The sequence below is a fragment of the Polaromonas sp. P4_F4 genome (assembly GCF_056401355.1).
Genome location: NZ_JBFUJO010000008.1, coordinates 114187 through 171025, shown reverse-complemented (window position 1 = coordinate 171025; position 56839 = coordinate 114187). Strand labels below are relative to the sequence as shown.

Here is a 56839-nt window from a genome sequence, read left to right as displayed (position 1 = left end):
TGACGCGGCAGCTGTGCGCGTCGCCGGCCTACCTGGCTGAACGCGGCTGGCCTGCGCAAGCGCAGGATCTGCTGTCGCACGACTGGCTGGGCGGCAAGCCCGGCGCGGCCGGTGGCGAGCTGCTGGAGCTGCAGGGCCCCGGGGGCGAACGCCAGACAGTGCGCATGGAAGGGCGGGTGCAGGCCACGCAGGTGACGGCCTTGCACGCGCTGTGTGTGGCGGGCTGGGGCATCAGCATCGTGGTCAGCGATGACGACCGGCGAGCACTCGCCGACGGCCGCCTGCTGCCGGTGCTGCCCGGCTGGAAGCTGTCTGATCTGCCGGTGTATGCCGTGACGCCGCGGCGCGGCGAGCAGCCCGCCAAGGTGCGCCATGCGCTGGACCTGCTGGCCGCCTACTTTGGCAGCGCAGACGGTGCCGGTGCGCCGCGGGCCGCCGGCGCAGTCTGATCCATCCCCCCGGTGCCGTGTTTTCAGGCGGCTTCCCGGTGCTTGCGCGATGCAGACGCGGCAGTAAGATGAGTCATCTGCCGCACGCGGGGACAGCAGCGCTGGATCGGCAGCACGGAGGCGCAGATGGAACCCAAAGCCAATGGCAAGACCGCCTTTGTATTTGCCGGCGGCGGTAGTTTCGGCGCGATTCAGGTCGGCATGCTGCATGCGCTGGTCGCCCACGGCGTGCAGGCCGATTTCGTGGTGGGCGCTTCGGTTGGCGCGATCAATTGCGCGTATTTTGCGGGCAATCCGACGCTGGTCGGCGTCAGGCAGCTGGCGCAACTCTGGTGCGAACTCAAGCGCAGCACGGTCTTCCCGATGACTTTCAGCCGCATCGCCGGCCTGTTTTCACGTTCGCCCTCGCTGGTCGATTCCAGCGGGCTGCGCGCGTTGATCGAACGCCATTTGCCCTACAGCCTGCTGGAACAGGCGGCGCTGCCACTCCATGTGGTCGCCACCGAGCAGTTGCACGGCAACTCGGTCTGCCTGTCGTCCGGCCCAAGCGTAGATGCGATCCTGGCCAGTTGTGCGATCCCTGCGATCTTTCCACCGGTGCTGGTTGGCAGTGAGTATCTGATCGACGGCGCGATTGCCAGCAACACGCCGGTCATGACGGCGGTCACGCTGGGTGCGACCCGGCTGATCGTGCTGCCCACCGGTTATGCCTGCGCATTGAGCGCGCCGCCAACCAGCGCCATCGCCAGTGCGCTGCATGCGCTGAACATGTTGATTGCGCATCAGCTGGTGCAGGACCTGGAGTTGCTGGCCGATCGTTTCGAGGTGCTGACGGTGCCGCCACTGTGCCCGCTGGCGGTATCGGCCTACGACTTTTCTCGCGCCCGTGAGTTGATTGATCGGGCTGAGCAAAATACCCGGCGCTGGCTCGAGAGTGGTGGGCTGCGCCGGCAGCGCATTCCCAGCGCGCTGCGACCGCATGTGGATTGAGAGCGGTCTGGTCTATAAAAAAAGACAGACAGAAAAAGAAAGAAGACCGACGGGAGACGGGAGGCGGCAGGCGGATCGAAGCGCCTGGGCAGGACGTACCGTGCGTCAGCGGCGCTTGACCAGCCCGCCCAGCATCACGCACGCCAGCGCCGCAACCACCAATGCAATACCGGCCCACTGCCAGGGCGTGATGCTTTCGCCCAGCACCAGCATGCCGGTGGTCAGGCCCACGATGGGCACGCCCAGGCTGAAGGGCGCCACGCGATTGGCCGGGTGGCGCTTGAGCAGGCCGGTCCACAGGCTGTAACCCACAATGGTCGCGACCCATCCCAGATAGGCCACGGCCAGCCAGCTGGAGCCGCGCGCCTCCAGCCATTGCCAGCGGGTGGCTTGCGGGTCAAACACCCACGAAAGCGCAACGAAGGGCAGCACCGCGACGGAGCTGCTCCACACGACGAAGGCCGTGGGCGAGTAATCCCCCGCGACCTGCTGCACGCGCCGCGCCACAATGTTGGACATGGCCCACATGGCCGCCGCGCAGAGCGTGAGCACAAAGCCCGGCAACGTGGTGGCGCTGTTGCCGCTGTTGGCGGCATCCGGGTTCGCATAGTTGAGCGCAAAGCAGGACAGTCCCAGCGCGGCGAGCACCATACCTGCCTGCAGCGGCCTGCCGGCGCGCTCATGCAGCAGTGCAAAGCCGAACAGCGCGGTAAAGAAAACCTGGGTCTGCAACAGCACCGAGGCCAGGGCCGCGGTCATGCCGACCTTGAGCGCGACGAACAAAATACCGAACTGGCCCACGCCCTGAAAAGCGCCATACAGCACCACCCATTTCCAGGGAATGCGCGGCGGCCGGATGAACAGCACCAGCGGCAGCACGGCAAACACATAGCGGGCAGCGCCCAGCTGCAAGGGCGTGAAGTCGCGCAGGGCGAATTTCATCATGACGAAATTGATGCCCCACAGCATGACCACCGTGCAAGCGGCTGCCAGGTCGCGGCCCGTCAGGGCATTGCTTCGCATCAGGCAACCAGCCTGCCGCGGCTACGGGCGGCAGACCGGTCAGGCCGGTCAGACACTGGGATGCATGGCACGGGCGGCATCGAGGTGGGCCTTGACGCGCTGGGCCAGTGCGATGTCGCCCGGTGTCTCGGGTCGCCAAGGCTGTACAGGGATGGTCTGTCCGTCGGGCTCCACCGCCACAAACACCACCAGGCATTCGGTGATGACGTCCATCTGGCCGGTCTTCATGTCACCGGCGCGCACCTCGACCGAGATGTTCATGCTGGTCCTGCCGGTATAGGCGAGGCGGGCCTGCACTTCCACGAGGTCGCCGATCATGATGGGGCGCTGAAAGCGGATGCTGCCGACCGACACGGTGACGCAATACCGTTTGGCCCAGCTGGTGGCGCAGGCATAACCCGCCTCGTCTATCCATTTCATGACGGTGCCGCCATGCACTTTGCCGCCAAAGTTGACGGTGCTGGGCTCGGCCAGAAAGCGCAGGGTGATGGATGACATGGCGAATTTCCTCTGATTTCCTGTGAAGGCCTGATTATCGCCAGTCCTCCGGGTCTTCCGGGTGGCGGGGTACCAGGACGGGGGCTGGCGGGTTCCCGGCAGATTTCGGCCGGAAACCGCGCGAACGGGTGCAAAAAAGGACCGAAAACCCGTGTTTACGAAGGAAAACACCTAGCGAAACGGGCTTGACTGGCGAGTTGGTGTAACGATACAGTAAATCGTTCTACTAAGACCTTCAAGAACCCCAAGAATCCCCGCCAGTGCCAGCAATTCCAGTGCATCCCACAACGCCCCGTCACAGGAGACAACCATGAAGTCACTTTCCCGCCGCCACTTTGTCCAGTCCACTGCCGCCGCTTCAGTGGCCCTTGCCGCAGGCCTGCCCAGCCTGGCGCGGGCGCAAGCGCCCATTTCGCTGCGCTTTTCGTCCTCGCTGGTCGCCGACCAGAATTCGGCCCATTACGTCTGGTACCAGCGCCTGGACGCCAACCTGAAGGCTGTGGTCGGCGACAGGATCAAGATCGACTACTTTCCCAACAACCAGCTCGGCAAGGAAAGCGATGTGGTGCAGCAGGTCAAGGTCGGCTCCATCGACATGATGGTCACCGGCTCGTCGATCTGGGCCACGGCCGCGCCGCAGTTCGGCATGCTGGACCTGGGCTACCTGTTTGACAGCTACGCCCATGCGGCCAGGGCGCTGGACGGGGGCGTGGGCGCCAAACTCAATGACATTCTGCAAAAGAGCACGGGTTGCCAGGTCATCACCTGGGCCTCGCACTTCGGGGCGCGCAGTGTGTACACCAAGCAGTCCGTCAAGTCGCTCGCCGAGGTGAAAAACATCAAGCTGCGCGTGCTGCCCACCCCGGCGTTCATTGAAACCTTCAAGATCATGGGGGCCATCCCGACGCCTATCCCGTTCGGTGAGCTCTACATGGCCGCGCAGACCGGTGTGGTGGACGGCTTTGAGCATGACGCCGCCACGGTGCTGGCCAGCAAGCTCAACGAAGTAGCCAAAAACTGCTGGCTGACCGAGCACCTCTTCAGCCCGCTGGTGGTGGTGATGGGCAAGCGCGGCATGGACAAAATCCCTGCCGAGCTGCGTCCTGCCTTCCTGAAGGCTGCAGCGGAGGCCACCGCCCAGCAACGCGCCATTGCCACTGACAAGGGCGCCCAGGCGATCGAGGCCCTGACCAAGCTGGGCATGGTCTTCAACCCGATGGCGAAAACCGAGCGCGATGCCGTGCGCAAGGAAATGGAAACCCGCTTGTGGGCCGCCTTTGCCAAGGAGCATCCGGCCACCGCGCCGCTGTTTGGCGCGATTTCCGCGGCGAGGGTGTGAACACCATGAGCGCCCAGTTGTCGCCGGCCCTGCCGCCGCTTTCCCTGCCTTCTGCCACCGGCTTCAGTGTGGCCCGCGCCCCCGGGCGCTGGCTGGCCGCCCTGATGCGCTGGACCGAGTACCTCGCCGGTGCCGTGCTGGCCCTGGACGTGCTGGTGGTGTTCGCCTCGGTGGTCTTCCGCTACTTTCTGCATGACCCCTTTGACTGGGCCGAAGAAGTCGCCCGCGCGCTGATGGTGGTGCTGGTGTTCATTGGCGCGGCCACGGTGCTGGCGCGCAGCCAGCATGTCGGCATTGACCTGTTTCGGGGCTTGTTCCCTGATGCCTGGCAGCCCGCGTTGCTGCAGTCTGGCAGCTGGATCATTGTGGGGGTGTCGTTCAGCCTGTTCCTGTCGTCGTGCGCGCTGCTGGTGGACTCCTATGGCATGACCACCTCCATCGGCTTTCCGCAGTGGATCTACATCTATCCGGTGGTGATTGGCAGCCTGTTCATGACCATGTTCGGCGCGGCCAACGCGCTGAGCGGCCCGCGCCGCACGGTCTGGCTCACGCTGGCGGTGGGCGTGGGGCTGGTGGCGGCCGTCACGCTGTGGAACACGCTGCTGCCGGCGCAGGCCGTCAAGCCCTGGGTGCTGCTGACCCTTGGCTTCACCGGCGGCTTGGTGCTGGGTGTGCCAATCGCCTTTGTGCTGGCCCTCTCGTCGCTGCTCTTCTTCATGGCCGATCCGTCGCTGCCCATGCTGGTGTACTCGCAGCAGGTCATGGCGGGCATGGACCACTTCGTGCTGCTGGCCATTCCCTTCTTTGTGCTGGCCGGTTTGCTGATGGAGTCCAACGGCATGTCGTCGCGGCTGATTGAGCTGCTGCTGCGCATGTTCGGCCGCGTGCGCGGCGGGCTGGGCCTCATCACCATCACGGCTACCGCATTCTTCTCGGGCGTCTCCGGCTCCAAGCTGGCGGACATCGCCGCAGTGGGCGGCATCATCATGCCGGCCGTGCGCAAGACCAAACAGGACCCGAACGAAACGGCCGGCCTGCTGGCCTGCACCGCCGTGATGGCCGAAACCATTCCGCCTTGCATCAACATGATCATCATGGGCTTTGTCGCCAACATCTCGATTGCCGGCCTGTTCATGGCCGGACTGGTGCCTGCGGCGGTGCTGGCGCTGTCGCTGGCGGCTGTGACGATTTATGTCGGCACCAAAATCAACCCCGATGAAGCCTTTGACACGAAAACACCCATGCTCCGCCTGCTGGGCGGCGCACTGGTGGCGCTGCTGATGGTGGCCATGATCGGCAAGGGTGTGACCTCGGGCGTGGCCACCTCCACCGAGGTGTCGGCCTTTGCCGTGATGTATGCCCTGGTGGTGGGTGCGCTGGCGTTTCGCGAGCTCACGCTGCGTTCGGTGGCACAGCTGTTCGTGCGTTCGGCCTCCATGGCGGGCGGTATTTTGTTCATCGTGGCGGCGGCCTCCAGCGTGTCGTTTGCGCTGACCATCCAGCAGATTCCGCAGTACCTGTCCGAGTTCATGATCGGCTTCGCCCACCAGTACGGCAGCACCATGTTCGTGCTGTTGTCGGTGCTCATCGTCATCATCTTCGGGGCCGTGCTCGAGGGCGCGCCGGCGCTGATCATCTTCGGGCCGCTGCTGACACCCATCGCCGCCCAGCTGGGCGTGCACCCGCTGCATTTCGGCACCGTGCTGGTCATTGCGATGGGCCTGGGGCTGTTTGCGCCGCCGATCGGCCTGGGCCTGTTTGCCACCTGCGCCATCACCGGCACCGAGGTCAAGAATGTGGCCCGGCCCATGATGAAGTATCTTGTGGTGTTGTTTGTGACGCTGATGGTGCTGGTTCTGGTGCCGGCGTTCTCCCTGTGGCTGCCCACCCGCATGGGTTTATAGGAAAGAAACCGCGTGAGCAAGATTCAGGATGTGGCCAGCCGCGCTGGCGTGTCGACCAGCACGGTGTCCAACGTGCTCAATGGCCGGAGCAACCGCATGGCCAAAGAGACGCTGGCGCGCGTGGAGGCGGCGATTGCCGAGCTCCGGTACCGGCCCAACACCACGGCGCGCCAGCTCAAGACCGGCCATACGCCCATGCTCGGCCTGCTGGTGCCGTCGATTGCCAACCCGATGTACGGCTTCATTGCCCGCGAGATCGAAACCCAGGCGCAGGAGCGCTACGGCTTTCGCATCATGATCGGCAACACCTACCGCGACAAAGACAAGGAGGCGCGCTTCTTTGACGACCTGATGGCGCATGGCGTGCGCGGCGTGATCATCATCTCCTCGCTGGTCGACGAACAGCATTTCGAATCCGCCGGCGAGCGCGGCCTGGTGGTGGTCAGTTACGACCGCCGTGCCACGCCCGGCGTCGAGTCGGGCATTGACCACGTGTCGGTTGACAACTTTGAGGCGGCCCGCATTGCCACCCAGCACCTGATTGCGCAGGGCCACACGCGCCTGGCCTTTGTGACGGCCGCCGGCCTGACCATGAGCCGGCGCGAGAAGATCAGCGGCTTCATGGCGGCCGCAAGCGCTGCGGGCCTGGCCGCCGGCGCACAGGTGATCGAGGGCACGCCGCTCAATGAATATGGCGACTCGATGATGAGCGAGCTGGGCCGCATGGAGGCGGCAAAGCTCGCTGAACGCCACGAAGCCGGGCGGCCCACCGGCGTCGTGGCGGTCAACGACATGATGGCGCTGGGCCTGATGGCCGGTTTTCGCGAGGCGGGGCTGTCCGTGCCGGCCGACGTGTCAGTCGTGGGCATGGACGATGTGTTTTTGTCGGCGCTGATGCATCCGGCCCTGACCACGGTGCGCCTGCCGGTGTCCGAGATGGCCCGCACCATTGTCGAGCGCGTGATGAGCCGGCTGGCCGACCCCAGCCTGCCGACCGGCGAGTTCATCTTCCAGCCCAGCCTGGTGGTCAGGGGTTCCGTGGCTGCCCGTGCTCCTGAACGCTGAAGCCCTTTTGAGCACTGAATTTTCAGTGAGCTTTGATTTTTGATTTTTGGCATTTTGAGTTTTGAACAATTGAACAAGGTATGGAATGACAACGGTTTTTGTAAGCCACCCCCGAACCAGCCTGGCCCACTATTTCGGCACCCGCGCCACCGCCGCGCTGCAGGCGCTGGCCGATGTGCGCTTCAATCCCGGCGATACCGATCTGTCGTCGCAGGAACTGGCGACGCTGGCGCAGGACTGCGATGTGATCATTTCCTACCGGCAGACGCAGGGCGATGAAGCGCTGTTTGCAGCGCTGCCGCAACTCAAGGCCTTTGTCCGCTGCGCCATCGACATCCGCAATATCGATGTCCCTGCCGCCAGCCGGTACGGTGTCCTGGTGACACAGGCCAGCGCCGGTTTTATTGCCTCGGTGTCCGAGTGGATCATCGGCGTGATGATTGACCTGAGCCGGCATATCAGCGCATCGGCCGCGCTCTACCATGCGGGCCGTCCGGTCGCACCCCTGATGGGGCGCGAGTTGCGCGGCGCCACCCTGGGCGTGATCGGCTATGGCCAGATCAGCCGCTACCTGTGCGATGTGGCGCTGGCCCTCGGCATGCGCGTCGTGGTGCATGACCCTTACACGCGCACCGGCCGCCAGGAACTGGTGCAAACAGGACTCGCCCCGCTGCTGGAGGAAGCCGACTATGTGGTCTGCCTGGCCGCTGCGACCGAGGCCACCGAAAACATGATGAACGCCCAGTCGTTCGCCTTGATGAAGCCCGGCGCGTTTTTCATCAACGCCTCGCGCGGCAACCTGGTCGATGAATCGGCGCTGCTGGCCGCGCTGGACGCCGGCACGATTGCCGGCTGCGCCGTCGACGTGGGCCGCGCGCCTGACCAGATGCCCTCGCCCCGGGTGGCGGCGCATCCGCGCGTGATCGCCACGCCGCACATCGGCGGCCTGACCCCGCCGGCGGTCGAACACCAGGCCCTGGAAACCGTCGCGCAGGTCGCCGACATCCTGCAGGGACGGGTACCGCAGGGCGCCGTGAACGCCCAGCAGGCGCACCGCTGGCATCTGGCGTTCGGCACGCAGCAGCCGGCTTGAGGCCGGGCGCTCGCGGCCGGCCAGACCTTTTTCGACCTCAACGGAAATTCCGGAGGACTCTTATGCAAACCACCCACAACACGACTTACGACGGCGCGTGCGACTGCCATGTGCACATTTACGAAGACAAGTACCCGCTGATCCCGAATGTGGCGGTGATTCCGCCGCACTCGCCCGTGTCGGCCTACCGCGAGGTGCAGCAGGCGTTGGGCCTTGCGCGCGCCGTCATCGTGCAGCCGACGGGTTACGGCTGGGACAACAGCTGCACCCTGGACGCGCTGGCCCAGCTCGGTGACGCCGCCCGCGGCATTGCGCTGGTCGCACCGGATGCGCCCGACGCCGACATCGAGCGCTTGCATGACGGCGGCATGCGCGGCGTGCGGTACATGATGCTGGGCGGCATGCTGCCCTGGGATTCGCTGGAGCCGATGGCGGCGCGGCTGAAGCACTTTGGCTGGATGATCAACCTGCAGCTCGATGGCCGCCATCTGCCGGACCATGAAGAAGTGCTGAAACGCCTGCCCTGCCAGCTGGTGATTGACCACAACGGCAAATTCCTGGAGCCGGTCAGCCCGGACCATGCCTCCTTCCAGTCGCTGCTGCGCATACTGGATACCGGCCGCGCATGGGTCAAGCTGTCGGCGCCCTACGAAACCTCCAAAACCGGCGCGCCCGGCTATGACGATGTCAGCCTGCTGGCGCGCACGCTGGCCGAGAAGTTTCCCGAGCGCTGCCTATGGGCCAGCAACTGGCCGCATCCGGGGCGCAACCCCGCGCCCTCAAACGTGGCGATGTACGACCTGCTGTTTTCCTGGGCCGCCAGCGATGCGGTGCGCCGGAAAATCCTGGTGGACAACCCGGCGCAGCTGTACGGCTTTCAGGCGTCCGCCGTGCGCCGTCGCCCGGACCCCGAGGCCGTCAGAGCAGGCGCTTGAGGTAGCGTCCGGTGTGGCTCTCGGGGTTGACCGCAATGGCTTCGGGCGTGCCCACGCCCACCACCGTGCCGCCGCCCGCGCCGCCTTCCGGCCCCATGTCGATCAGCCAGTCGGCGGTCTTGATGACATCGAGGTTGTGCTCGATCACCACGATCGTGTTGCCCGCGTCGCGTAGCTGGTGCAGCACCTTGAGCAGCAAATCGATATCGGCAAAGTGCAGGCCGGTGGTCGGCTCGTCGAGGATGTAAAGCGTGCGGCCGGTGTCGCGTTTGCTCAGTTCCAGCGCGAGCTTGACGCGCTGCGCCTCGCCGCCTGACAGCGTGGTCGCGGCCTGGCCGAGCTTGATGTACGAGAGGCCCACATCGAGCAGCGTGTGCAGCTTGCGCGCAATCGTGGGGACGGCCTTGAAAAATTCGGCGGCCGCCTCGACCGTCAGGTCCAGGATCTGCGCGATGTTTTTGCCCTTGTATTGCACTTCCAGCGTTTCGCGGTTGTAGCGCATGCCTTTGCAGACGTCGCAGGGCACATAGACATCCGGCAGAAAGTGCATCTCGACCTTCACCACGCCGTCGCCCTGGCAGGCTTCGCAGCGACCGCCGGCGACGTTAAAGCTGAAGCGCCCGGCGCCATAGCCGCGTTCGCGCGCCGTGTTCATTTCGGCCATCAGCTCGCGGATGGGCGTGAACAGGCCGGTGTAGGTGGCCGGATTGCTGCGCGGCGTGCGGCCAATCGGTGACTGGTCGACGTTGATGACCTTGTCGAAATGCTCGATGCCCTCAATGGCGTCGTGGGCCGCCGGCTCTTCATGCGCGCGGTACAGCGTGCGCGCCACGGCTGCGTACAGCGTGTCGTTGACCAGCGTGGACTTGCCAGAACCCGAGACGCCGGTGACGCAAGTGAGCAGGCCCACCGGAAACTCGACGCTCACGCCTTTCAGGTTGTGGCCCGTGGCGTTGATCACGCGCAGGGCCTGCATGTCGCCCAGCGTGGCCTGGTGCATGGCTTCGCGTGCGGCGCGGCGCTCTGCGGCGGGGCTTTGCGGAAAGCGCGAGACCTTTTTTTTCTCGGCGGCTTCGACGGCCTTCACGGTGGGCAGCCAGGGTGTGCGGCGCGTGGGCACGGCAATCTTCAGGATCTGGGCCAGGTATTGGCCGGTCAGCGAGTCCGGGTGGGCCTTGACCTCTTCAAACGTGCCCTGCGCCATCACGCGCCCGCCGTGGATGCCGGCGCCCGGCCCCATGTCGATCACATGGTCGGCCGCGCGGATCATGTCTTCGTCATGCTCGACCACCAGCACGCTGTTGCCGATGTCACGCAGGTGCTTGAGCGTGCCGATCAGGCGGTCGTTGTCGCGCTGGTGCAGGCCGATGCTGGGTTCGTCGAGCACATACATCACGCCGGTCAGTCCCGAGCCGATCTGCGAGGCCAGCCGGATGCGCTGCGATTCACCGCCCGACAGGGTTTCGGCGCTGCGGTCCAGGCTCAGGTAATTCAGTCCCACGTCGTTGAGGAATTTCAGGCGCAGGCCGATCTCGCGCACCACCTTGGCGGCAATTTCGGCCTTGGCGCCCTGCATCTTCAGCAGGTTGAAGTAGTCAAAACTTTCGCGCAGGGTGGTCTGGCTGATTTCGTAGATGGCTTTGCGGTTGCCGCGTGCCGAGGCATCGGCGCCCTCGTCCGGCGCGCCGACCAGGTAGACGTGGCGGGCTTCGGTGCGCAGGCGCGTACCCTCGCAGTCGGGGCAAGGCTGCACCCCGCGGTAGCGCGACAGTTCTTCGCGCACAGCGGCAGAGTCGGTCTCGCGGTAGCGGCGTTCAAAGTTGGTGATCACGCCTTCGAACGGATGCTTCTTGCTGACTTTCTTGCCTGCGGAATTGCCCGAGTCCATCACGTAGCTGAACTTGATCTCTTCTTCTCCGGAGCCGCGCAGCACCACCTGCTGAACGTTGGCGGGCAGGTCTTCAAAGGCCGTGTCAATGTCAAACTGGTAATGCCGGGCCAGGCTCTCCAGCATGGAGAAGTAATAGCCGTTGCGCCGGTCCCAGCCCTTGACGGCGCCGCTGGCCAGGCTCAGGGAGGGAAAGGCCACCACGCGGGCCGGGTCGAAAAACTCCCGGTGACCGAGGCCGTCGCAATTCGGGCAGGCCCCCACGGGCGAGTTGAAGGAGAACAGCCGCGGCTCCATCTCGCTGAGCGAGTAGCTGCAAGCCGGGCAGGAGAATTTGGCGCTGAACAGGTGTTCCTTCTCCGTGTCCATTTCGAGTGCAATCGCCTTGCCGTCGGCCAGGCGCAGCGCCGCTTCAAAGCTTTCGGCCAGCCGCTGCTGCATGTCGCTGCGCACCTTGACGCGGTCAATCACCACATCGATGTTGTGCTTCTCGGCCTTCTTGAGTTTGGGTAGGTCGTCAAATTCATAGGCCGTGCCGTCGACGCGAAAGCGCACATAGCCCTGGGCCTGCATGTCGGCAAACACCTCGACAAACTCGCCCTTGCGTTCACGCGCCACGGGCGCCAGGATCATCAGCCGGGTGTCTTCGGGCAGGGCCAGCACGGCGTCAACCATTTCGCTGACGCTTTGCGCCTGCAGCGGCAGGTCGTGCTCGGGGCAATAGGGCGTGCCGGCGCGCGCAAACAGCAGGCGCAGGTAGTCGTGGATTTCCGTCACCGTGCCCACGGTCGAGCGCGGGTTGTGCGAGGTGGCTTTCTGCTCGATGGAAATCGCCGGCGACAGGCCCTCGATCATGTCCACATCGGGCTTGTCCATGAGCTGCAAAAACTGCCGCGCGTAGGTGGACAGGCTTTCCACATAACGGCGCTGGCCCTCGGCATACAGGGTGTCAAAGGCGAGCGAGGACTTGCCCGACCCGCTCAGCCCGGTGATCACCACCAGCTGGTTGCGCGGAATATCGAGGTCGATGTTCTTGAGGTTGTGCGTGCGCGCCCCGCGAATGCTGATGCGCTGGGCGGCGAGCACGCTGGCAAGGTATTTGCTATCGTCAGGAGAATTCACAAGGGTGGGCCGCAAAACTCTCCATCATAGACCGAAGAGCCGTTTCGAGCACAATAGACGGCTTCGCACCGCGCTGCGGAGCCCGTTTCGCGGGCTTTGACCGGTTGATTAGCCCTTTTTCTCTTCCTTTCGTCCTTTTCCGTCCTTTTTTAGCCCTTTTGCCGTGTCTTCTGTCTCTTTGTCGATCCCGATGACCGCTACCGAGCGACGCGCCAGCGCATCGCTGGCCTCGATTTTCGCCCTGCGCATGCTGGGCCTCTTTCTGGTGCTGCCGGTGTTTGCCCTGGAAGCTGCCAGATATCCCGGCGGCGATGACCCTGCGCGCGTCGGGATGGCCATGGGCATTTACGGCCTGACTCAGGGCGTGCTGCAAATTCCGTTTGGCATCGCGTCCGACTGGTGGGGCCGCAAGCGGGTGATCATTGCCGGGCTGCTGCTATTTGCCCTGGGCAGCTTTGTGGCCGCCTGGGCGCCAGACCTGAACTGGCTGATTGCCGGCCGCTCGCTGCAGGGCGCAGGGGCGATTTCGGCCGCGGTCACGGCCTTGCTGGCGGATGCCACCCGTGACGAAGTGCGCACCAAGGCCATGGCGCTGGTCGGCGCCAGCATTGCCCTGATGTTTGCCCTGTCGCTGGTGATCGCGCCGTTGCTGGCAGATTACATCGGGCTGCACGGCCTGTTTGCCCTGACGGGCGCGCTGGCGCTGGGCGGCATTGCCGTCGTCCTGTGGTGGGTGCCGCCCGAGCCGGTGGACCACGTCAACCGGCCGCGCGGCAGCGTGGAGGAGGTGTTGAAAGACACCGCGCTGCTGCGGCTGGATTTCGGGGTGTTCGTCCTGCATGCGGTGCAACTGGCCATGTGGGTGGCCATTCCTGCGCTGCTGGTTGCCGCCGGACTGGACAAAAGCCAGCACTGGCAGGTCTATTTGCCGGCTGTGCTGGCTTCGTTCGGCGTGATGGGCATGACGCTCTTTCCGCTGGAAAGGCGGGGCTATCTGCGTGCGGTGTTTCTGGGGGCCGTGGGACTGATTTTTGTGGTGCAGCTGGGGCTGCTCTGGGCGGCGTCCCACACCGCGCCGGAGGCGCACAGCCTCAGCTGGCTCGCCCTGCTGCTGTTCCTGTTTTTTTGCGGCTTCAACGTGCTGGAAGCCAGCCAGCCCAGCATGGCCTCACGCGTGGCGCCAGCGCATGCGCGCGGTGCGGCGCTGGGCGTCTACAACACGCTGCAGTCTCTGGGCTTTTTTGCCGGCGGCGCGGTGGGCGGCTGGGTGACCAAGACACACGGGGCCCAGGGGCTTTTCCTGCTGTGCGGCGGCCTGATGCTGCTGTGGCTGCTGGTCGCCTGGCCGATGCAGGCGCCGGGGCGCCGTGCCGCGGCGGTTTCAGGCAGCGCTGGCCCGCTGGCGGGCCAGCCAGTTAAACTCTGACAGATAGATCAGGAGAACACGTCATGGCATCCGTCAACAAAGTCATCATCGTCGGCAATCTGGGGCGCGACCCCGAAATGCGCAGCTTTCCCAGCGGCGACCAGGTGGCCAACGTCACCATCGCCACCACCGACAAGTGGAAGGACAAGCAGTCCGGTGAAATGAAAGAGGCCACCGAATGGCACCGCGTGGTGTTCAACGGCCGTCTCGCCGAAATTGTCGGCCAGTACCTGCGCAAGGGCTCGCAGGTTTACGTCGAGGGTTCACTGCGCACGCGCAAATGGACCGACAAGGACGGCCAGGAAAAGTACACCACCGAAATCCGTGCCGACCAGATGCAAATGCTGGGCAGCCGCCAGGGCATGGGCGGCCCCGGGGGGGACGATGGCGGCGGCTATGAGGCACCACCGGCCCGCCCCGCAGCCCGGGCACCCGCTGCAGCGCCGCGGCAGGCTCCCGCGCCGACCAAGGCGGCCAGCGGCTTCGACGATATGGATGACGACATTCCGTTTTGATGCATCAGCACCGGCCTTGAGAATCCTCTAAAAGCCCGCTTTGGCGGGCTTTTTTGATACTGGGGCGCTATTGAATAAATAGCTGAACCCGGCTATTTTGCGAGCCTGACAGGCTGAGCGGGTCAGGGCCGGCCACGCAGCGGGGTAATGCGGGATGCGGGCCTGGGCATGGATGGCGCGTTTCCTTACAAGCGCGGCGCGCCGCCGGGATTGTTCGCCGATAGCATGTAGGCAATGAATTTCAAGGTCAGTCAAGGTCAGTCAGGGTCAGTCAGGGTCGGCTTGCTGCTTTGAAGCTTGGGCATCAAAAATCTTCAAAAACAAGATCAACGATGAAAAGCATCTTACTTTCGCGCATTTTTTGGGGCACGGCTTTGGTGGTGGCTGGTTTGTCGGCCATGGTGCCCGCCCGTGCGGCCCCTGACCTGGAGCCGCTGACGAATATCCTGTCGACCCCCGGCAGTGCCGGACTCGGCCTCGTCACCCGCGTCGAACGCTCGCCCTACCGGGACGGCGGCACCCGCTACGACTTGTTGCCGCTTTATCTGTACGAGGGCGAGCGGCTGTTTCTGCATGCCAACCGGGTCGGCGTGAAAATGCTCAACGGCAGTGAGCAGCGGCTGGACCTGTTTGTGGAGCAGCGCCTGGAGGGCTTCCCGGCGAATCGGCTGCCCGCCGGGCTGGCCGGCATGGCGACCCGTGACTCCGGCCTGGACGGCGGCCTGTCTTACCGCTATCGCCAGCCCTGGGGCACGCTTCAGGCCGAGTTGCTGCATGACATCGGCAACACCTCCAAGGGAAGCGAGTTTCGCCTGGGCTACACCTATGACTGGCGCTCCGGGCCCTGGATGCTGCGCCCCAGCGTGACCTTGGCGCTGCGTGATGCCAAGCTCAACAACTATTACTACGGTGTGCGAGCCAGTGAGGCCACGCCCGACCGCCCAGCCTATTCGCCGGGTGCCGGCATCAACACCTCGATGGGCTTGTATGGCTCTTACGATGTATCGGAACGCTGGCGCCTGCTGGCTGGCGTGTCCGCCACGGTGCTGAGCCGCAAGGCGAAGGACAGCCCCATTGTGCAGAAAAGCGTGCTGCCCGCTGTCTATGTAGGCGCAGCCTATGACTTCGGCGGCCACAAGCGTGAGTGGGCCGAAGACGGCTCGCCCACGTACTTCAAGCTGCTCTATGGCAAATCAACGGAAGACGGCTGCCACCTGGTCAAGATCCTCACGGCACGCTGCCTGTCAACGGCCAGCAACAACGCGACCAGCATTGCCGGCATTCAGGTCGGCAAACCCTTCATCCGCAACGTCAATGGCTGGCCGCTTGATTTTGTCGGCTATGTGGGCCTGACGCAGCACAACGAACGCGGACTGCAGGCCAATGGGGCGCAACTGGACCTCTTCATGAAAGCCGTCTACTCCGGCTTTCCGTGGAGCGACCGGGTCAAGACACGCCTGGGGTTCGGCGTGGGCCTGTCCGCGGCGCAACGGGCGCCTTATATCGAGGCCTCCAGCCAGGCCGCTGCCGGGAAAACGGCTTCGCGCCTGCTCAACTATCTGGACCCGACAATTGATGTGAGCCTGGGCGACCTGCTGGGCTCGCGCACGCTGAAAGATACCTATATCGGTTTCGGGGTGTCGCACCGCTCCGGCATTTTTGGCGCGTCACGCCTGCTGGGCAGCGTCAACGGCGGCTCCAACTACATCTACACTTATGTCGAGACGGCGCTTTGAGAGCGGCCTGGTATCTGAAGCAATAGTCAGTGGTTAGTAGTCAGTAGTGAGTAGCGAGTAGCGGTTGGGGAACGTCATTGCCGGGGCGCAAGATGCCATCCAGTTGACGGCTTCCTGCGCGGCCCGCCCCATCATTCCGCCTTTTGCCCGATCTCGAAGTTGGCCAGCTTCTCCAGTGCGCGAACCATGGCCGAATGGTCCCAGGCTTTGCCGCCGTGGGCCACGCAGGAATTGAAGAGTTCCTGGGCCGTGGCGGTGTTGGGCAGCGAGACGCCAAGCGCGCGGGCGCTGGACAGGGCCAGGTTCAAATCCTTCTGGTGCAGCTCAATGCGAAAGCCGGGGTCAAACGTGCGTTTGACCATGCGTTCGCCATGCACTTCCAGGATTTTTGACGAGGCGAAACCGCCCATCAGGGCCTGGCGCACACGCGCCGGATCGGCACCGGCGCGGGCGGCAAACAGCAGCGCTTCGGCCACGGCCTCGATGTTGAGCGCGACGATGATCTGGTTGGCGACCTTGGCGGTCTGGCCATCGCCGTTGCCGCCCACCAAGGTGATGTTTTTGCCCATGAGGTCAAACAGCGGCTTGATGCGCCCGAACACCGCCTCGTCGCCGCCCACCATGATGGAGAGTGTGGCATTCTTGGCGCCGACTTCGCCGCCCGAGACCGGCGCATCGAGGTAATCGCAGCCCAGCGCGTTGATCTTTTGCGCAAAGGTTTTGGTCGCAATCGGCGAGATGGAACTCATGTCCACCACGGTTTTGCGTGCGGCGCCCGATGAGGGGGTGGGCATGGCGAGCCCGCTGGCCACGCCTGTCTCGCCGAACAGCACGGCTTCCACATCGGGCGTGTCGGGCACCATGATGATGATGACGTCGGCGCGCTCGGCCACGCCGCGGGCGTTCAGGCACTGGGTGGCGTTGCTGTTGGCAATGCTGGCGGGCAGTTTGGCCTGCGAGAACACAAACAGCTGGTGGCCTGCGCTGATCAGGTGGCCCGCCATGGGCGCGCCCATGATGCCGAGGCCGATAAAACCGATTTTCAGGGGTTGGGAAGTCATCAAAAAGTCCTTGTCGAAAACTTGTCAAAAAAATGGAGGTCAGGCGGCCAGGCGTTCGCGCCAGCCGAGGCCCGCTTCCGTGGTGCCCGCAGGCTTGTATTCGCAGCCAATCCAGCCGTCGTAGCCGATGCGGTCCAGGTGGGCGAACAGAAAGGCGTAATTGATCTCGCCCGTGCCCGGCTCGTTGCGGCCCGGGTTGTCGGCCAGCTGGATGTGGCCAATGCGCGGCAAATGCTTTTGCATGGTCGCTGCCAGTTCGCCCTCCATGCGCTGTGCGTGGTAGATGTCGTATTGCACGAAGGCGTTGTCGGCCCGCACTTCGTCCAGTATTTCGAGCGCCTGCGCCGTGCGGTTCAGGTAAAAGCCCGGGATGTCAAAGGTATTGATCGGCTCTATCAGCAGCTTGAGACCCGCCTTCTTCAGCGCGCCCGCCGCATGGCGCAGGTTGTCCACAAAGGTTTTCCGCAGCAGCGCGTTGTCGACACCCGCGGGCGCCTTGCCCGCCAGGCAGTTGAGCTGGCGCACGCCCAGGGCCTGGGCATAGGTGATGGCCTGTGCCACGCCGGCGCGAAACTCCTCGACGCGATCCGGATGGCAGGCGATGCCGCGCTCGCCGGCCTCCCAGTTGCCGGCCGGCAGGTTGTGCAGCACCAGCTTCAGGCCGTGGCGGTCCAGCCTGGACTTGATGTCTTCGATGCTGAAGGCATAGGGGAAAAGAAACTCCACGGCCTTGAAGCCGGCTTTCGCAGCAGGCTCAAAGCGGTCGAGGAACGCATGCTCGGTGAAGAGCATGCTGAGGTTGGCAGAAAATCTTGGCATGTCTTGTCTATGGGTGGGTATGGGTCGTTGAAAACTGCGTTGCCGCGGCATTACTCCAGCAGGCCGGCCAGCTCCAGGCCCTCGCGGCCCTTGGGATGGCGGCAGTCAATGTCTTCAAACTCGTTGACCTTGTCGATTTCGGTGCCCATCGCAATGTTGGTGACTTTTTCCAGGATCACTTCCACCACCACCGGCACCCGGTATTTGCGCGCCATGGCCTGGGCCTCGACCATCGCCGATTCAATTTTCTCGGGGTCCGTGACGCGCAGGGATTTGCAGCCCAGGCCTTGCACGACGGCCTGGTGATCGACGCCGTAGCTGCGCAAATCGCCTTCGCCTGCCGGCACGTTCTGGTTTTCAAAGGCCAGCTGCACGCAGTAGTCCATGTCGAAGCCGCGCTGGCTCTGGCGAATCAGGCCCAGGTAGCTGTTGTTCACCAGCACCTGTACATAAGGCAGGTTGAACTGCGCACCGACGGCCAGCTCTTCCATCAGGAACTGGAAGTCGTAGTCGCCTGACAGGCCCACTACCGTGCGCGTCGGGTCAGCCGCCACCACGCCCAGCGCGGCCGGAATCGTCCAGCCCAGCGGGCCGGCCTGGCCGCAGTTGATCCACTGGCGCGGCCCGTAGACGTTGAGGAATTGCGCGCCGGCAATTTGCGACAGGCCGATGGTCGTCACATAAATCGTGTCGCGCGGAAACACCTTGTTCATCTCCTCGTACACCCGCATCGGCTTGATCGGTGTCTCGGTGAAGTGCGACTTGCGGTGCATCAGTTTCTTGCGCTCGGCGCAGCGTGCGGCCCAGTCGCTATAGTCCCGCAGCCGCTTGGCGGCCTTGCGCTCGCGGGCCACCTCCACCAGCAGCGTCAACGCGGCCTTGGCATCGCTGACGATGCCGAAGTCGGGGTTGAACACGCGGCCGATCTGCGTCGGCTCGATGTCGACGTGGACAAAGGTGCGGCCCTTGCAATACACCTCGGGCGAGCCGGTGTGGCGGTTGGCCCAGCGGTTGCCGATGCCGAACACGAAGTCACTGGCCAGCATGGTGGCGTTGCCGTAGCGGTGGCTGGTCTGCAGGCCGCACATGCCCGCCATCAGCGGATGGTCGTCGGGAATGCTGCCCCAGCCCATCAGCGTGGGAATCACCGGCACGCCGGTCAGCTCGGCGAACTCGACCAGCAGGTCGGTCGCATCGGCATTGATGATGCCGCCACCGGCGACGATCAGCGGCTTGGAGGCGGCGGCCAGCATGTCCAGCGCCTTTTCGATCTGCTTGCGGCTGGCGGCCGGCTTGTAGACCGGCAGCGGCTCATAGGTATCGATGTCGAATTCGATTTCGCCCATCTGCACGTCGAACGGCAGGTCAATCAGCACCGGGCCGGGCCGGCCCGAACGCATCAGGTGAAAGGCCTGCTGGAAGGCGCGCGGCACCTGGGCCGGCTCGCGCACCGTCACGCTCCACTTGGTCACCGGCTTGGAAATCGATTCGATGTCCACGGCCTGAAAGTCTTCCTTGTAGAGCCGCGCCCGCGGCGCCTGGCCGGTGATGCACAAGATCGGAATGCTGTCGGCAATGGCCGAGTAGAGCCCGGTGATCATGTCGGTGCCGGCCGGACCGCTGGTGCCTATGCACACGCCAATGTTGCCGGCCTTGGCGCGGGTGTAGCCCTCGGCCATGTGGGAGGCGCCTTCCACGTGACGCGCCAGGATGTGGGTAATCGACTGGCGCTCGCGCAGCGCGGCGTACAGCGGGTTGATGGCCGCGCCCGGCACGCCAAAGGCCTGGGTCACGCCTTCTTTTTCCATCACGAGCACGGCGGCCATTGCAGCCTTCATTTTTGCCATTGAGAGTCTCCTTGGGGTGGCTTTGAACTGGCTTGATGGTCGCCCGCCTGCCGCTTGCGCGGAAGCCCCAAGGCATGCATTACGGTTATTCCAGAATGGAATAAAGTCTCCCGAGCAGGGCCTGGTCGTGGTCTACTTCAGGCCATGGACCGGATTCAAGCCATTCAACTTTTCATCCGCGTGGTGGACCTCGGCTCTTTCAGCAAGGCCGCGGCCGACGTGGGCATCGGGCAGCCGTCGGCCACCAAGCTCGTGGCCCAGCTGGAAAAACAGCTGGGTTCCCGCCTGTTGCACCGCTCGACGCACGGCGTGACGCCCACCGAAATTGGCGCGCTGTACTATGAAAAATGCAAGCTGATCGCGCACCACATCGAGGAGGCCGAGACGGTGGCCGCCCTGCTGCAGTCGCAGGTGCAGGGCGGCTTGCGCATCAGCACGTCGGTCGCCTTCGGCCGGCGCGTGCTGGTGCCGCTGGTGATGCGCTTCATGAAGCTGCATCCCCAGCTGCAGATCGAGCTCAATTTCGAGGACCGCTATGTCGACCTGGTCGAGCAGGGCATCGACGTCGCCATCCGCATGGGGCCGCTGGCCGATTCAACGCTGGGCGCCCGTTATCTGGGGGGCAATCCGTGGGTGCTGGTCGCGTCGCCCGAGTACCTTGAAAAGCGTGGCGAGCCTTCGGTTCCGGCGGACCTGGCGGCCCACGAGGCCCTGATCTACAGCACCGTGCAGGGCGATGCCCGCTGGCACTTCACGGGCACCGACGGGCTGACGCTGCCGGTGCCGGTCAAGGGCCCGCTGCGCTCCAACAACCTGTCGGCGCTGCTGGCGGCGGCGCGGGGCGGCATGGGCGTGGCAGCCCTGCCCCGGTATGTGGCGCACAAATCCATCCGCAGCGGCGTGTTGATGCCGCTGCTGACGGACTGGACGCTGCCCCAGCAGGAGATCCATGCGGTCTATCCCTCACCGCAGCTGGTGCCCACCAAGGTCAGCGGCTTCGTGGCCTGGCTGCAGGGGCAATTCGGGGAAGCCTGGTGGGCTGACGAGCAGTAAACCGCGATATAGCCATAGCGGGGCGCTGAGCGGTTAATCGGGCCAGGCGCGTTATTTGATCAAGAGTTCCGGCGTTGACCGGCCCGGCGCGGTGTTCTGCACGTTGCTGGTCGTGATCACGCCGCCGCCCAGGCAGACATCGCCCTGGTAGAGCACGGCCGACTGCCCCGGCGTCACGGCCCATTGGGGCTCGGTGAATGCCAGTTCGCAATGCGCCGTCGTTGCGCCGCGCAGCTCGCAGGTGGCGTCCACCTGCCGATAACGGGTCTTGGCGGCCATGAGGCCCGGTGCCGGCGCGGTGCCTGCCACCCAGCTGCAGTCCTGGGCGCTCAGGGTCGTGGACTGCAGCCATGGATGATCGTGGCCCTGCACCACCCACAAGGTGTTGCTCTCCAGGTCCTTGCGGGCGACAAACCAGGGCTCATGTTCACCGACGCCGCGCTGCCCGCGCGCCTGGGCGGCCTTGAGTTCTGCGCCTCTGGCCTTCACACCGCCTATGCCCAGGCCCTGGCGCTGGCCCAGGGTGTAAAAAGACAGGCCCACATGCTCGCCCAGCACGCGGCCCCTGTCATTTTTGATAGCGCCGGGCGCCTTGGCGATGTAGCGGTTCAGGAATTCGCGGAAGGGTCGTTCGCCGATGAAGCAGATGCCGGTCGAATCTTTTTTCTTCGCGTTCGGCAGACCGATCTCGTCGGCAATGCGCCGCACTTCCGTCTTGTGCAACTCGCCCACGGGAAACAGCGTTTTGGAAAGCTGTGCCTGGTTCAAACGGTGCAAAAAGTAGCTCTGATCCTTGGCCGGATCCAGGCCTTTGAGCAGTTCGTGCAGTCCGGTGCTTTCATTTCTGCGAACCCTGGCGTAGTGACCCGTGGCGATCTTCTCGGCGCCCAGGCGCATCGCGTGGTCCAGGAAGGCCTTGAACTTGATCTCGGCGTTGCACAGGATGTCGGGGTTGGGCGTGCGGCCGGCCTGGTACTCGCGCAGGAACTCGGCGAACACCCGGTCCTTGTAGTCGGCGGCGAAATTGACATGCTCGATCTCGATGCCGATCACATCGGCCACGGCCGCGGCGTCCACGAAGTCGATGTTGGAGGAGCAGTACTCGCTGTCGTCGTCATCTTCCCAGTTTTTCATGAAGATGCCGATGACCTCATGGCCCTGCTTTTTGAGCAGGTAAGCCGTCACCGCGGAGTCCACGCCGCCGCTCAAACCCACCACCACCCGTTGTTTCGTTGTAGATACTTCGCCCATGGGCGTGATTATCCCCGGGGTCCGAAGGCCGGGCTGGTGTGCGGTTTTTGGGGGTGGGCTGTTCAGCCCCGTTCAGGATTTGAGGCTGGCCAGCACCCGGTCCACCATGACCCCCGCCTGGCCCAGGTTGTTCATCGGGTCGCAGAACGAAGCCAGTTGCTCGCGCGTCACATGCTTGTTGATTTCCGGATGCTCGGCCAGCAGGTCGATCAGCGGACGCTTTTCCTTCAGCGCCGCGCGGCAGATGTCATAGACCAGGTCATGGGCATATTCGCGGCCGATGTAGGGGCCCAGTCCCATCATGACGGCCTCGGACATGACCAGCCCGTGCGTGAGGTCGATGTTGTGCCGCATCTGGGCCGCATCCACTTCCAGGCCCGCGAGGATGAACTTCGCCTGCTTCAGCGCGCCGGACATCAGGCAGAAAATTTCCGGCATCGCGACCCATTCGATTTCCCACGGGCCGGTCGAGCGCTCGTGGTCGGCCACCATGGCATCCATCAGGGAGGCGGCCAGCTGGCGCACGACCGAGATGTTGGCGTGGATGTAGAGGCAGGAGATCGGGTTGCGCTTTTGCGGCATGGTGGACGATGAGCCGCGCCCCGGCGCAAAGGGCTCGTAGACCTCGGCCACTTCCGTCTGCATCATCAGCTTGACGTCCATCGCGATCTTGCCGAGCGAGCCGCCGACCAGCCCGAGGAAGGTGCCGACTTCGGCGAAGTTGTCGCGCACCGTGTGCCATGAAATCAGTGGCTGGCCCAGGCCCAGCTCCTTCATCAGCCCGGCCTGGGTTTCCATCGCGCCTTTTTCCAGCGAGGACAGGGTTCCCGACGCACCGCCAAACTCACCGACCAACACGCGGGGCTTGAGCTGCTGCAGGCGTTCGCGATGGCGTTCAATGCCCGCCAGGATGCTGGCCATTTTGTAGCCAAAGGTGATGGGCGTCGCCTGCTGCAGGTTGCTGCGGCCGATGACGGGCGTGTTGCGGTGCGTGCGGGCCAGGTTGGCGAGGGCCGCCGAGATGTCTTTCAGGTCTTCCTCGACCAGTGCCAGGCCCTCGCGGATTTGCAGCACGGCGGCCGTGTCGGTGATGTCCTGCGTCGTGGCACCCCAGTGGCAGTATTCGCCCAGCTTGTCCCTGCAATTGGCATTGATCTGGTTGACCACCGCGATGATGGGGTAGCCGATCTGCTCGGTCTTGGCTTTCAGCTGGGCCCAGTCAATCTGGCTGAGTTCGCAGTGCTTCACGATCTCTTCAGCGGCCTCGCGCGGGATGATGCCGAGCTCGCCCTGCACCTTGGCGAGCGCACGTTCGATGTCGAGGTACTTGGCGGTGCGGTTTTCGTCAGACCAGACCTGGCGCATTTTGGCGTCGCTGAACATGTCGCCGAAAATTCTGGAATCAATGATGCTTGCGGGCATGGGGTTCTCCGTTTGGATTGATGCTTTTTGGGGGCCTGGACTTAATTCGTTCGGGCTGCTTGTGCAACGATGCGCTCAGCTTTCAGGACGATTGGGCGGTCCACCATTTTGCCGTCCACCTGTATTGCGCCGCCGCCAGACGTATTCCAGGCTTGCAGTACACGCTGCGCCCAGGCCAGTTCCTGGGCACTGGGCGCGAGGGCGGTACGCACCACAGCCACTTGCGAAGGGTGAATGCACATCTTGGCGCCGAACCCCAAAGTGCGAGCGTTCGCCATGTCGGTGGCCACGCGCGTGGCGTCGAGATCAGGCGTGACGCCGGCTACGGGCGATCCAATGCCTGCAGCGCGCGAGGCGATGGCAATTTGTGCGGCAGCGAACTGGAGTGCCAGGCTGCCTGCGGGAATATCCAGGTCCGCCATGTAATCCAGTGACCCAAAGGCCAGCCGCGTCACGCCGGGCGCTGCGGCAATCTCATGCAAGGCCACCACGCCGCGTGCGGTTTCAATCAGCGGCAGCACGGTTGCATCCTTGGGTAAACAGGCCAGCACCGCAGCGACCTGATTGGGTGTTTCGCATTTCGGCAACATCACGCAAAGCGCTCGCACCGTGCTGACCAGCGTTAGATCGTCGGCATGCCAGGGGGTGGCAGCATCATTGATGCGTATCAGCACCCGCTCGCGCGGTGCATCGCTTGCAGCCATCCATTCCCCAATCGCGGTGCGAGCCGCCGCTTTGCATTCGGGCGCTACAGCGTCTTCCAGGTCGATGATGATGCGGTCCGCGCCCGAGGCCAGCGCCTTGGCGAAGCGCTCGGGCCGGTTGCCGGGCACGAATAGGTAGGTCAGGGCTTCGTAGGCAGGCATAGTCACACGACACCTTCGGCGCGAAGCCCGGCAATGCGCTCTGCGCTGTAACCATGGTGGCCCAGGATCGCATCGGTGTGCTGGCCCAGCGCGGGCACGGCATCCATGCGTGGCGCGCCGTGTTGCCATGAGCCCGGCGGCAGCAGGGCAGGGATGGGTCCGGCGGGTGTTGCCACCTCACGCCAGCGCCCCCGCGCCTTGAGTTGCGGGTGCGCCCAGACCTCGCTCATGGTGTTGACCTGCGCGTTGGCAATGCCGGCCTGCTCCAGCCGTTGCGCCACCTGCTCGGCCGTGAGTTTTGAAAAGGCTTCGCTGATCAAGGCAGAGAGCACGGCTCGCTCTGCGCTGCGCTTGGCGTTGCCTGAGAAGCGTTCGTCGCTGGCCAGCGCGGGCTGCAACAAGACCTTTTCGCAAAACACTTTCCACTCGCGCTCGTTTTGCAGACCCAGCATCACCGTCTTGTCATCACCGGCCGGAAAGGGGCCATAGGGGTAGATGGTGGCATGGCTGGCGCCGGTGCGTGGTGGCGGGGCCGCGCCCTCAAAGGCGTAGTACAGCGGGTAGTTCATCCACTCGGTGAGAGATTCGAGCATGGACACGTCGATGCGCTGGCCCTCGCCGGTTTGCTGGCGGTGCATCAGCGCCGCCAGAATGTTGGTGTAGGCGTACATGCCTGCCGCAATGTCGGCGATCGAGGGACCGGCCTTGGCAGGGGTGTCCGGCGTTCCGGTGACAGACACAAAGCCCGCTTCGCTTTGGATCAACAGGTCGTAGGCCTTTTTGTCGCGGTAGGGCCCATCGCCGCCATAGCCCGAGATGTCGCAGACGATGATGCCGGGCTTGAGTTGGGACAGCGCTTCGTAGGACAGGCCCAGCCGTGCCGCGGCGCCGGGCGCCAGGTTTTGCACCACCACGTCAGCTTCTTCCCGGATCAGGCGCAGCAGGATTTTTTGCGCCTCGTCATGCTTCACATCGAGCGTGAGGCTTTCCTTGGAGCGGTTGGTCCAGACGAAATGCGAGGCCAGGCCGCGCACGCGCTCGTCGTAACCGCGCGCAAAGTCGCCCACGCCGGGGCGCTCAATCTTGATGACGCGTGCGCCGAGGTCGGCCAGCTGGCGCGTGGCGAATGGGGCCGCAATCGCGTGCTCCAGTGTGACGACGGTAATGCCTTTGAGTGGTTGCATAAGGAGTGTCTGACCAGTCTTGATTTAGGCGAGTGTTGCGGTGGCATCCATCGTGAGCCAGCCTTCATGGTCGCGGGCCCACAGACGCACGGTTTTGCCATCAGTTGACGGTTGGCCGTGGACAGAAAAAGGGTGGATGTCAAAGGTCGGACGTACGGCTTTGAACTCAAAGCGCAGCACCTTCGCCTGCGGCTGCTGGCGGCGCAGCAAATCCATCAGCAGCGTGGCGATCAGGGGCCCGTGCACGATCAGGCCCGGATAGCCTTCGACCTCGGTGACATACTTGCGGTCATAGTGGATGCGGTGGCCGTTGAAGGTCAGCGCCGAGTAGCGAAACAGCAGCACGTCGTCGGGCACGATGCGCCGCTCCCAGGCGGACACAAGCGGTGCGGCCTGCGGCGGCGGTGGCACGTCGTCGGGGGTCGGCGCAGCGCGGTAGACGATATTGTGGTGCTCGGTCAGCGCCACGGCCGCCGCCCCATTGCGACGGATCTCGTGACGCACGCGCACAAAAATCAGGTTGCCCGTGCGGCCCGACTTTTCCTTTACGTCGGCAATGGTGGACGTGCGGGTCAGCGTGTCGCCAACCAGCAGCGGCTCATGAAACTCAAAGTCGCTGCCCGCCCACATGCGGCGCGGCAGTGGAACGGGTGGCAGAAAGCCACCACGTTTGGCATGACCATCCGCCCCGATTTCCGACTGCGGATAGATGGGCAGAAAGTACAGCCAGTGCCACAGGCTGGGCAGCGGCGTGCCGGGCGCTGGGCGAAGTGAGCCGGACGCAGTGGGCCAGTCCAGCGTGGCGGACAGCGCTGCGTAAGGTGTGGCGGTGGCGATGTCTTCCACCGTTTCGCTGCGGCCAATCCAGTTTTGCAAGGTCATGAAAATTCCTTAAGTGACTTTCCTGAGCTGCCGTTTATTCGACTTTGATCTTGGCTGTGGCGACAACACCTTTCCAGCGCGTGACTTCTTTCTGTACCAGGGTTTTCAACTGCTCGGGTGTGCCGGTTTCGACTTCTGCGCCCTGGTCCTCGATTTTTTTCTGCACCGCCTTGTCGGCCAGCACACTGTTCATTTCGCGGTTGAGCCGGTCGATCACGGCCTTGGGCGTTTTTGCGGGTGCGAACATGGCGTACCACTGTGACATGCTAACGTTGGCTATGCCTTGTTCGGCCAGCGTGGGCACATCGGGCAATACGGCCGAGCGCTTGTCGCCGGCAATACCCAGCGCCTTGAGTTTGCCGCCCTTGACTTGCGGGTAGGCCGTGAACAGGCTGGGGAACATGAACTGCGTGTTGCCCGCAATGGTGTCCACAACCGCAGGCGCAGAGCCTTTGTAAGGAACGCTCACCACGTCCAGCCCGGCAGACAGTTTGAACAGCTCACCGGCAATGTGGGGCGCGGTGCCGTTGCCGGCCGAGGCATAACTGAAGCTGCCCGGCTTGGCCTTGATCAGTTGTACCAGTTCCTTCGCATTTTTTGCGGGCACGGCGTTGTTGACAACCAGCACGGTGGGGGAGGCCGCCACCATGCCGATGGGCTCGAAATCGGTCACCGGGTCGTACTTGAGTTTTTGCAGCGCCGGGTTGATGCCGTGGGTGGCGATATAGCCGAACATGATGGTATAGCCATCGGGCGCGGCGCGCGCCACGAACTCGCTGGCAATGGCGCCATTGGCGCCGGCCTTGTTCTCAACAATGACAGCCTTTCCAAGCCGCGTGCTGAGGCCTTGTCCGATGATGCGCGCCATCGCGTCGTTGGCGCCACCGGCAGCGGTGGGCACCACAATGGTGACGGTTTTTTCGGGCCAGGCTTGTGCCAACACCTGGCCGCAAGCCGTGGCGAGCAGCGCCATGGAAAGCCCGGTCAACCAGGGCGTGAAGGGCATTGATTGCCTGGAAGGCGTCAATGAGAGCGGCCGGGCGGCGTATGGATGCGGCATGGGAGTCTCCTGTGGGTTGGCTTCGGATCAAGAGGCTGACCCGTGCTGTGGACTTGATCATCCGGATATCCTGCTTGCATGTAAATTGCAATTTTTGCTACGATTGCTGCATGGCGCGCATTAATTTTGATTTGCAGCAATTGCAGGCTTTTGTCGCCGTGGCGGATCGAGGCAGCTTTCGCGCTGCAGCGGATCACATCAATCTGTCGGCCCCGGCGTTGAGCCGGCGCATCGACAAACTCGAGACCATCCTGGGCGCCCGCCTGTTCAACCGCACCACGCGCGAGGTTGAGCTGACGCCCCTGGGCCGTGTTTTCCTGGAGCGCGCCCGCACCGCGCTGGACGACCTGGAGTCGGCCGTGCTCGGTATTGCCGACATCGCCACCCACCGGGGTGGGCGCGTGACGGTAGCCTGCGTGCCGTCGGCTGCCTTGTATTTTTTACCGACGGTGGTGAACAGTTTTGCCCAGCACTATCCCGGCATCCGTGTGCGGGTGGTGGATGAGACGATGAACCAGGTGCTGCAAAGCGTGCTGTCGGGCGAATCTGACTTTGGCATTGGCTTCATGAACACACTGGTACCGGAGATTGCATTCGAGTCCATTCACAACGACCCGTTTGTGTTGGCGATGCCGCGCAAACACCGGCTGGCCAGGCGTAAATTTGTGAACTGGGTCGACGTGGAGACGGAGAGCCTGATTGCTGTGGCCCGCAGCAGTGGCAACCGCCAGTTGCTGGACGATTCACTGACCAAGGCCGGTTTGAACCCGAGCTTCGCGTTCGAGGTCAGCCACGTCGCGACCTTGCTCGGCATGGTGGAGGCTGGTCTGGGTTTGGCGGCTGTGCCCCGCATGGCGCTGGCTGCCACGCATCCCACCCTGGTGGGCGTGCCCCTGCGCCAGCCACAGACTGTGCGCAGGGTGGGGCTGTTGACGCGCCATGGCGTCAGCCTGCGGCCCGCGGCGGAGATGTTTCGCCAGCATCTGCGTACAGCATTGAAGACCCGTAAATCGGCCGCCGTCGATCCGGCTTGAATGCTAGGACTGTGTTACACCACCGGGTAGCGGGACGGGTCCTTCCTGCTGCTCCTCCACCTCTGCATACCCTTGCGCCAGTTCATGCAACAGCACGTCGTTGTTACAGGCACGCTCCCATTTCGCAACCACGATGCACGCGACCGCATTGCTGATGGTGCTGGTGAGCGCCCGTGCCTCCGACATGAAGCGGTCGATGCCAATAATGAGCGCGACACCCGCCACCGGCAGGTCGGGCATCACGGTGAGTGTGGCCACCAGCGCGACGAAGCCGCTGCCCGTGACGCCGGCGGCACCCTTGGAGGTCAGCAGCATCAGGCCCAGCATCCCGGCAATCTGTCCCCACGAAAGGTGGATGTCGCAGGCCTGTGCAATGAACATGGATGCCAGCGTAAGGTAGATGGCGGTGCCGTCGAGGTTGAAGGAGTAACCGGTTGGCAGCACGAGGCCGACCACGCCTTTTTTGCAACCCAGGCGCTCAAGCTTCATCAGCAGCCGCGGCAGCACCGGCTCGCTGGATGAAGTGCCGAGTACCACCAGCAGTTCCTCGCGGATGTAGCGCATCAGCTGCCACAGCTTGAATCCATGGGTGTGGGCCAGCAAACCGAGCACCACGACGACAAAAAAGATGCAGGCGACGTAGAAGGTGCCGATCAACAGCCCCAGCGAGCCGATCGACTTGATGCCATAGCGTCCGACCGTGAAGGCCATGGCACCGAATGCACCCAGTGGGGCCACGCGCATGATCAGGCCGAATGCGGCGAAAAGCATGTGCGCGAAGCTGTCAATGCCGTCGAGCACGACTCTCCCCGCGCGGCCGATGTGCGTCAGGCCGAAGCCGCACAGCACCGCGAGCAACAGCACCGGCAACACTTCGCCCTCGGCGAAGGCGCCGAAGAAGGAGGCAGGAATGATGTGCAGCACGAAGTCAACAAAGCCCATCGGTGCACCTTTGCTGAATCTGGCGGCCACGGTCGCGTCCAGCGTTTTGGCGTCGATGTGCATGCCGGCGCCGGGCTGCAGCATGAATACGGCAGCGAGTCCGGTGAGCAGCGCCAGTATGGTCAGCACGTAAAACAGGCCCATGGACTTGAGCAGGGTCTTGCCGATCTCTTTTGATTCGCCCAGCGATGTGATGCCGCTGACGATGGTGCAAAAGACGATCGGCGCGATCATCATTTTGACGAGCTTGACGAAGCCGTCGCCCAGCGGCTTGAGTGCCGCGCCCAACTCTGGCCAATAGTGGCCTACGGTGATGCCGAGCAGCAGGCCGATCAGCACCTGGATGTACAGCAATTTGAGGAGCTTGGCGGGTTTCATGGTTTGTCTCCTGGTATCTTTCAAATCATTCAAACTTCAGTGGTCAGGGCAGTGCATGCCCGGGTGGGTCTGTCGGCGGGCTACTCGGCCAGCGGTGTCTCGGCCCGAAGGCCCACCAGTTGCACCACCTGTTGCCACTTTTGCCGCTCGGCAATCAGCAGTTGCTGCAGCGCTGCCGGGGTGCTGGTCTGCACATGCGCTCCGTCGGCCCCAAAGCGGGCGATGATTTCCGGGTCCTGCAACACGGTGTTAAGGGCTTGGTTCAGGTGCGTGACGACTGCCGGCGGTGTTTTGGCAGGCGCAAACAGGGCGTACCACTGGGTCAACTCGATTTTCGTCACACCCGCCTCGGCCAGGGTCGGCACATCGGGCAGGCCGGGCAGGCGCGCCGGTCCAGCCACCGCCAGCGCCCTGAGCTTGCCGCTGCGCAAATAAGGCTGGGCGGTAAAAAGGCTGGGGAACATCAGCTGGGCGTTGCCGCGTACCGTGTCGGCAATGGCCGGGGCAGCGCCGGGATAGGCCATGCCGTGCAGCATGGCGCCGGTGTGGAGCTTGAACAGTTCGGCGGCCAGATGCGGTGCCGTGCCTTCGCCGGCCGAGGCATAGCTGAAGCGGTCGGGCTGGGCCTGAATCAGGGCGACCAACTCCGCCACGCTATGCGCCGGAAGGTTGGCATGGACGACCAGTAACGTGGGCGAATAGCCGACCAGGCCGACCGGCGAAAAGTCGGCCACGGGGTCGTAGCGCAGCGCCTGCAATGCCGGGTTGATGCCGTGGGTGGCAATGTAGCCAAACATCAGGGTATGGCCGTCGGGCTGGGCATGCGCCACATATTCGCTGGCAATGCTGCCATTGGCCCCGGCGCGGTTGTCCACCGTCACGGCCTGGCCAAGCAAGGGGCCGAGTTTGCGCGTCAGCGTGCGGGCCATGGTGTCGTTGCCGCCGCCGGCGCTGGTGGGCACGATGATGAGGATGTCTTTGCTGGGGAATGGCCTGGCCACCTCGGTGCTCGCTGTGGGCTCCGGGCTGGACCTGGGGAACACATAGTCGGGCAGGTGCAACTCGCCCTGCATGATTTTCCGGGCGGTACGCACCAGCGCGGCACGCTGTATCGTGGCGTGCTGCCCCTGGCCTTCCAGCTCGACTTCAATGTCAATTTGCCCGGCCGGGTGCAACACCGTCAGCGGGTGTTTGCCAGGCGGCCTGGTCATGCCGCTGGCGACGGTGCCGGGCAAGGCGAAGGCGGTTGCCACGCCGATAGCACCGGTGACGGCATGCGACGCATGGCAGCGCCGAGGTGTGAAGTAGCGCGAGGTGATGCTGAGCGGGCCATCGCCGGCGCTGACCAGCACCGGCTTCGGAATCACGCTGCCCGACACATCGCCCAGGCCCATGCGGGCGCCGGCAATGCAGCGCAGTGTCTCGATCCGCTCCATCAGCGCCGTATTGGCATCCAGCTGTGCAGGCCGCTCGCGCCCCGTCAGGCCCAAGTCACTGGCACGCAGGATCATCAGGGGCATGGCAGCGTCAATGCAGGTGAGTTCCAGGCCATCGATTACATCAATGCGCTGCCCGGTCGGGAACAGCTTTCCGGTGACCGCGCCCCAGGCGTCCAGAAAGTTCAATAAAATCGGGGCGGCGGTCCCGGCCACGCCATCAATGCGGGCATCGCCTTCGTAACTGACCCGTCCGCCGGGCGTGCAGACGGTGACGTCTATGCGGGCACCCGTATTGACGTTGAAAATCCGTGCCGTGGTGTGGCCGTTCTGCGCCGGGATCAAGCCCTGCTCAATGGCAAACGGGGCGACGCCGGACAACATGTTGCCGCAGTTGGGCCGGGTGTCTACCGACTGGTGACCGACGCCAACCTGGGCAAACAGGTAGTCCAGATCGCAACCGGGCTGGCTGGAGCGTGACACGATGGCGACCTTGCTGTTGAGCGTGCTGCCGCCCCCCAAACCGTCGAGCTGCAACGGGTCCGATGCGCCTATCGCGCCAATCAGGGCCTGGTCGCGGGCTTCATCGCCCTCGGGCAGCCATTCCCGCAAAAAGAAGGGGCCGCGCGAGGTCCCGGCACGCATCAGGACGCAGGGTATTTTTCGGTTCAGCATGGCGGGTCTTCGGGCCACCGGCATTTAAAAGCGGTGATTGGTTTCAACATCTGGTTTCCTTTGTATGGCTGGGCCCGATGCTCCCGCCGTTTCAGGTGAAGGGTGTCGCCAATTGCATTGCCACTACGGCGAGCACGCACAAGGGCTTTGATGACAGGCGCATTGTTCGCAAGTGGTGCTGCGTTGTAAATTGCATTTTTTGAATATATTGGTGCGTCGCGTGCACCAATCACCGCGCATGGACGGTGGTGATGGTGGTCAGCTTCATGGGCAGCCCGGTGCCCGGCGTGAAGTTTGACCCCCTACATACCGACTCTTTCGTGCAGGCTTTGTGCCGCGAGCACCCGCTGGCGACGCGCAAGACCCTGGCCTGGGCGGAGCTGGAGAGCGAGCGGCTGATTGCGGTGGCGCGCTCCAGCGGCAACCGCCAGTTGCTGGACGATGCGCTGGCCAAGGCCGGCGTCAACCCGTCCTACCGCTTTGAAGTCAGCCATATCGCCACGCTGCTGGGCATGGTGGAGGCGGGGCTGGGCCTGGCCGTGGTGCCGCGCCTGGCGCTGCCGCCCACGCATCCGGCGCTGGTCGGCGTCGCACTGCGCCGGCCGTCGGTGTCCCGGGTGTTGGGCCTGGCCACCCGCCGCGGTGCGGCCCTGCGCGCGCCGGCGAGCATGTTTCACGACTACCTGCGCGCCGCGCTCAAGGCACGGCGCTGAGCGCATCGGCTTGCTGTCCCGGCTGTTCCGACTGTCCTAGCTGTCTTGCGGGCGTATCGGACGCGCCGGGATGAGGAAAATAATCGCCCTTGAACTCCGATAAAACGAGCGTGGGTAGCTATGGATTTTCTAGCAAAACTGAAGGGTCCGTGGTGACGATGTCCAGCGGGTAACGCCTTCCGGCCAGATAGTCTTCCATGCAGGTCAGCAGCAGGGGGCTGCGGTGCAGGTGGGTGCAGGCCCTGATCTCGTCGGCGGTGAGCCATACCGTGCGCACAATGCCTTCGTCCAGTGCTTGGCCGGGCACGTGTTCGCCCAGTTCTCCGCAAAACGCAAAGCGCAGGTAGGTGATGTCCAGCGGCGTGACGCGTCCGGCCGCGGCCTGCTCAAAGCGCGAAAGGTAGATGCCGACGATGGCCGTGGGCTTGAAATGAAAGGCGGTCTCTTCCAGGGTTTCGCGGGCGCAGGCCTGCTCGGGGCTCTCCCCGGGATCCAGGTGGCCCGCAGGATTGTTCAGCCTCAGGCCGTCCCGGGTCTGCTCTTCCACGAGCAGGAATTTCCGGACGCCGCCGAAATCGCGTTCAATCACCGCAGCGACCGTGACGCTGGGTTTCCATCGTTTGTTCATGGGGCGATTATCCGTGCCCCCCGTACCCCCCGTGTTCCCGTCCCGCCGCGGTGAACCCCTGGCCGGCAAGCTGCTCCGGATCAGCTTCTGGCCGGAGGCTGGCCACCCGCCACGCCGGCAAACCCCTGGGCAAAACTCTGGCGCAGGTGTTCGACAAAGCACTGGACGGCCTTCGGCACCTGCGGCGACCAGGGCCGCAGGGCATAAATGCGTTCGCCAAAGAATCCCTGCGCCTGCCAGTCGGGCAGCACCTGCACCAGCGCCGGATGTTTTTCGCGGGCCGCGCGCCGCGCTGGGCCGCCCCGAGCAAGCGCAGCCCCCTCGGGGGGCAGCGTATTACACGAGGTGAAAAGCGTGGGGGCACATCCTTCCGGCAGGCTGAAGTCGGGCAGCAGGCCTATGCCCAGGCCGGCCAGTAGGGCGTCCCGCAGCACTTCACTGTTGTTCGCCTTGAGCGTGCCGGTAATGGTCACGCCCACCCGTTCGTCCGATTTTCGTTTGGTGTTGCGCACAAACGTCCAGCTGCCGGCATGGCTGCCGCCCAGGTACAGCAGGCAGTCGTGCGAGGTCAGCTCGGACGGGTGCGACGGCGTGCCCCGCCGCGACAGGTAGTCGGGGCTGGCGAGCAGGAACGAGCGCGTTTCGCACAGCACCCAGGCCACATGGGTTTCGGGCGGCGCATTGGTGTGCCGGATGGCCAGGTCAAAGCCTTCGTTGGCCAGGTTCACAAAGCGGTCGGTCAGCTCCAGCTCGATGTGAATGTCGGGAAAGCGTTTCAGGAAGGCGGCGACGCAGGGCGCGAGGTGCTGGCGCCCCAGCGCCACCGGTGCGGTGACCCGGATCAGTCCGCGCGGCGTACCGACGAGGTCCCGGACCGCCGTATAGCTCTCGCTGATCCGGTTGAACGCCGGCTGCATTTCATTGACCAGTTGCTGGCCCGCCTCGGTCAGGCCGACGGAGCGCGTGGTCCGGCGCACCAGCGAGACGCCGGCGGCGCGCTCCAGCTCGCTGATGCGCGTGCTGGCCGAGGCCTTGGAGACGCCCAGGCGGCGTGCCGCCTCGGTGAAGCTGCGGGTGGCCGCCAAGACCGTCAGGAGGTGAAGGTCGGCCACAAGCGGGGAGAGCTGGTCAGATGACATGGCGAGGCTCCATTGATTGACATTGTTCAGAAATATGAACAATGTAATCAGTAAACAGGGCATTATCAAATCGGGCGGAGAGTCTTAGACTTCGTTCAAGCCTCCCATCAACGCCCAGACTTGGCCGAATCAGGCCTCAAAGGATTGCACATGTCTTTATCTCCTTCAGCAAGCGCTCCGCAAGCGATCGGCCACTACCTCAACGGACGCATCACCGCGGGTGCGTCCGGCCGCAGCCAGGAAGTCTTCAACCCCGCCACGGGTGCCGTGTCGGGCCACGTGGCGCTGGCCAGCCCGGTGGACGTGGACACGGTGGTCGCCGCCGCGCAGGCTGCCTTTCCCGCCTGGGCCGACACGCCGCCGATACGCCGCGCCCGCGTCATGTTCCGGTTTCTTGAGTTGCTCAACGCGAACAAGGACAAGCTGGCCCACATGATCACCGCCGAGCACGGCAAGGTGTTCACCGATGCCCAGGGCGAAGTCTCGCGCGGTATCGACATCGTGGAATTCGCCTGCGGCATCCCGCAGCTCCTGAAAGGCGACTTCACCGACCAGGTCTCCACCGGCATCGACAACTGGACGCTGCGCCAGCCGCTGGGTGTGGTGGCCGGCATCACGCCGTTCAACTTCCCCGTGATGGTGCCCATGTGGATGTTCCCGGTGGCCATTGCCGCCGGCAACAGCTTCATCCTCAAGCCCAGCCCGATCGACCCCAGCCCCAGCCTCTTCATGGCGGAGCTGCTCAAGCAGGCGGGATTGCCTGACGGGGTGTTCAACGTGGTGCAGGGCGACAAGGAGGCGGTCGATGCGCTGCTGGTGCACCCCGATGTCAAGGCCGTGTCTTTCGTCGGCTCGACGCCGATTGCCAACTACATCTATGAAACCGGCGCCCGGCACGGCAAACGCGTGCAGGCCCTGGGCGGCGCCAAGAACCACATGGTGGTGATGCCGGATGCGGACCTGGAGCAGGCGGTGGACGCGCTGATCGGCGCGGGCTATGGCTCGGCCGGTGAGCGCTGCATGGCGATTTCCGTGGCGGTGCTGGTGGGCAACGTGGCCGACAAGCTCATTCCCATGCTGCAGGCGCGCGCCAAAACACTGGTCGTCAAGAATGGGGTGAACCTTGATGCGGAAATGGGCCCCATCGTCACGGCCGCGGCGCACCAGCGCATCACCGGCTACATCGACCAGGGTGTCAAGGAAGGCGCGAAACTGCTGGTGGACGGACGCACCTTCACCGGCGCCAGTGCGGGGCCTGGATGTGACCAGGGCTTCTGGATGGGCGGCACGCTGTTTGACCATGTGACCCCCGACATGCGCATCTACAAGGAAGAAATCTTCGGCCCGGTGCTGGGCTGCGTGCGCGTGAAGGATTTTGCCGAGGCAGTCAACCTGATCAACGCCCATGAGTTTGGCAACGGCGTGAGCTGCTTTACCCGCGACGGCCACGTGGCGCGCGAGTTCAGCCGGCGCATCCAGGTCGGCATGGTGGGCATCAACGTGCCGATTCCGGTCCCCATGGCCTGGCACGGTTTTGGCGGCTGGAAGAAAAGCCTGTTTGGCGACATGCATGCCTACGGGGAAGAGGGCGTGCGCTTTTACACCAAGCAAAAGTCCATCATGCAGCGCTGGCCCGAGAGCATTGGCAAGGGCGCAGAGTTTGTGATGCCGACCGCGAAGTAGGCGGCGCTGGCGGCCTGGCTGTGGCCTGCGGCGTTCCGCAGGCCGCATGTCCTGCTTGTCTTGCCTGTCCTGGCCGTCAAACCAGTTCTCTCCAACGCGTGGGCCGGGCTGTTGCCGGGCCTGCGCCCGCGTGGAGGTGTGCGAGATGGGCGGGGCGGAGTGGGTGGGGGTGTGGCGTGCCCGCATCAAAAAACTGTAGACTGCCCGGGCAAAAAATTCAGAAATCTCATGTAAGCTTGCCGACAGGTTTAAATTCCCTGTCAGGCTCCTGGGTGAGCTGAAGTAAATCGCGCCAAAAAAACTAATCCACTGAGGAGAGACCCATGCTGATTGGGGTACCTGCCGAAATCACGGCCGGAGAGACACGCGTTGCCATCACGCCGGAAACGGCCAAAAAGCTCAAGGCTCAGGGGCACACCGTTCGCGTCCAGTCCGGCGCCGGCGTCGCAGCCAGCGTGCCAGACGATGCCTACACGGCGGTGGGGGTCGAGATCACCGACGCCGCGGGTGCCTATGCGGCTGACATCGTGCTCAAGGTGCGCTGCCCGGTGGACGGCGAAATGGCGCATGCCAAGGCCGGCGGCGTGTTGGTCGGCATGCTCAACCCCTTTGATGCGACCGGCCTGCAGCGGCTGGCCGCCGCGGGGCTGACCTCCTTTGCCCTGGAAGCAGCGCCGCGCACCAGCCGGGCCCAAAGCATGGACGTGCTGTCTTCGCAGGCCAACATTGCCGGCTACAAGGCCGTGATGATGGCCGCTGAACAGTACCAGCGGTTTTTCCCCATGCTGATGACCGCGGCCGGCACGGTCAAGGCGGCGCGCGTGGTGATCCTGGGTGTTGGTGTCGCCGGGCTGCAGGCCATTGCCACGGCCAAGCGCCTGGGCGCCGTGATCGAGGCCAGCGACGTGCGCCCCAGCGTCAAGGAGCAGGTCGAATCCCTCGGCGCCAAATTCATCGACGTTCCCTATGAAACCGACGAGGAGCGCGAGGCCGCCGTCGGCGTGGGCGGCTATGCCAAACCCATGCCGCCCAGCTGGCTGGAGCGGCAAAAGGCCGAAGTGGCCAAACGCGTGGCCCAGGCCGATGTGGTCATCACCACCGCCCTGATTCCGGGCCGCCCCGCCCCCGTGCTGGTGACCGAAGAGATGGTGAAAGCCATGAAGCCCGGCAGCGTGATTGTTGATCTGGCGGCGCCGCAGGGCGGCAACTGCCCGCTGACCGAGCCCGGCCGGACCGTCATCAAGCACGGCGTGACGCTGATCGGCCAGACCAATGTGCCGGCACTCGTGGCGGCCGACGCCAGCGCGCTCTACGCCCGCAACCTGATCGACTTCCTCAAGCTCATCATCACGAAAGAGGGGGCTCTGAATGTCGACCTGGAAGACGACATCGTGGCGGCCTGCCTGATGACGCAGGGCGGTGAAGTCAAGCGCAAGTAGGCTCTGGCGGCAACGCCAGCAAGAAACAAAACCATTTCGGGATCAATCGGGCCAGCCGGGCCACACCAGTCTCAAGCCCGGTACCGCCACCTCACGGAGAAGACCATGGATGCAGTGTCACCCACCATCATCAACCTGATTATTTTTGTCCTGGCCATCTACGTGGGTTACCACGTGGTCTGGACCGTGACACCCGCCCTGCACACGCCGCTGATGGCCGTCACCAATGCCATTTCGGCGATCGTGATCGTCGGCGCCATGCTGGCCGCTGCACTGACCGAAACGCCGCTGGGCAAAACCATGGGCGTGCTGGCCGTGGCGCTGGCGGCCGTCAACATCTTCGGCGGCTTTCTGGTGACGCGCCGGATGCTGGAGATGTTCCGCAAGAAAGAAAAGAAAGTGGTCGCGCCCGCCGAAGGAGCCGCCAAATGAGCATGAACCTCGTCACGCTGCTGTACCTGGTGGCCTCTGTTTGCTTCATTCAGGCACTCAAGGGCCTGTCGCACCCCACCAGCTCCATCCGCGGCAACCTGTTCGGCATGGTGGGCATGGCCATTGCCATGCTGACCACGGCGGCGCTGATCGTCGAAATCTCGGGCGGCAAGGCCCTGGGCATGGCTTATGTCCTGGTGGGCCTGGTGGTCGGCGGGGGTTATGGCGCCTGGCGCGCCAAGACGGTCGAAATGACCAAGATGCCCGAGCTGGTCGCCTTCTTCCACAGCATGATCGGCCTGGCCGCGGTCTTCATCGCCGTGGCCGCCGTCGCCGAGCCCTACGCCTTTGGCATCGCGGCCAAAGGCAGCCCCATCCCCACCGGCAACCGGCTGGAGCTGTTCCTCGGCGCGGCCATTGGCGCCATCACCTTCAGCGGCTCGGTGATCGCCTTCGGCAAACTCTCGGGCACTTACAAGTTCCGCCTGTTCCAGGGCGCGCCGGTGCAGTTTGCCGGCCAGCACAAGCTCAACCTGGTGCTGGGCCTGCTGACCATCGGCCTGGGGCTGGTGTTCATGTTCACGGGCAGCTGGCCAGCCTTTTTCGCGATGCTGGCGCTGAGCTTCGTGATGGGCGTGCTCATCATCATCCCCATCGGCGGCGCCGACATGCCGGTGGTGGTGTCCATGCTCAACAGCTATTCGGGCTGGGCCGCGGCCGGCATCGGTTTTTCCCTGAACAACTCGATGCTGATCATTGCCGGCTCGCTGGTCGGCTCGTCGGGTGCGATTCTCTCGTACATCATGTGCAAGGCGATGAACCGCTCCTTCTTCAACGTGATCCTGGGTGGCTTCGGCGGCGAGGCGGGCACTGCCGTGGCCGGCGCCAAAGAGCAGCGCCCGGTCAAGTCCGGCTCGGCCGATGACGCCGCCTACATCCTGGGCAACGCCGAAACCGTGATCATCGTTCCCGGCTACGGGCTGGCGGTGGCGCGCGCGCAGCATGCGGTGAACGAGCTGGCCGAAAAACTCATTCACAAGGGCGTCAACGTGAAGTACGCCATTCACCCGGTGGCCGGCCGCATGCCGGGCCACATGAACGTGCTGCTGGCCGAGGCCGAGGTGCCCTACGACCAGGTGTTCGAGATGGAAGACATCAACGGTGAGTTTGGGCAGGCCGACGTGGCGATCATTCTGGGTGCCAACGACGTGGTGAATCCGGCCGCGCTCACCAAGGGCAGCCCGATCTACGGCATGCCTATCCTCGAGGCGTACCGGGCCAAGACCGTCATCGTCAACAAGCGCTCCATGGCTGCCGGCTACGCTGGCCTGGACAACGAGTTGTTCTACATGGACAAAACCATGATGGTGTTTGGTGACGCCAAGAAGGTGATTGAGGACATGGGTAAGGCGATTGAGTAAACAGGCCAGCAAACGGACGAGAAAAAAAACGGGCGAATAAAAAACGGATTGTGGCCACACGGGGGCCATCCATGCCGGCTCCGGACAGCGAGGGGTTCCTCCTTCGCACCTGCTGGATGAAGGGCGCCAAGGCCCCCGGATTAGAGGGCTTCCCCTTCTGATTTCTCCGGTTTCCTAGGGAAAACGCAATAGCCACGAAGAGGGCGGGCCATGAGAATTCGTGGCACAGACAACCGTGATGGAGAAGACAAGCATGAATGCAGCGACCCTTGATCGCCCGTGGCTCAAAGCCTACCCGGCGGGCGTGCCTGCGGACATTGACAGTTCGCAATACCCGTCGCTGGTGGCCTTGATGGAGGAAAGCTTTCAGAAGTATGGCAGCCGTGTGGCTTACAGCTTCATGGGCAAGGACATCACCTTTACCCAGACGAACAGTCTCTCCCTCGCCTTCGGTGCTTATTTGCAGGGACTGGGCCTTGCCAAGGGTGACCGCATCGCCATCATGATGCCCAATGTGCCGCAGTATCCGGTTGCTGTGGCCGCCATCCTGCGCGCCGGCTACGTGGTGGTCAATGTCAACCCCCTCTACACGCCGCGCGAGCTGGAGCACCAGCTCAAGGACTCCGGCGCCAAGGCCATCGTCATCATCGAGAACTTCGCCCATGTGCTCGAGCAGTGCATCGCCACCACGCCTGTCAAGCATGTGGTGCTGTGCGCCATGGGCGACCAGCTGGGCCTGGCCAAGGGTGCGCTGGTCAACTATGTGGTGCGCAATGTCAAGAAGATGGTGCCTGCCTTCAATCTGCCGGGTGCCGTGCGCTTTAACGACGCAGTGGCCCAGGGGACGCGCGGCACGCTCAAGCGCCCCGACATCAAGCCCGACGATGTGGCGGTGCTGCAGTACACCGGCGGCACCACCGGCGTTTCCAAAGGTGCGGTGCTGCTGCACCGCAACGTGATTGCCAACGTGCTGCAGTCCGAAGCCTGGAATGGCCCGGCCATGGCCAGCCTGCCCGCGGGCGAGCAGCCCACCTATGTCTGCGCGCTGCCGCTTTATCACATCTTTGCTTTCACGGTGAACATGATGCTGGGCATGCGCACCGGCGGCAAAAACATCCTGATCCCGAATCCGCGCGATCTGCCGGCCGTGCTCAAGGAGCTTTCCAAGCACAAGGTCAACAGCTTTCCCGCGGTCAACACGCTGTTCAACGGCCTGGCCAACCACCCGGACTTCAATACCGTGGACTGGTCGCACCTGAAAGTCTCGCTGGGCGGCGGCATGGCCGTGCAAAGCGCGGTGGCCAAGCTGTGGCTGGAAAAAACCGGTTGCCCCATCTGCGAAGGTTACGGCCTGTCCGAAACCTCGCCATCGGCCAGCTGCAATCCGACCAACAGCAAGGCCTTTACCGGCACCATTGGCGTGCCCATTCCCGGCACCTGGTTCAAGCTGCTCGATGACGACGGCAATGAAGTGCCGCCCGGCCAGCCCGGCGAGATCGCCATCAAGGGTCCGCAGGTCATGGCGGGTTACTGGCAGCGTCCCGACGAGACCGCCAAGGTCATGACCCCCGATGGTTATTTCAAATCCGGCGACATCGGCGTGCTCGACGAAAACGGTTTCTTCAAGATCGTTGACCGCAAGAAGGACATGATCCTGGTGAGCGGTTTCAATGTCTATCCCAACGAGATCGAGGACGTGGTGGCCAAGCTCGAGGGCGTGATGGAATGCGCCTGCGTGGGGGTGGCTGACGACAAGTCGGGTGAAGCCGTCAAGCTGGTGATCGTCAAGAAAAACCCCGAGCTGACGGAAGCCCAGGTGCGCGAATACTGCAAGGCCAACCTCACGGGCTACAAGCAGCCCAAGGTGGTTGAGTTCCGGACCGACCTGCCCAAGACGCCGGTTGGCAAAATTCTTCGCCGCGAGCTGCGCGACAAAAAGTGAGCTGCGCAAACATGGCAAACATGGTTTAGAGCCTGCAAAGGTTTTCTAGGGGGCGGCGAAAGTCGCCCCTTTTTTATGTCCGCGCCGTCTTGCCCCGGCCTTTGTGTGCAAAATCTGCCCATGCCACCCACCGCCCGTCCTGCCGCAGCACCGATTGCCATCCTCAGCGCCCTTCTTGAGGAGCAGCACGGCCTCATGGAGCTGCTGCAGCAGCCGCACAAACTGACGCATGCGGGCCGTGACTTCTGGCTGGGCGACCTGCATGGCCGGCCGGTGGTGTTGGCCCTGTCAAAAATCGGCAAGGTCGCCGCGGCCACCACCGCCACGGCGCTGATCGAGCGCTTCGGGGTCAGCCGTATCGTGTTTACCGGCGTGGCGGGTGGCCTGGGTGCTGGCGTCCAGGTGGGCGATGTCGTGGTGGCCACCGATTTTGTCCAGCACGACCTGGATGCCTCGCCGCTCTTTCCGCGTTACGAAGTGCCGCTGTACGGCAAAGCCCGTTTCGAAGGTGATCCCGCCTTGACGGCCCTGCTGTTCGATGCCGCCTGCGCGGCGCTGGCGAGTGGCCACGCCAGCCAGGCATTTCCGGGTGCCCGCGTCCACCGGGGCCTGCTGGCCAGCGGTGACCGGTTTGTCTCCGGCGCCGAGGAATCCGGCGCACTGCGCGCGGCGCTGGCCGCTGCCGGCCACGATGTGCTGGCAGTGGAAATGGAAGGTGCCGCCGTGGCACAGGTTTGCCATGACTATGGTGTGCCGTTTGCCGCAGTGCGCACGATCTCGGATCGCGCAGACGACAGCGCCCACGTCGATTTCCCGCGCTTTGTGAAAGAAGTGGCGCGCCATTACGCCCATGTGATTGTTGAGCGCTTGTTGATGTCGCTATAAATAAAATCGCTGCTTGCGGTCGTATTCAGAATTCCAGGGATGCAATTCTTCAAAGACCTCAACCTCGCGGCCGTCACCGGTTTGCTGACCGCCTTTCCCAAGGAATTGGTGGCGGCCATTGCCGGCCTGGCGGCCGCGGTCCGGGACGAGTCCCATCGTGAAGCCGCGCTTATCACATTTCTCGTGACGCTGTCGGGCGGGGTCGCCGGCGCGATGGCGCTGTTTGTACAACAATACGGGCAACAGCGCCATCCGCCCCTGCCGCGGCCGGCAGCCGATTCACTGACCACCTCCACGCCATGAACCTACTTTTTGTTGCCGATCCGCTGGCATCTTTCAAGATCTACAAAGACACCACGTTTGCCATGATGCGGGAAGCGCAGCGCCGCGGGCACCGCATCAGCGCGTGCGAGCCGCAGGACATGAGCTGGCAAACCGGTGCCAGGGTCACAGCCCAGGTGCATAACATCACGCTGACGGGCGACGCCGATGACTGGTTTGCGCAAGACGCGGCGCGGCCCGACGGGCGCGTGGCTGTGGCAGGTTTTGATGCCGTGGTGATGCGCAAGGACCCGCCGTTTGACAGCGAATATTTCTACAGCACGCACCTGCTGGAGCAGGCCGAGCGCGAGGGGGCGAACGTCTTCAACAAGCCGCGTGCCCTGCGCGACCACCCTGAAAAGCTCGCCATTCTGGAGTTCGCGCAGTTCAGCGGGCCGACGCTGGTCACGCGCAGCGCAGCCGACATCAAGCGCTTTCACGCCGAACACAAGGACATCATCCTCAAGCCGCTTGACGGCATGGGCGGCATGGGCATCTTCCGCGTGAAGGAAGACGGCCTGAACCTGGGCAGCATCACCGAGACGCTGAACAAAAACGGCGCGCAGAGCGTGATGGTGCAGAAGTTCCTGCCGGAGATTGCCAAGGGCGACAAGCGTGTGCTGGTGATTGGCGGCAAGCCGGTGCCCTTCAGTCTGGCGCGCATCCCGCAAGGCAGCGAGGTGCGCGGCAATCTGGCCGCCGGCGGCCTGGGGGTGGCACAGCCCCTGTCAACGCGCGACTTCGAAATTGCCGAGGCGTTGGGCCCGGTGCTCGCTGCGCGCGGCCTGTTGCTGGCCGGTGTGGACGTGATTGGCGACTACGTGACCGAAATCAACGTCACCAGTCCCACCTGCTTCCAGGAAATCGCCGACCAGACCGGCTTTGATGTCGCAGCGATGTTCATCGATGCCCTGGAGCAGGCGCTGAAGAACTGACAGGCAAGGCGCCGCCAGCGCTGCTCAGGCGTTCACCAGGGCCCCGTTCTCGAACACCTTGAGTTCACCGGGGGCAAAAGCCGTCCAGTTTTCGTTGGTGGTGAGCGGCGCCGTGACGACCACGGCCACCCGGTCGCTCGGGCTGGTTTGCTCGGCAAAGTTGACACTCACGTCTTCGTCGCTCAGGGTGGCATGGGTAAACGGGTGGCGGCGCTCCACGTAGTACAGGCTGGTCGATGCATGGGCCCACAGCGCCTGCCCGTTGCTCATCAAAAAATTGAAGGTGCCGTGGGGTGCAATCTGCGCCGCCAGTTCGCGCAGCGTGATGCTCAGCTCCTGCACGCTGGGGACGCCGGCGTGGGATTTGGCCAGCTCCTGCATGATCCAGCAAAAAGCCCGCTCGCTGTCGGTGGTGCCGACAGGCCGGAAACTGCCATGCAGCCGCGGCGCGAAATCTTTCAGGTCGCCATTGTGCGCAAACACCCAGTAGCGGCCCCATAACTCGCGCACAAAGGGATGGCAGTTTTCCAGCGCCACGCGGCCCTGCGTGGCCTTGCGGATGTGCGAGATGACGTTGCGGCTTTTGATCGGGTAGCGGCGAATCAGGTCGGCCACCGGCGACTCGCAGGCCGGCTGGTGGTCGACGAAATGGCGCAGGCCCTTGTCACTGTCTGCACGGCCCGAGCCTTCAAAAAAGGCAATGCCCCAGCCGTCGGTGTGTTGGTCGGTGTGCCCGCCGCGCTGCGCAAAACCACGAAAGCTGAAGGTCACGTCCGTCGGCGCGTTGCAGTTCATGCCCAGCAATTGGCACATGGTCAGTCCGCCTTCGAGGGTTCGGGCAAGGACGCAGGCACGGGCGCCGGCGTCCTCAGCTGCCAGGCCGCCACCATGGCCAGCGCGCACAGGGCGGCCAGCATCAAAAACGCCTCGTTAAAGGCCGCCAGCCGCGCGGCGCTGCCGACGGGGTTGGCCAGTGAATCGCCATGCGCGGCGAGGCGCGACTCCAACACAATGCCGCACAGGCTCACGCCGATCGCACCGCCCAGCATGCGCAGGAAATTGATGGCGCTGGCGCCTTGGGACAGCAGGTGTTCATGCAGGGGCCGCAGCGAGCCGAGGTTCAGCGAGGGCAGGATGAAGCCCAGCCCGATGCGGCCCAGCGTCGCCCAGAGCATCAGCAGCCACAGCGCCGACGCCAGGGTCACGCTCAGCATCAGCGCGAACGACGCGGCCAGCAGGGCCAGGCCGATGCTGACCAGCAGCCAGGTCGGGTGCCGGTCGGCCAGCCGGCCCACGCCGGCGATGGTGGCGGCCAGCACCAGGCCGGCGGGCAACAGGATGGTGCCCACATGCGAGGCCGACAGGTTCAGGCCCAGCTGCATGTACACCGGCAGCAGGTAGGTGGAGCCAAACAGCGCCGTGCCGTAAATAAAGGCCACGATGCTGCCCATGGCGAAGGGGCGGTAGCCGAAGAGGGCGAGGTTCATCAGCGGCGTGCCGCCCGCGGCGCCCATGCGTCGCTGCCATCCGACAAACACCAGCAGCGCCGCGGTTGCAGCGCCCAGCAGCCCCAGCGCCGCCAGGCGGTTGCCGCCGTGCAGTTCCACCATGCCGTTGAGCAGGCACAGCGTGCCCACGGCGGCCAGCAGCAGGCCGCGCCAGTCAATCATGGCACCGTTGCGGTTGGCCGCCACGCCGCCGGGGGCGGTGACCGGCACATAGCGCCAGGCCATCCACAGCGACACCAGGCACAGCGGCACCACCATGAAGAAAATCGAGCGCCAGCCAAACAGGTCGACGAGGATGCCGCCGATGCTGGGCCCCAGGGCCGGGGCCAGCACCACGCCCATGCCGAAGAGGCCGCTGGCGCGGCCCTGCTCGTGCGGGCCGAAGGCGCGCATGATGATGATGGCCGGAATCGGCTGCACGATGCCGGCGGCCAGCCCCTCGGCCACGCGTGCACCCAGCACCAGGCCAAAGCTGTTGGCCAGGCCGCCGACCATGCCGCCGGTCATCAGCAGCAGCATGGTGCCGGCGTACGTGCGGCGGTAGCCATAGCGCGCCAGCAGCCACGGCGTGGTGAGCATGGAGACCGTCATGGCCGCCATGAAGCCGGAACTGACCCATTGCGCACGCTCCTGCCCCAGCGTGAAATGCTGGCTCATGTCGGGAATCGCCACATTGACGATGGTCGACGACATGATCGAGGCCATGGTGCCTATCATCACCGACAGCAGCAACAGCCAGCGATAACGCGGGCCGTAGCGCGCCTGCATGTCGGCGAGTGAGGAGGGGGCGGCGGGGGCGGTCACAAAAAGATCCGTCGGATGTATGCCAACCGATTGTGCCAGCTGCCTGCGTCGCTGTCCGGGCTTCGGGACGGAGGAGGCCTGCGGCTCTTATGCCATGGGTACGGCCTTGGCCCAGCACCGATTCGCTGACTTCGCCCGGCCCGATGCGCCTGGCGCGGGGCGCGCTCGAACTTCGCGCGGAAGGGCTGGAACGGCTGGTATTTCCAGGCCCGGATGTGCAATCAGGGCAGGAGCTGCAGAGCTATTTCCGTATGTTCAGTCAACCTTGATGCCGTTGTCGCGGATCAACCGCCCCCAGCGCTCGCGCTCGCTCTTGACGTAGCTGGCCATCTGCGCCGGCGTACCGGGCAGGCCCTCGACACCGAGCGCCTGAAAGCGTGCCTTGACTGTGGTCGAGTTGAGGGCCTCGACAAGTGCCTTGTTGAGCCTGGCGATCATTTCGGGCGACGTGCCGGCGGGCACCGAAAGACCCTGCCATGCGTAGGCCTCGAAGCCGGTCAGCCCCTGCTCGGCGAGCGTCGGCACCTCGGGCAAGGTGGCGATGCGCTGGGCGCTCGCCACGCCTATGGCCAGCGCCAGGCCCATCGGGCCGGCGCCAACCACCACCACCGGATGGCGCGCGGGCGCGTCAACCTTCCAGCGTTTCCCACATCTGCTGGTCGCGCTCGGCAGTCCAGATGCGCGGATCGGGGTACTGGGTGGCCTCGTCGTAGCAGCGCGTGACGTCGAAGGGCATGCAGTGGTCGAAGATCACCCAGTGGCCGCATACCGCCTTGAGCTTGTCGTAGGTTTCGCGGTAGACGGTCTTCAGGTCCTTGCCGGCGCCGGCTTGCACGCTGGCGTATACATTGGCCACGTTCCCGCTGGAGCAGCTGGACCTCCAGCTTGTCCAGACACAGCGTCATCTTGCCCGTGAAGGTCATGGTGTGTCATGTCCGGCCCGCAGGCACACTCTCCACGTCGCGGAACAGGCGCGGGAAACGGCCGATTTCGCTGGCCTTGTCGGCTTCGCCGCGTTCGATCAGGTCGTAAGTGTCCTGGCTGGCCAGCACCTGTTGCGAGTGGTAGGCGCTCGCGCCGAGCACGCGCACCGCGTGGTAGTGGGTGAGCACGACGTACTTGATCGGCTTGTCCGTCACCTCGCGGATTCGCCAAACGACGTCCGCCACCATCGCTGGCGTGGCCTGCGTGTCGGCCCAGCACCGCGTCGTCGCCGATCACGATGCCGGTGTTGGGGTCTCCCTCGGCCGTATAGGCCCACGCATGTTCGGAGAGCTGTTCAAAAGTGACCGGCTTCTCCTGCGTGTCGGCGTGGCTGGCAAAGGATTTGGTACGCATAGGGTTTCCGCATTAATTTGCCATTGTCAAATCAATTTGTTAGGATGGAGCATGGACACACATGACGAGGACAAATCGCAGCGGGCCGTGCAATCGGTGGAGGTGGGCGGGCGGCTGCTGCTGGCTCTGGCGGGTCACCTGGAGCCGATGTTGCTGAAGGACCTGGCCGCTGGCGCGGCCTTGCCGCCTTCGCGCGCGCACCCATACCTGGTGAGCTTCGGCCGCCTGGGCCTGGTGCAGCAGGACAACGCCACCGGCCGCTACGCGCTGGGACCGGCAGCGCTTCAACTCGGGCTCACGGCGCTTCATCAATATGACCCGGTGCGTACCGCCGGTCCGGTCGCCGAGGCGCTCGCCGCCGAAACCGGGCAGGCGGTCGCGCTGGCGATCTGGGGCAATTTCGGGCCCACGGTGATCCGGATGATCGACGCACGCCAGCCGCTGCACGTGACGATGCGCGCCGGCACCGTGATGTCGATCTTCAACACGGCAACCGGCCGCGCGTTCGCAGGCGTGCTGCGAACCGAGCGCATCGCCGACGCCCTGGCCGGTGATGCGCTGGCTGCCAACGGCCCACCGGCGCGCGTGAACGCAGCCGGGCTTCGGGCCAAGCTGGCGCCGGCGCAAGATGAACTGGCCAGCCATGGCTGCACGCGCGCTGTCGGCCGCCCGATCCCTGGAGTGAACGCGTTCAGCGCGCCTGTGTTCGGCCATGACGGCGAACCCGCCCTGGTCATCACCGTGCTCGGTCACCAGGACCACGTGCCCGCCGCCTGGTCGTCGCCGATGGCCGCCGCCGTCAAGCGCGCGGCGGCGGCGATTTCCGTGCAACTGGGCCATCGTTCGCTCACATAGACTGCCCCGTCCGCGATCCTGGAGATCACCATGCGTACTAGCCACTGGTCAACAAACCGCGTGTTCGTCTGCGAGCGTGCCGCTGCATGGAGCAGCATCAACACACGGTACTTTGGCCGCCTGAAGGTGTCGAGCCTGGACGACGAACCGCTCGATGCATCCCTCGATGCCTACGACGTCGGCGCTCTGCGCATGTTCAGCATCACCGGGCCGGCGCATCACGTTGCGCGCGACACCACTTGCGGGGAGCTCCCGACCGACGAGTTTTACAAGCTGGTCCTGCAGGTCTGCGGACGCGGCATCGTCGAGCAACAGCACCGCCGCGTGGAGCTTTCGCCTGGTCAGTGGATCCTTTACGACCCTCGCACTCCTTACGCAATTACCAACCCCGAACGCTGCACGCTGCTGGTGACTCAGGTGCCGCGCGCGCTCCTTTCAGGCCTGAAGCTTTCCGGCCCGCTGGCCGGCCAGATGGGCCACGACAATGTGGCCGGCCTGCATGGCGTTTTCGGCACCTACCTGCGTGCGCTCAGTGAGCAATTGCCCAGCCTGCCCGACGGCGTGGGCCAGGCGATCAGCGAATCGGTAATGGGGCTGCTCGGCTCGACGCTGGCCGAGACCTACCGGCGCATCGGCGAGCCCGTTCCCCTGCCCTCTGTCCTGAAGCTGCGCGTGCGGCAGTACATCCAGGGCCACCTTTGCGAGCCAGGCCTGAGCATCCAGGGCATCGCCGATGCGTTGCGCTGTTCCAAGCGCTACCTGCACAGGGTGTTCGAAGACGACCCCATCGGCCTGGAGCGGCAGATCTGGAATGCAAGGCTCGAGCACTGCCACGCAGCACTCATGCATGAAGCGAACGAGGGCCGATCCGCGGCGCAGATCGCCTTTGCCTGGGGCTTCAAGAGCAGCGCCCACTTCTGCCGCATCTTCAAGCAGCGATACGCCATGACACCAGGCGAGTACCAGCGCCTGGCCGCCGCTTCGCGCCGCAGCGCTGTCGTCCAGTAAGCGACCCTGACGCGAGCCGCCCGCGTCAGGGCGCGATGACCCAGAAAGCACTGGCGATGCGCCAGGTGCCGTTCTCCAGTTTCATCGGCAGGGTGGCCCGGTTCGGGTTGTGCCGGATGCTGGCGCCGATGCTGATTCGCGTGCCCACCATGGTCAGGTCGAGGTTCGCCACGGACCGCAATGCGGCGCTGACGCGCTGGCGTGAGAGTTCACCCTCGATGCCGCGCAGCGCACGCACCAGCACCTGCGCAGCGACATAGCCACCCTGCGCGAAGGATGAAGGAGGCACCTTGGCGCGCTGCATCATGCCGCGCCAGTCCGTCAGCGAGAGGGAGCGGCTCGACCAGGGTTCGAACTCCGCCATGCAATAGATCGGCAGCTTGGCTGCATGCAGTTCCGCGGCCACGCGTTCGGTATAGGCTGGCGCGAGGAAGATGGTCGGCACGCCGGTTAGGACGCCGAGCCGCTGCACCGCGCGCACCCATTCAAGAACCATGGGCTCGACCCCGGTATGCACCACCGCGTCGCAACGGCTGGCGACGGCTTGCTTGACCAAGGCTTCAATGTCCGCTCCCGGGCCGAACCGAGCCACATGCGCCATGCCGACGCCGCTCTCGCGGCTCCAATCCCGCATCACGTCGTCGAAAGTCGCGCGGGCCCCCGGAATGTCGAGAATGATGGCGCAGGGCCGGGAGGCCTTCAGGGACTCGCGCGCGAACTGCAGGGCATTGCGCACCGACAGGTAGGGTCCTGTGTTGACCGGCACCACATGGCTGGCGGCGAAGCACTCCGGCTCGACGCCAGTCCCCTGGAGCGACATTACGTCCGAACGCTGGTAGTGCTCCGCGTTGCTGGCGCAGTCCACGATGCTGGCGCTGCCGACCATCGCCAGCACGCCTTGCTCATCGACCAGCCGCCGGGCCGCATTCCGGGCTTCAGCGGCGTCACCCTTGTCGTCCTCGACGATCAATTCCAGCTGTCGTCCCCGGATGCCCCCGCTGGCATTCACAGAGTCGAAGTAAGCGCGGACGGCGGCACTCGACTCAGGGAATCGCGCCGAACCAGTCAAGCTGCTCACCGAGCCTATGCGTATGGGCACGTTGCGCGCGGCCCCGCCCGCAGCCTCGCAGGGCAGAGCGATAAGCGCTGACACCGCCGCACACCCCGCCACGCGCCACGCCAGGTTTTGCCAGCGAGGCAGATTGCATCGAATCATTGGATTTCTCCTTCAGGCCAGATAGCTCGCTTGCAGAATTTCGGGCTCATCACGCAGCGTTTTCGCCGGGCCGCACCATACGGTCCGACCCCGTTGCAGGACGACGGCGCGTTGCGCGAGTCTCAGCGCCAGCGTGGTGAACTGCTCGATCAGCAATACGCCGACACCCTCCGCCGCGACGCTCTGCAGAACGTCGGCCAGCCGCTTCACCACCAGCGGGGCGAGACCGAGCGACAGTTCATCGACCACCAGGACGCGGGGCCGCGCCAGCAGCGCCTGCGCCATGCAGACCATCTGCTTTTGCCCCCCGGAAAGGGAACGCCCCAGGTGTTCGAGCCTGGGCACCAGTTCGGGAAAAGTCATCAGCACGCGCTCGATCGCAGGCTCGACCTCGTTGGCGGGTAGCACCAGGGCCGCCGCACGCAGGTTGTCGTGGACCGACAGGCTGCCGAGCAGGAGATGGCCCTCGGGCACGATGGCGAGCCCCGCCCTGCGCACCGCGTCGGGAGCCAGGCCATGCAGCGTGGTGCCGCCCATGCGGACGTGTCCCTGCGATCGCGGGATGGCGCCCGTCAGCGCGAGCACGATGCTCGACTTGCCGGCGCCGTTGGGGCCGAGCAATGCGACGATCTCGCCGGGCGCGACGTCGAGATCGACACCGTGGACGACGGATTTTCCGCCGCGGGAAATATGGAGTTGACGGACTTCGAGCATGGATCAGCTTCCGAGATAGGCTTGTCGAACGAGGGGGTCGTCGAGCACGGCGCGCGTCGGCCCCAGCGCGAGCCGCTTGCCGAAGTCGAGCACCAGCGTCTGCGTGCACAGGTTCGCGATCAGGTCCACGTCGTGGTCGATCAGCAGGACCTGGGCGCCGAACTGTACGGGGATGGCGGCGATCGCATCGCGAAGCACGCGCGATTCGCGCTCGTCCAGTCCCGCGCCCGGCTCGTCGAACAGAATAAGCCGGGGCGTGCCGACGAGCGCCTTCGCCACTTCGACCATGCGGCGCCGGAACAGGTCCAGCTCACCCCCGGGCGTGGCCGCGCAGTCCAGCAGGCCCGTGTGCTCCAGGGCGCGATGGACCTGGCGCTGGCCGTCACCCAGTGCGTGCGGCACGTGGTCGAGCATGGCTTGCACGTTGTCCCAGGTGCTGAGGTCTTCTACCACCTGCTCGGTCTGGAACGACCGGCGCAGGCCCAGCCGGACCCGGCGGGCGGTGTTCAAGCCCAGAAGGGGTGCGCCGTCGATGTGCACCTCACCCGCCTTGGCACGGACAAAGCCGCTGAGAACATTGACCAGGGTGGTCTTGCCGGCGCCGTTGGGACCGATAAGCCCGCACACCGGCGCGTCGAACACGGCGTCCAGCCCGTCGATGACGGTGACGGCGCCGAACGCGACGGTCAGGCCGCGAATGTCGATCATGGTGCCCTCCTTGCGGCACGCATGCTGGAAATTGCCGCCATCCATTGGCCGACCAATCCGCGCGGCGCTGTGATGAGTGCGTGCAGGAGCGCGGCGCCAAAGAAGATCATCGCGAGGTAGCCGTTCACGCCCAGGTCGACCAACAGCGACGGCACCGCCCGCAAGAGCAGGCCGGCCACCAGCGCGCCGGCCCAGTGGTAGGCGCCGCCGATCAGCGTGAGCGCAAACAGCATCACCGATTCGCTGGCCGCGAACGCGCGGCCGTCCAGCTGGCCTACCGCGCCCGCCAGCAAGGCGCCGGCCACACCGGCGCATACACCTGCGAGACCGAAGGCCCACGTCTGGTAGAGCAGCACGTTGACGCCCGCGCCCTCGGCCGCCGCCTCGCCCCGGCGGATCAGCGCCCATGATCGGCCGGCGCGCGTGCGGCGGTGTAGTTCGATGACGGCGAGCATCGCCGCCAGCCAGGCAGCGACGTAGGCCAGGTAAGCGCCCTCGTCCTGCGCCATCGCAGGCCGGGGCATGAGCAACCTTTCGCTGCCGGTGATGCGCCCGAGCCAACCCGGGCCACCATCGGGAAAGCCCGTCGCGCTGACCACCACCTGGACCCCCCCGGCGAGCATCAGTGTCACCAGGGCCAGGTAAAGGCCTTTCAAGCGCAGGGCCGGCAGGCCGGCCAGCATGCCGAGGACACCGGCGGACAGCCCGCCTGCTAGCACGCAGGCTTCGAACGGCCACTGCAGTCCATGGCCGACACGCAACGCGACCCAGCCTCCCGCACCCAGCAGGGCGTACTGGCACAGGCTCACCAGGCCCAGCTGCCCGTAGAGCAAGGACACGCCCGCGGTGGCGATGGCCAGCGCCAGCGATGAGGTCAGCGTCTTGATCCAGTAGGCGTTCGCGATCCAGGGCAGCAGCGCGCCGAGGGCCAGGACGAAGAGCACCATGCGTGCAAGGCTGTGGCGGGCGGCACGCCGCTCCCGCCGGAGGGAATTGGGAAGAGTCATGCTTATGCTTTGCGGGATGCGTCGCGCCACAGCACGATGGCCGCGAGCGCAATGAGAAAGGGGGTGGCCGCCCTGAAGGGCGAGAACCCGGGCAGCAGCACGGTAACCGCCTCCAGGATTCCGATGGCCAGGCCCGCGGCAACAGTCGCGGGCAGGGAAGAGAGGCGGCCGATGATGGCGGCGGCGAACGCAGGGATCACGAGGAAGGTCAGCACCGTGGCCTGCAATCGCACGATGTTGGCCAGCAGCAGGCCGCACACGCCGGCAAACGCGCCGGAGATCACCCAGGCCGCGGTATCGACCTGGAGCACGCGGATGCCGAGGATGGCGCTCAGTCCGCGCTGGTCCGCCAACGCACGCATCGCCAGGCCGATGCGGGTGCGCGCGAGCAGCAAGCCCACGGCGGCCATCATCGACACGGCCACGCCCAAGCCGACCACGCGCGTGTAGGTCAGACGCACTTCGGCCAGCTCGATCGCCCCGCTGTCCGTCGGCAGCACCAGCCTGCGCGGCTGCTCGCCCCAGAACCATTCGGTGAAACCGAGCAGCACGAGCGCGAGGCCCAGCGTGCCGATCGAGCGCACCGTCGGGTCGCTTGCGGCCAGGCGGGGAGCGAGCAGGCGTCCGTAGGCGAAAGAGATCGCAACGGCGGCGGAAATCGCGGCGAGCGCGGCCAGCACCAGCGGCCACTCGCGATCCAGCGCCGACCACGCCACATAGGCGGCGAGCGCGCCGAGCGCGCCGAACGCAAAGTTCAGCACACCCGACGAACGGTACAGGACGACCAGCCCCACGCCCGACAACGCGTACACCGCGCCTACACCGAGGCCGGAAACCAGAAATGGCAACAGTTCAGACATGGGGGCTCCGGATGGGTCAAAAGCCCAGCTGCTTTTCCTGCGCGCGCAGGTCGGCCAGTTCAGGGTCCGCGGCCATCAGGCAGCCGGTGCTCACCTGCTTGAAGCCGCTGCCGCTCACCTGGACGATGGGCCCGCTGCTGTTGGCGTTGTGGCGGGCGCCTGCGCCGACGTAGAACGGCCGGCACAAGATGTCGCTCTGGAAGCCCTTCACATTGCGCAGCGCGGCACTGACAGTGGCGCGGTCGATCTTTTTAGGATCGAGCTTGAGCAGGGCCTCGGTCGCGATGCGGGCAGCCAGGTAGCCCGCCTGCGCGAAAGAGTCGCGCGGGTCGTTCTTGCCAGCAAAGGCGTCCATGGTCGCCTTCCAGTTCATGTTGTCCTTACCGGCGGACTCGACAGGCATGAACTCCAGGTGGATGTCGAAGTTGCCGCTCCACGCCGGGCCGATCGTCTTGGGCACGTCGAAGTTGTAGGCGGGCGTGCTGCTGACGAAGTGGATCTTTTTGGCGAGACCCTGTTGTTCGGCCGCTGCGAGCATCGGCACCATGATGCCCTTGGGCAGGTTCAGGATGATGGCATCAGGCTTCTTCGTCGCGGCCTGCAGCATCGTGGACGTGGCGTCCGGAGATCCGGGATCGACGGCGATGACGTCGACCTCGACACCGTTGGCCTTACCCCAGTCCTTCGCGCCATCGCAGGCCCAGTTGCCTAGGCTCGGAATGTTCGGGATGACGCAGACCATCCGCTTGGCTTTGTACTGCTGCGCCGCGTGCATCGCGACCAGCGTGCCGGACACGCGCGGACCGGTGTTGACCGGAACGTAGTTCTTCGCGAAGAAGCACTCGCGCGGCACGCCGACCCCGGCGATCACCATCACGTCTTCCTGGGCGTACATCTTGGCGTTGACGCCGCACTCGACGAAGCTGGAGCTGCCCACCATCGCGACGACCTTGCGGTCCTTCACGAGCTTGGCTGCGACCTGGGCGGCCACCTCGGGATTCCATTGGTCGTCGACGATCGTGAACTCGACCGGGCGGCCGTTGATGCCGCCGTTGGCATTGACGCACTTGAAGTACGCCTGGGCCGCCAGCGCCGAGGCGCTGAAGTCGTCGGGCCCGGTCTTGCCGACCACGGCGCCCAGCGCGATCGGCTCACCCGCCGCCGCCTTGCCGTTGTTCAGCCCGCAAACGGGCTTGCCTTGCGCCATGGCGCTGCCGCCCGCCACCAGGGCCGCGGCAACGAGAATTGTCTTGAAAGTTTGTTTCATGGTGATCTTCCGGTTCAGAAAGGAATGATGGTCTTGATCCACAGCGCGCTGCCTTCAGGGCGGTTGCGCACCGACATTTCGCGCTGCCACTTGGCCGTGATGAACCAGCCCTTGCCGTTGTCGTACTTCAGGGACGGACCGATCGCGAAGGCGGCGCCCTTGCTGCCGGGCAGGGAAACACCGGCGCTCTTGTCGTCGGTCAGTTGACGCATCGCGTAGCCACCGGCCCCGAACACCCAGCCGTTGCCGAATCCCCAGCCGGCCGAATAGTCCAGGTAGACCTCGTCGCCGGAGCGGTAGTCGGTAGCCGTGTTGCGGCGGTTCAGATTGAAAGTGAGCTTGAAGTCGCCATTGAAGCCGGCCGGATCGATGTAGCTCATCGTGTACATCGGCTGGACCGACCAATAGTTTCGTCCAATGTTGGCGAGGTCACCTTTGCGATAGCTCCCGGTCGGCGCGACAAGGTCGAACCCGACCACGCTGTGCAGACTGGGGGAATGGTGGAACGCCAGCGCCGGGCCGAAGGTGGTGTCGCCCAGCCCGGTCTTGCTCTGCGATGCGCCCGGCACCTCGACGTCCAGGTTCACCAGCGGCACGATCGCATGCAGCACCAGGTTGCCGCCTGCCACGGTCGTGGGCGTGGACCAGACGAAACGGGTGGCGGCGGCGACGGCCCCGACCTTGAAAGTCGGCAGCGGCACGTCGTTGCCCGCGTTGTCTTTCAGCTTGCGGGCCTGGTACACGTTGCCGTATCCCAGCACATAAAAGCCAGGCGGCGGTGCGGCCCCTGTCAGAAAGTTTTCGACTCCGCCGTTGTAGCTGGAGCCGCCGCCCTCGCCGGCCTGCGCCGCGGGCGCGATACAAGCCAGCACCAGCGCCGCGACTGCGGCGGGTATTCCCGTTTTTCTCATGTTGTCTCCTAAGTTGTTAATGTGCCGGTGCGTCAGACCGACATGCAGACGCTCTTCAATTCCGTATACGACTCGATCGCAGCGCGACCGAGGTCGCGGCCGAAGCCGCTTTGCTTGTAGCCACCAAATGGCAGGTTGGCGTCGAGCAGGTTGTGGGTGTTGACCCAGACCGTTCCGGCCTTGATGCGGGGGACGATCCGGTGCACGGCCGACAGGTTGTTCGACCACACGCTGGCCGTCAGTCCAAAGGGCGAGTCGTTGGCCTGGCGAATGGCGTCCTCCACGTCGTCAAATGGCATGGCGACGAGCACGGGACCGAAGACCTCTTCGCGCACAACCTGCATGCCCGGATTCACGTCCACGAACACGGTGGGCTTGATGAAGCAGCCGGCATCGCGTGCGCGTTCCCCACCGGTCAGTACCGTAGCTCCCTCGCGGCGTGCACGGTCAATGAAACCCATCACCCGGTCGAAGTGACGGCGTGATACCACCGGCCCCAGCTGCGCCGTGGCGTCGAAGCCGGAACCGATGCGCATCCCTTCGGCTTGAAGTGCGATCTCGCCCACGACCTGGTCGAACAGGCTGCGGTGAACGTACAGGCGTGAACTCGCGGCGCAGACCTGACCTTGGTTGAAGAAAATGCCCATGGCGGCGCCGGCGGCGGCGGCGACAGGATCGGCATCGGGCAACACGATCATGGGTGACTTGCCGCCCAGCTCCAGCGTGAAACGCGCCATGCGGTCGACCGCGGTGTGCCCGATTGCGCGCCCGGTCGGCGTGCTGCCGGTGAAGCTGATCTTGTCGACACCGGGGTGCGCGCACAGCGCAGCGCCCGCCGTTCCGCCGCCGCAGACCACGTTAAGCGCACCGGCGGGAATACCCGCCTCCATGGCGAGTGCAGCCAGGCGCAGCGCTGTCAACGGCGTTTCGGGCGACGGCTTGAGCACCACCGTGCAACCTGCCGCCAGTGCCGGGGCGATTTTCCAAAGCGCGATCGCCAACGGGAAGTTCCAGGGCACCACCGCGCCGACCACGCCCACCGGTTCGCGTTGCGTGTAGGTGTGATAGCGGGCCCCCGGAGGAAACGGAATCGAGGGCTGCAGCGTGCTGCCTTCGAGCTTGGTGGCCCAGCCGGCCATGTAGCGCACGAACTCGGCCGAAAATCCCACGTCGATCATGCGCGCGACGCCCTGCAGCTTGCCGCTTTGCAGG

General features: G+C 64.7%; 49 protein-coding genes and 2 pseudogenes (2 of these 51 running past the window's edge). 23 read left to right on the top strand and 28 right to left on the bottom strand.

Annotated features, from left to right (window positions below):
• Together AC1DUR_RS11255 and AC1DUR_RS11250 are read left to right on the top strand one after the other, a co-directional pair.
• Positions 1-449, top strand: partial view of a LysR family transcriptional regulator gene (locus AC1DUR_RS11255; RefSeq protein WP_477721625.1) — the final stretch only. Its footprint begins 475 nt before the window's first position; only the last 449 of its 924 coding nucleotides appear in the window; the start codon falls outside the window, past its left edge; its stop codon occupies positions 447-449.
• 126 nt (positions 450-575) lie between these two features.
• Positions 576-1439 carry a patatin-like phospholipase family protein gene (locus AC1DUR_RS11250; RefSeq protein ID WP_477716345.1) on the top strand — a complete coding sequence of 288 codons (864 nt, stop codon included), beginning with the start codon at positions 576-578 and terminating at the stop codon, positions 1437-1439.
• A gap of 105 nt (positions 1440-1544) precedes the next feature.
• Here AC1DUR_RS11250 and AC1DUR_RS11245 read toward each other — a convergent pair whose 3' ends face one another.
• Together AC1DUR_RS11245 and AC1DUR_RS11240 are read right to left on the bottom strand one after the other, a co-directional pair.
• Positions 1545-2462 (bottom strand): EamA family transporter, encoded by a 918-nt coding sequence (locus AC1DUR_RS11245; protein ID WP_477716344.1) that lies wholly within the window; start codon positions 2460-2462, stop codon positions 1545-1547.
• A gap of 48 nt (positions 2463-2510) precedes the next feature.
• Positions 2511-2960, bottom strand: coding sequence for an acyl-CoA thioesterase (locus AC1DUR_RS11240; RefSeq protein WP_477716343.1), 450 nt, complete (start codon positions 2958-2960; stop codon positions 2511-2513).
• A gap of 310 nt (positions 2961-3270) precedes the next feature.
• On the opposite strand from AC1DUR_RS11240, the gene AC1DUR_RS11235 reads away from it, so the two are divergent.
• From AC1DUR_RS11235 to AC1DUR_RS11215, 5 genes are all read left to right on the top strand, one after another.
• Positions 3271-4299 carry a TRAP transporter substrate-binding protein gene (locus tag AC1DUR_RS11235; RefSeq protein ID WP_477721624.1) on the top strand — a complete coding sequence of 343 codons (1029 nt, stop codon included), beginning with the start codon at positions 3271-3273 and terminating at the stop codon, positions 4297-4299.
• A 5-nt stretch (positions 4300-4304) separates the two neighbouring features.
• Entirely contained in the window at positions 4305-6203 is a 1899-nt protein-coding gene (locus AC1DUR_RS11230; RefSeq protein WP_477716731.1) for a TRAP transporter large permease, read from the top strand.
• A gap of 12 nt (positions 6204-6215) precedes the next feature.
• Complete coding sequence (locus AC1DUR_RS11225) at positions 6216-7268, top strand: LacI family DNA-binding transcriptional regulator (RefSeq protein ID WP_477721623.1); 1053 nt, start codon at positions 6216-6218, stop codon at positions 7266-7268.
• A gap of 85 nt (positions 7269-7353) precedes the next feature.
• Positions 7354-8361, top strand: a complete 1008-nt coding sequence (locus AC1DUR_RS11220) for an NAD(P)-dependent oxidoreductase (RefSeq protein WP_477721622.1) — start codon at positions 7354-7356, stop codon at positions 8359-8361.
• A gap of 62 nt (positions 8362-8423) precedes the next feature.
• On the top strand, positions 8424-9296 hold the full coding sequence (locus AC1DUR_RS11215; RefSeq protein WP_477721621.1) for an amidohydrolase family protein: 873 nt from the start codon (positions 8424-8426) through the stop codon (positions 9294-9296).
• Here AC1DUR_RS11215 and uvrA read toward each other — a convergent pair.
• Positions 9280-12306: an excinuclease ABC subunit UvrA gene (uvrA, locus tag AC1DUR_RS11210; protein ID WP_477721620.1), complete on the bottom strand. Its 3027-nt coding sequence runs from the start codon at positions 12304-12306 to the stop codon at positions 9280-9282. The genes AC1DUR_RS11215 and uvrA overlap by 17 nt on opposite strands.
• 190 nt (positions 12307-12496) lie before the next feature.
• Here uvrA and AC1DUR_RS11205 point away from each other — a divergent pair, with 190 nt between their 5' ends.
• The 3 genes from AC1DUR_RS11205 (at position 12497) to AC1DUR_RS11195 (ending at position 15983) form a co-directional block, all read left to right on the top strand.
• Positions 12497-13732, top strand: coding sequence for an MFS transporter (locus AC1DUR_RS11205; RefSeq protein WP_477721642.1), 1236 nt, complete (start codon positions 12497-12499; stop codon positions 13730-13732).
• Between the two features lie 23 nt (positions 13733-13755).
• Complete coding sequence (gene ssb / locus AC1DUR_RS11200) at positions 13756-14247, top strand: single-stranded DNA-binding protein (RefSeq protein ID WP_477716338.1); 492 nt, start codon at positions 13756-13758, stop codon at positions 14245-14247.
• A 332-nt stretch (positions 14248-14579) separates the two neighbouring features.
• Entirely contained in the window at positions 14580-15983 is a 1404-nt protein-coding gene (locus AC1DUR_RS11195; protein ID WP_477721619.1) for a MipA/OmpV family protein, read from the top strand.
• 131 nt (positions 15984-16114) lie between these two features.
• Here the strand turns inward: AC1DUR_RS11195 and glxR are convergent, their stop codons facing one another.
• Genes glxR through gcl form a run of 3 tightly spaced genes read right to left on the bottom strand, consistent with a single transcriptional unit; the run spans position 16115 to position 19710 of the window.
• Positions 16115-17044 (bottom strand): 2-hydroxy-3-oxopropionate reductase, encoded by a 930-nt coding sequence (gene glxR, locus AC1DUR_RS11190; RefSeq protein WP_477721618.1) that lies wholly within the window; start codon positions 17042-17044, stop codon positions 16115-16117.
• 39 nt (positions 17045-17083) lie between these two features.
• A complete protein-coding gene (hyi, locus tag AC1DUR_RS11185; protein ID WP_477721617.1) occupies positions 17084-17863 on the bottom strand; it encodes a hydroxypyruvate isomerase in 780 nt (259 codons plus the stop codon).
• Positions 17864-17913: 50 nt separating this feature from the next.
• The gene (gene gcl, locus AC1DUR_RS11180; protein WP_477721616.1) at positions 17914-19710 is read right to left on the bottom strand and encodes a glyoxylate carboligase; all 1797 of its coding nucleotides are present in this window, start codon (positions 19708-19710) and stop codon (positions 17914-17916) included.
• Positions 19711-19854: 144 nt separating this feature from the next.
• Here gcl and AC1DUR_RS11175 point away from each other — a divergent pair, with 144 nt between their 5' ends.
• Positions 19855-20763: a LysR family transcriptional regulator gene (locus AC1DUR_RS11175; RefSeq protein ID WP_477721615.1), complete on the top strand. Its 909-nt coding sequence runs from the start codon at positions 19855-19857 to the stop codon at positions 20761-20763.
• A 51-nt stretch (positions 20764-20814) separates the two neighbouring features.
• Here AC1DUR_RS11175 and mnmA read toward each other — a convergent pair whose 3' ends face one another.
• The 6 genes from mnmA to AC1DUR_RS11145 all read right to left on the bottom strand — a co-directional run bounded on the left by mnmA (position 20815) and on the right by AC1DUR_RS11145 (position 27428).
• Positions 20815-22014, bottom strand: coding sequence for a tRNA 2-thiouridine(34) synthase MnmA (mnmA, locus tag AC1DUR_RS11170; protein WP_477716332.1), 1200 nt, complete (start codon positions 22012-22014; stop codon positions 20815-20817).
• A gap of 72 nt (positions 22015-22086) precedes the next feature.
• Positions 22087-23436, bottom strand: a complete 1350-nt coding sequence (locus AC1DUR_RS11165) for a class-II fumarase/aspartase family protein (protein WP_477716331.1) — start codon at positions 23434-23436, stop codon at positions 22087-22089.
• A gap of 41 nt (positions 23437-23477) precedes the next feature.
• The gene (locus AC1DUR_RS11160) at positions 23478-24302 is read right to left on the bottom strand and encodes an HpcH/HpaI aldolase/citrate lyase family protein (protein ID WP_477716330.1); all 825 of its coding nucleotides are present in this window, start codon (positions 24300-24302) and stop codon (positions 23478-23480) included.
• A 2-nt stretch (positions 24303-24304) separates the two neighbouring features.
• Positions 24305-25486, bottom strand: a complete 1182-nt coding sequence (locus tag AC1DUR_RS11155; RefSeq protein ID WP_477716329.1) for a CaiB/BaiF CoA transferase family protein — start codon at positions 25484-25486, stop codon at positions 24305-24307.
• 24 nt (positions 25487-25510) lie between these two features.
• The gene (locus AC1DUR_RS11150) at positions 25511-26368 is read right to left on the bottom strand and encodes an HTD2 family dehydratase (RefSeq protein ID WP_477716328.1); all 858 of its coding nucleotides are present in this window, start codon (positions 26366-26368) and stop codon (positions 25511-25513) included.
• A gap of 34 nt (positions 26369-26402) precedes the next feature.
• On the bottom strand, positions 26403-27428 hold the full coding sequence (locus AC1DUR_RS11145) for a Bug family tripartite tricarboxylate transporter substrate binding protein (RefSeq protein WP_477716327.1): 1026 nt from the start codon (positions 27426-27428) through the stop codon (positions 26403-26405).
• Positions 27429-27538: 110 nt separating this feature from the next.
• On the opposite strand from AC1DUR_RS11145, the gene AC1DUR_RS11140 reads away from it, so the two are divergent.
• On the top strand, positions 27539-28462 hold the full coding sequence (locus tag AC1DUR_RS11140; RefSeq protein WP_477716326.1) for a LysR family transcriptional regulator: 924 nt from the start codon (positions 27539-27541) through the stop codon (positions 28460-28462).
• A 3-nt stretch (positions 28463-28465) separates the two neighbouring features.
• Here the strand turns inward: AC1DUR_RS11140 and dctA are convergent, their stop codons facing one another.
• Both dctA and AC1DUR_RS11130 read right to left on the bottom strand, forming a co-directional pair.
• The gene (gene dctA / locus AC1DUR_RS11135) at positions 28466-29782 is read right to left on the bottom strand and encodes a C4-dicarboxylate transporter DctA (protein ID WP_477716325.1); all 1317 of its coding nucleotides are present in this window, start codon (positions 29780-29782) and stop codon (positions 28466-28468) included.
• A gap of 80 nt (positions 29783-29862) precedes the next feature.
• Positions 29863-31893: a 4-oxalomesaconate tautomerase gene (locus AC1DUR_RS11130; protein ID WP_477716324.1), complete on the bottom strand. Its 2031-nt coding sequence runs from the start codon at positions 31891-31893 to the stop codon at positions 29863-29865.
• Positions 31894-32144: 251 nt separating this feature from the next.
• Here AC1DUR_RS11130 and AC1DUR_RS11125 point away from each other — a divergent pair, with 251 nt between their 5' ends.
• Positions 32145-32606: a LysR substrate-binding domain-containing protein gene (locus AC1DUR_RS11125; protein WP_477716323.1), complete on the top strand. Its 462-nt coding sequence runs from the start codon at positions 32145-32147 to the stop codon at positions 32604-32606.
• Between the two features lie 118 nt (positions 32607-32724).
• On the opposite strand, the gene AC1DUR_RS11120 is transcribed toward AC1DUR_RS11125, so the two are convergent.
• Entirely contained in the window at positions 32725-33234 is a 510-nt protein-coding gene (locus tag AC1DUR_RS11120) for an NUDIX hydrolase (RefSeq protein ID WP_477716322.1), read from the bottom strand.
• 80 nt (positions 33235-33314) lie between these two features.
• Positions 33315-34373 carry a LysR family transcriptional regulator gene (locus tag AC1DUR_RS11115; RefSeq protein WP_477716321.1) on the bottom strand — a complete coding sequence of 353 codons (1059 nt, stop codon included), beginning with the start codon at positions 34371-34373 and terminating at the stop codon, positions 33315-33317.
• 150 nt (positions 34374-34523) lie between these two features.
• Here AC1DUR_RS11115 and AC1DUR_RS11110 point away from each other — a divergent pair, with 150 nt between their 5' ends.
• From AC1DUR_RS11110 to gshB, 8 genes and pseudogenes are all read left to right on the top strand, one after another.
• Positions 34524-36056, top strand: a complete 1533-nt coding sequence (locus AC1DUR_RS11110) for a CoA-acylating methylmalonate-semialdehyde dehydrogenase (protein WP_477716320.1) — start codon at positions 34524-34526, stop codon at positions 36054-36056.
• 323 nt (positions 36057-36379) lie between these two features.
• Positions 36380-37495, top strand: a complete 1116-nt coding sequence (locus tag AC1DUR_RS11105; RefSeq protein WP_477716319.1) for a Re/Si-specific NAD(P)(+) transhydrogenase subunit alpha — start codon at positions 36380-36382, stop codon at positions 37493-37495.
• A 105-nt stretch (positions 37496-37600) separates the two neighbouring features.
• Entirely contained in the window at positions 37601-37927 is a 327-nt protein-coding gene (locus tag AC1DUR_RS11100) for an NAD(P) transhydrogenase subunit alpha part 2 (RefSeq protein ID WP_477716318.1), read from the top strand.
• Positions 37924-39348, top strand: a complete 1425-nt coding sequence (locus AC1DUR_RS11095; RefSeq protein ID WP_477716317.1) for an NAD(P)(+) transhydrogenase (Re/Si-specific) subunit beta — start codon at positions 37924-37926, stop codon at positions 39346-39348. Before AC1DUR_RS11100 ends, AC1DUR_RS11095 begins: the two co-directional genes overlap by 4 nt.
• 253 nt (positions 39349-39601) lie before the next feature.
• The gene (locus AC1DUR_RS11090; protein ID WP_477716316.1) at positions 39602-41290 is read left to right on the top strand and encodes a long-chain-fatty-acid--CoA ligase; all 1689 of its coding nucleotides are present in this window, start codon (positions 39602-39604) and stop codon (positions 41288-41290) included.
• Positions 41291-41410: 120 nt separating this feature from the next.
• Positions 41411-42175 (top strand): 5'-methylthioadenosine/adenosylhomocysteine nucleosidase, encoded by a 765-nt coding sequence (locus tag AC1DUR_RS11085; protein ID WP_477716315.1) that lies wholly within the window; start codon positions 41411-41413, stop codon positions 42173-42175.
• A gap of 66 nt (positions 42176-42241) precedes the next feature.
• Positions 42242-42478 (top strand): annotated as a pseudogene (locus tag AC1DUR_RS11080) (hypothetical protein); the annotation flags it as partial.
• Positions 42475-43431: a glutathione synthase gene (gene gshB, locus AC1DUR_RS11075; protein WP_477716314.1), complete on the top strand. Its 957-nt coding sequence runs from the start codon at positions 42475-42477 to the stop codon at positions 43429-43431. The pseudogene AC1DUR_RS11080 and the gene gshB, both read left to right, overlap by 4 nt.
• Before the next feature lie 24 nt (positions 43432-43455).
• On the opposite strand, the gene AC1DUR_RS11070 is transcribed toward gshB, so the two are convergent.
• The 4 genes and pseudogenes from AC1DUR_RS11070 to AC1DUR_RS11055 form a co-directional block, all read right to left on the bottom strand.
• Positions 43456-44244, bottom strand: a complete 789-nt coding sequence (locus tag AC1DUR_RS11070; RefSeq protein ID WP_477716313.1) for a class II glutamine amidotransferase — start codon at positions 44242-44244, stop codon at positions 43456-43458.
• Between the two features lie 2 nt (positions 44245-44246).
• A complete protein-coding gene (locus AC1DUR_RS11065; protein ID WP_477716728.1) occupies positions 44247-45707 on the bottom strand; it encodes an MFS transporter in 1461 nt (486 codons plus the stop codon).
• Positions 45708-45998: 291 nt separating this feature from the next.
• Positions 45999-46349 (bottom strand): Bug family tripartite tricarboxylate transporter substrate binding protein, encoded by a 351-nt coding sequence (locus AC1DUR_RS11060; protein WP_477716312.1) that lies wholly within the window; start codon positions 46347-46349, stop codon positions 45999-46001.
• 22 nt (positions 46350-46371) lie between these two features.
• Positions 46372-47081 (bottom strand): annotated as a pseudogene (locus AC1DUR_RS11055) (MBL fold metallo-hydrolase).
• A 51-nt stretch (positions 47082-47132) separates the two neighbouring features.
• Here AC1DUR_RS11055 and AC1DUR_RS11050 point away from each other — a divergent pair.
• Together AC1DUR_RS11050 and AC1DUR_RS11045 are read left to right on the top strand one after the other, a co-directional pair.
• The gene (locus AC1DUR_RS11050) at positions 47133-47936 is read left to right on the top strand and encodes an IclR family transcriptional regulator (protein ID WP_477716311.1); all 804 of its coding nucleotides are present in this window, start codon (positions 47133-47135) and stop codon (positions 47934-47936) included.
• A gap of 30 nt (positions 47937-47966) precedes the next feature.
• Positions 47967-48944, top strand: coding sequence for an AraC-like ligand-binding domain-containing protein (locus AC1DUR_RS11045; RefSeq protein WP_477716310.1), 978 nt, complete (start codon positions 47967-47969; stop codon positions 48942-48944).
• Between the two features lie 25 nt (positions 48945-48969).
• On the opposite strand, the gene AC1DUR_RS11040 is transcribed toward AC1DUR_RS11045, so the two are convergent.
• The 8 genes in view from AC1DUR_RS11040 to AC1DUR_RS11005 are tightly spaced (at most 32 nt apart) and all read right to left on the bottom strand, a layout consistent with a single transcriptional unit that may run on beyond the window.
• Positions 48970-50160 (bottom strand): ABC transporter substrate-binding protein, encoded by a 1191-nt coding sequence (locus AC1DUR_RS11040; RefSeq protein WP_477716309.1) that lies wholly within the window; start codon positions 50158-50160, stop codon positions 48970-48972.
• Between the two features lie 12 nt (positions 50161-50172).
• On the bottom strand, positions 50173-50874 hold the full coding sequence (locus tag AC1DUR_RS11035) for an ABC transporter ATP-binding protein (RefSeq protein ID WP_477716308.1): 702 nt from the start codon (positions 50872-50874) through the stop codon (positions 50173-50175).
• A 3-nt stretch (positions 50875-50877) separates the two neighbouring features.
• Positions 50878-51582 carry an ABC transporter ATP-binding protein gene (locus tag AC1DUR_RS11030; RefSeq protein WP_477716307.1) on the bottom strand — a complete coding sequence of 235 codons (705 nt, stop codon included), beginning with the start codon at positions 51580-51582 and terminating at the stop codon, positions 50878-50880.
• The gene (locus AC1DUR_RS11025) at positions 51579-52589 is read right to left on the bottom strand and encodes a branched-chain amino acid ABC transporter permease (RefSeq protein ID WP_477716306.1); all 1011 of its coding nucleotides are present in this window, start codon (positions 52587-52589) and stop codon (positions 51579-51581) included. Before AC1DUR_RS11025 ends, AC1DUR_RS11030 begins: the two co-directional genes overlap by 4 nt.
• Before the next feature lie 2 nt (positions 52590-52591).
• Positions 52592-53449 (bottom strand): branched-chain amino acid ABC transporter permease, encoded by an 858-nt coding sequence (locus tag AC1DUR_RS11020; protein ID WP_477716305.1) that lies wholly within the window; start codon positions 53447-53449, stop codon positions 52592-52594.
• Positions 53450-53465: 16 nt separating this feature from the next.
• The gene (locus tag AC1DUR_RS11015; protein ID WP_477716304.1) at positions 53466-54716 is read right to left on the bottom strand and encodes an ABC transporter substrate-binding protein; all 1251 of its coding nucleotides are present in this window, start codon (positions 54714-54716) and stop codon (positions 53466-53468) included.
• A gap of 14 nt (positions 54717-54730) precedes the next feature.
• Positions 54731-55627 (bottom strand): SphA family protein, encoded by an 897-nt coding sequence (locus tag AC1DUR_RS11010; protein ID WP_477716303.1) that lies wholly within the window; start codon positions 55625-55627, stop codon positions 54731-54733.
• 32 nt (positions 55628-55659) lie between these two features.
• Positions 55660-56839: the 3' portion of an aldehyde dehydrogenase family protein gene (locus AC1DUR_RS11005; RefSeq protein ID WP_477716302.1), read on the bottom strand. Its footprint extends 323 nt past the window's final position; only the last 1180 of its 1503 coding nucleotides appear in the window; its start codon lies off the right edge, out of view — the gene reads right to left on this strand; its stop codon occupies positions 55660-55662.

Bases quoted from the DNA above. Each gene is read 5' to 3' on its own strand.
- AC1DUR_RS11250 (WP_477716345.1), top strand. From the start codon at position 576: ATGGAACCCAAAGCCAATGGCAAGACCGCCTTTGTATTTGCCGGCGGC.
- AC1DUR_RS11245 (WP_477716344.1), bottom strand. From the start codon at position 2,462: ATGCGAAGCAATGCCCTGACGGGCCGCGACCTGGCAGCCGCTTGCACG.
- AC1DUR_RS11240 (WP_477716343.1), bottom strand. From the start codon at position 2,960: ATGTCATCCATCACCCTGCGCTTTCTGGCCGAGCCCAGCACCGTCAAC.
- AC1DUR_RS11235 (WP_477721624.1), top strand. From the start codon at position 3,271: ATGAAGTCACTTTCCCGCCGCCACTTTGTCCAGTCCACTGCCGCCGCT.
- AC1DUR_RS11230 (WP_477716731.1), top strand. From the start codon at position 4,305: ATGAGCGCCCAGTTGTCGCCGGCCCTGCCGCCGCTTTCCCTGCCTTCT.
- AC1DUR_RS11220 (WP_477721622.1), top strand. From the start codon at position 7,354: ATGACAACGGTTTTTGTAAGCCACCCCCGAACCAGCCTGGCCCACTAT.
- AC1DUR_RS11215 (WP_477721621.1), top strand. From the start codon at position 8,424: ATGCAAACCACCCACAACACGACTTACGACGGCGCGTGCGACTGCCAT.
- AC1DUR_RS11205 (WP_477721642.1), top strand. From the start codon at position 12,497: ATGACCGCTACCGAGCGACGCGCCAGCGCATCGCTGGCCTCGATTTTC.
- ssb (WP_477716338.1), top strand. From the start codon at position 13,756: ATGGCATCCGTCAACAAAGTCATCATCGTCGGCAATCTGGGGCGCGAC.
- AC1DUR_RS11195 (WP_477721619.1), top strand. From the start codon at position 14,580: ATGAAAAGCATCTTACTTTCGCGCATTTTTTGGGGCACGGCTTTGGTG.
- glxR (WP_477721618.1), bottom strand. From the start codon at position 17,044: ATGACTTCCCAACCCCTGAAAATCGGTTTTATCGGCCTCGGCATCATG.
- hyi (WP_477721617.1), bottom strand. From the start codon at position 17,863: ATGCCAAGATTTTCTGCCAACCTCAGCATGCTCTTCACCGAGCATGCG.
- gcl (WP_477721616.1), bottom strand. From the start codon at position 19,710: ATGGCAAAAATGAAGGCTGCAATGGCCGCCGTGCTCGTGATGGAAAAA.
- AC1DUR_RS11175 (WP_477721615.1), top strand. From the start codon at position 19,855: ATGGACCGGATTCAAGCCATTCAACTTTTCATCCGCGTGGTGGACCTC.
- mnmA (WP_477716332.1), bottom strand. From the start codon at position 22,014: ATGGGCGAAGTATCTACAACGAAACAACGGGTGGTGGTGGGTTTGAGC.
- AC1DUR_RS11165 (WP_477716331.1), bottom strand. From the start codon at position 23,436: ATGCCCGCAAGCATCATTGATTCCAGAATTTTCGGCGACATGTTCAGC.
- AC1DUR_RS11160 (WP_477716330.1), bottom strand. From the start codon at position 24,302: ATGCCTGCCTACGAAGCCCTGACCTACCTATTCGTGCCCGGCAACCGG.
- AC1DUR_RS11155 (WP_477716329.1), bottom strand. From the start codon at position 25,486: ATGCAACCACTCAAAGGCATTACCGTCGTCACACTGGAGCACGCGATT.
- AC1DUR_RS11150 (WP_477716328.1), bottom strand. From the start codon at position 26,368: ATGACCTTGCAAAACTGGATTGGCCGCAGCGAAACGGTGGAAGACATC.
- AC1DUR_RS11145 (WP_477716327.1), bottom strand. From the start codon at position 27,428: ATGCCGCATCCATACGCCGCCCGGCCGCTCTCATTGACGCCTTCCAGG.
- AC1DUR_RS11140 (WP_477716326.1), top strand. From the start codon at position 27,539: ATGGCGCGCATTAATTTTGATTTGCAGCAATTGCAGGCTTTTGTCGCC.
- dctA (WP_477716325.1), bottom strand. From the start codon at position 29,782: ATGAAACCCGCCAAGCTCCTCAAATTGCTGTACATCCAGGTGCTGATC.
- AC1DUR_RS11130 (WP_477716324.1), bottom strand. From the start codon at position 31,893: ATGCTGAACCGAAAAATACCCTGCGTCCTGATGCGTGCCGGGACCTCG.
- AC1DUR_RS11125 (WP_477716323.1), top strand. From the start codon at position 32,145: ATGGTGGTCAGCTTCATGGGCAGCCCGGTGCCCGGCGTGAAGTTTGAC.
- AC1DUR_RS11120 (WP_477716322.1), bottom strand. From the start codon at position 33,234: ATGAACAAACGATGGAAACCCAGCGTCACGGTCGCTGCGGTGATTGAA.
- AC1DUR_RS11115 (WP_477716321.1), bottom strand. From the start codon at position 34,373: ATGTCATCTGACCAGCTCTCCCCGCTTGTGGCCGACCTTCACCTCCTG.
- AC1DUR_RS11110 (WP_477716320.1), top strand. From the start codon at position 34,524: ATGTCTTTATCTCCTTCAGCAAGCGCTCCGCAAGCGATCGGCCACTAC.
- AC1DUR_RS11105 (WP_477716319.1), top strand. From the start codon at position 36,380: ATGCTGATTGGGGTACCTGCCGAAATCACGGCCGGAGAGACACGCGTT.
- AC1DUR_RS11100 (WP_477716318.1), top strand. From the start codon at position 37,601: ATGGATGCAGTGTCACCCACCATCATCAACCTGATTATTTTTGTCCTG.
- AC1DUR_RS11095 (WP_477716317.1), top strand. From the start codon at position 37,924: ATGAGCATGAACCTCGTCACGCTGCTGTACCTGGTGGCCTCTGTTTGC.
- AC1DUR_RS11090 (WP_477716316.1), top strand. From the start codon at position 39,602: ATGAATGCAGCGACCCTTGATCGCCCGTGGCTCAAAGCCTACCCGGCG.
- AC1DUR_RS11085 (WP_477716315.1), top strand. From the start codon at position 41,411: ATGCCACCCACCGCCCGTCCTGCCGCAGCACCGATTGCCATCCTCAGC.
- gshB (WP_477716314.1), top strand. From the start codon at position 42,475: ATGAACCTACTTTTTGTTGCCGATCCGCTGGCATCTTTCAAGATCTAC.
- AC1DUR_RS11070 (WP_477716313.1), bottom strand. From the start codon at position 44,244: ATGTGCCAATTGCTGGGCATGAACTGCAACGCGCCGACGGACGTGACC.
- AC1DUR_RS11065 (WP_477716728.1), bottom strand. From the start codon at position 45,707: ATGCAGGCGCGCTACGGCCCGCGTTATCGCTGGCTGTTGCTGCTGTCG.
- AC1DUR_RS11050 (WP_477716311.1), top strand. From the start codon at position 47,133: ATGGACACACATGACGAGGACAAATCGCAGCGGGCCGTGCAATCGGTG.
- AC1DUR_RS11045 (WP_477716310.1), top strand. From the start codon at position 47,967: ATGCGTACTAGCCACTGGTCAACAAACCGCGTGTTCGTCTGCGAGCGT.
- AC1DUR_RS11040 (WP_477716309.1), bottom strand. From the start codon at position 50,160: ATGATTCGATGCAATCTGCCTCGCTGGCAAAACCTGGCGTGGCGCGTG.
- AC1DUR_RS11035 (WP_477716308.1), bottom strand. From the start codon at position 50,874: ATGCTCGAAGTCCGTCAACTCCATATTTCCCGCGGCGGAAAATCCGTC.
- AC1DUR_RS11030 (WP_477716307.1), bottom strand. From the start codon at position 51,582: ATGATCGACATTCGCGGCCTGACCGTCGCGTTCGGCGCCGTCACCGTC.
- AC1DUR_RS11025 (WP_477716306.1), bottom strand. From the start codon at position 52,589: ATGACTCTTCCCAATTCCCTCCGGCGGGAGCGGCGTGCCGCCCGCCAC.
- AC1DUR_RS11020 (WP_477716305.1), bottom strand. From the start codon at position 53,449: ATGTCTGAACTGTTGCCATTTCTGGTTTCCGGCCTCGGTGTAGGCGCG.
- AC1DUR_RS11015 (WP_477716304.1), bottom strand. From the start codon at position 54,716: ATGAAACAAACTTTCAAGACAATTCTCGTTGCCGCGGCCCTGGTGGCG.
- AC1DUR_RS11010 (WP_477716303.1), bottom strand. From the start codon at position 55,627: ATGAGAAAAACGGGAATACCCGCCGCAGTCGCGGCGCTGGTGCTGGCT.